This window comes from Acinetobacter sp. 251-1 (assembly GCF_030329305.1).
Taxonomy (GTDB): domain Bacteria; phylum Pseudomonadota; class Gammaproteobacteria; order Pseudomonadales; family Moraxellaceae; genus Acinetobacter; species Acinetobacter piscicola_A.
In genome coordinates this window covers 23,879-81,549 of the sequence record NZ_JACANS010000009.1, presented here as the reverse complement: position 1 = coordinate 81,549, position 57,671 = coordinate 23,879, and the positions used below count along the sequence as shown (strand labels likewise).

The window sequence follows — 57,671 nt, the reverse complement described above, 5'->3', positions numbered from 1 at the left end:
AGAGGTATTGCAGGAAATATTACAATATGTACCTGTGAAAAATTTTGCTTGGGATGCAGGTGCGGGATCAGGACAATTTACCCAGTTACTTGCCCCTTATTTTGATCATATTGTGGCAACAGATATAAGTGCCAATCAATTACAATTCGCTCCTTATTTTGAAAATGTTAGTTATCAGGTACAAGCGTCAGAACAAACTTCTTTTGTAGATAAGAGCTTTGATTTAATTACTGTTGCACAGGCGATCCATTGGTTTGATTTTGAAAAATTTTATAAAGAAGTTTATCGTACACTGAAGCCTACAGGGGTACTTGCGGTCATTGGTTATGGTATGATTTGTGTGCAGCAGGATAATGTTCAGCAGCAGATTCAAACACTTTATTTCGAAAAATTAAAAGGTTATTGGGATAGTGAGCGTCATTATATTGATGAAGGGTATAAAACAATACCTTTTCCATTTGAAGAAATAGCGATCTGTGCATTTAAGATTCAATATCAATGGCCGGCTGCACAATTGTTGAAATATTTATCCACATGGTCAGCAGTAAAACATTATTGTGAAAAAAATCAAGATCATCCATTGGTTGATTTGGCTGAAGTACTCAATGTTGAAAATGAAGATTTGGTTGTAGAGTTTCCTGTTTACTTGAGAATAGGGAAATTAAAAACATTAAAGAAAAAACGCTTTATGAAAAAATAGAATAAACATGTTAATTTATTTTTGATTACAAGATATACCTTCAACAATATACTAAGAAATATATTATTGTTAGATAAGATGAATCATGAAAGCTACATATCAACTATTACCGTTAGCTTTATTTGTATCTTTATTAAGTTCTACGGCGTATGCAACAACAGGTTATTTTATGCATGGCTATGGCGTAAAAGCACAAGGCAATGCTGGAACTTCAATTGCACAATTTCAGGATGCTTTGACCATTGCCAATAACCCTGCGGGTTTAAGTTGGATGGGTGATCGTGTCGATGTCGGGGCAACCATTTTTTCTCCTGACCGTTCTGCTCAAATCAGCGGCAATCAAATGCCTCAAGGTTATCCCAATGCCAATGGTAATTATGATGGCAATGGGCGTCAGTATTTTGTTTTACCTGAATTGGCTGTGAATCATCAAGTGAATGATCAGGTGGCTTTGGGTCTTGCGATTTATGGAAATGGCGGCATGAATACGGGCTATAAGCAAAATCCGTATGCGGCATTTGGCAATCAGGGCACTGCTGGTGTCGATTTGACCCAAGTCTTTATTTCACCTGCAGTTTCATGGAAATATGCAAAAAATCAATCGATTGGTGTGGCGACCAATATTCTGTATCAGCGTTTTGAAGCTAAAGGTATAGGGGCTTTTGCGGGCTATTCTCAAGATGGTCAAAATTTAAGTAATCGTGGTAAAGATGACGCAACTGGCATTGGTGCACGCATTGGTTGGACGGGACAGTTTTTTGATGATCGTTTAACTTTAGGGGCAAGTTATTCATCTAAAATCAATGCAGATCGCTTTAAAAAATATCAGGGTTTATTTGCAGAACAAGGTGATTTTGATGTGCCTGAAAGTTATGGCATTGGTGCAGCAGTCAAAGTCACACCGAAGTTAACTGTAGCAGCGGATGTACAGCGAATTAATTATTCAGATGTGGACTCTGTTGGTCATTCATTTGATGTTGAACAGTTACAACAAGGTCATGTCTTTGGTTCGGACAACGGTCCTGGTTTTGGTTGGGATGATATCAATGTTTATAAAGTTGGTGTGAGCTATCAGGCACATCCTAAGCTGACTTTACGTGCAGGCTATAGCCATAATGATCAACCGGTTTGGGACAGTGAAGTGTTTTTAAATGTGCTAGCTCCGGGTGTGGTGCGTGATCATCTGAGCGTAGGTGCGACGTATAATATTGATCCGCATCAGGAAATTAGTGTTGCTTATACACATGCTTTGGAGGATGAAGTAAAAGGTCCGATTTCACCGGCATTTGGTGGGGGTGAAGCGAAGCTGCAAATGAGTCAGGATATTTTGGGTTTATCTTATGGTTATAAGTTTTAAGGGTTTTATTTAAGCTGTCCATTTTATCGAGTTTGGATCTCATCAAATTTGTAATGAAAGTTCCCTCTCCTTTTTAAAGGAGAGGGTTAGGGTGAGGATTTTTTTGAAATACCCTCTTTATTTTTCAATCCTGAATCAAACGTTTGCCTAAACAGACCACTTCAATTTCTTCATAGCCCAATTGTTCATAAAAACTTTGTACATCAATATTTTCTTTACGAATCAAAAGCTGAAGTTTTGGGCAACCGAGTGCGATTAAACGTTTTTCTAATTGTTGAATCAGTGCAGTTGCCACACCATTGCGCTGTGCATGTGGGTGAACCGCTAAATAATTTACCCAACCACGATGCCCGTCATAGCCACCCATGACGGTTGCAATGAGTTGCTCATCTTTGACAGCCAATAAAAACAAACCATCTTGCTGCGCTGTTTTGCGGAAAATATCAATTTCAGGATTATTCCACGGACGGGTTAAATCGCAGAGCTCCCAAAGGGCGATGACATTTTCCAGATCATTTTCCTGAAACTGACGAATCATAAACATAAGGTGTACTGACCTCTTGTTTTTAAATGTTATTTGCTACAGATTAATCGAAAATTTAGACAATGATAAGTGTGATTTTTATACAATTGAATCGAAAAATTATTTTTGCACATCATCATAATTGTTGAATTGTTCGGCTGAAATGATTCTTTAAACAGCAAATATGTGCATAATGAAAAAAAGCGTAAATTTAAAACAACAAGGATATCATGTGAATAAAATGGAATTTGATTACATCATCATTGGTGGGGGGAGCTCAGGCTGTGTCTTAGCTGGGCGTTTATCGGAAGACCCAAATGTCTCGGTCTGTTTACTTGAAGTTGGTGGCGGCGGTGATGGCTGGAAAGTTGAAGTGCCATGCGCAGCGGTGATCAGCATTCCCACAAAAATCAATAATTGGGCATTTGAAACGGTACCCCAAAAAGGACTGAATGGACGCAAGGGCTATCAGCCCCGTGGTAAGTGTTTAGGGGGTTCATCTGCGATTAATGCCATGGTGTATATCCGTGGCAATGCACAGGATTATGATCATTGGGCAGCCTTGGGTAATGAGGGATGGTCGTATCAGGATGTCTTGCCCTATTTTATAAAATCTGAGAATAATCAGCGTATTCACAATGCCTATCATGGCAATGATGGTCCATTATCTGTTACCGATTTACAAAGTGAAAATCCTTTACAAGCGCGCTATTTGGCTGCGGCAAAAGAGCAAGGCTATAAAATTTTAGATGATTTTAATGGTGCAGAACAAGAGGGCTTAGGCGTTTATCAGGTCACACACATCAATGGTGAGCGTTGCAGTTCAGCGCGGGCGTATTTATTTCCGCATCGTGAGCGTAAAAATTTAACAGTTGAAACTCATGCCCAGACCCAACGGATTTTGATTGAAAATGGTGTCGCTGTCGGCGTGGAATATAAACAAGCGGGACAAGTGAAGCAAATCTATGCACGCCGTGAAGTGTTACTGAGTGCAGGTGCGATGCAATCCCCACAGATTTTGATGTTGTCAGGGGTGGGTGATCAGCATGAGTTGATGGAACATGGCATTGAAGTGAAAAAGCATTTGCCGGGTGTGGGTAAAAATTTTCACGATCATCCTGACTTTATTTTTGGTTATAAAGTCGATGCAATCTCGGGTACTTTTGGTTTGTCCTTGAAAGGTTCTATAGATTTATGGGGGCAAATTCAGCGTTATCGTAAGGAACGCAAGGGGCTTATTAGTACTAATTTTGCTGAGTGTGGCGGTTTTTTAAAAAGTTCGCCTGAACAAACTTTACCGAATTTGCAGCTACATTTTGTCGTGGCACTTGTTGATAATCATGCACGTACTATGCATATGGGACATGGGATTTCCTGCCATGTATGTTTGTTGAATCCAAAAAGCCGTGGCACGATTAAAATCAGTGGGGCGAGTATTGATGATCCATTATTGATTGACCCTAATTTTTATAATGATGAGTCTGACTTGGAAGAAATGGTCAAAGGATTCAAGCTGACTCAAAAATTGATGCAGTCGAATGCCTTTAAAGACATCATTAAAAAAGATTTATTCACTGCGGATGTGCAAACGGATGAAGAGATTCGCCATATTCTTAGAGAGCGTTCAGATACGGTATATCATCCTGTCGGAAGTTGTAAGATGGGGGTAGATGATATGGCGGTTGTCGATGCACGTCTGCGTGTTTATGGCATTCAAAACTTGCGAGTGGTCGATGCCTCGATTATGCCAACGGTGGTCAATGGCAATACCAATGCGCCTGCAATCATGATTGCTGAAAAAGCCGTCGCGATGATTCGTCAGGATCAGGCGAGTGTCGCGTTTATTGACAAGAAAGTACGGGTCGGTGAAGTTGCATAATTGAGATTGATCAATATTGAAAAGTCCTCTTTCCCTTTGGGAGAGAGTTAGAGAGAGGGGCATATCAATTATCTCCCATTTGTGCAATAAAAAACGCCCTCACGGGCGTTTCTTATTTCAACTCAAAATTCAACATCTTAAGCAGATTTTTTCTCTTGAGTTTGTGCAGTCAACATATGACCTGTTTCTTCAAAGTTAGAGTGCCAAGAAAGTGCTTCACGGAGAATGTGAGGAGTTTGACCACCTTTTTCACATGCACGATCAAAGTAATCATTCAATGCATCACGGTACATTGGGTGCGCACAGTTATCGATGATGGCACGAGCACGTTCACGAGGCGCTAAACCACGTAAGTCTGCAAGACCTTGTTCAGTCACAAGGATGTCAACGTCATGTTCTGCATGGTCAACGTGAGAAGCAAATGGGACAACAGAAGAAATGTCGCCACCTTTTGCAATCGATTTGGTTACGAAAATTGCAAGGTGCGCATTACGTGCGAAGTCACCTGAACCACCGATCCCGTTCATCATTTTTGTACCACATACATGCGTCGAGTTTACGTTGCCGTAAATATCAAACTCAAGTGCAGTGTTGATCCCGATGATGCCTAAACGACGAACCAATTCAGGATGGTTTGAAATTTCCTGTGGACGTAATACTAGTTTGTCTTTGTATTGTTCAAGGTTATTAAATACTTTTTCGCCATATTTAGCAGAAAGCGTAATTGAAGAACCTGAAGCAAATTTCATTTTACCCGCATCGATTAATTCGAACGTACAGTCTTGAAGTACTTCTGAATACATCACTAAGTCTTCGAAGTTAGATTCTTTAAGACCTGTTAATACTGCATTAGCAATCGAACCGATACCTGCTTGTAATGGACCTAAGTCTTTTGGTAGACGACCTTCAGCCACTTCTTTTTCAAAGAAAGCAATCAAGTGGTTTGCAATGCCTTGAGTCTCGTCATCTGGTTGAGTCACAGTAGATGGAGAGTCATGCAAATCATTATTAAATACAATACCTACAATTTTTGAAGGGTCGATATTGATTGCAGGTGTACCAATGCGTTCATCTACGTGAGTCAATGGAATTGGCTGACGTGTTGGGCGATAGGTTGGAATATAAATATCGTGTAAGCCTTCGAAAGCAGGGCTTAAATTGGTGTTGATTTCAACAATCACTTTTTCAGCAAAAATAGCAAAGCTAGCAGAGTTACCCACAGATGTTGTTGGGATGATGCCGCCATCTTCAGTGATTGCAACAGCTTCAATCACAGCCACATCAGGTTTTTTCAACTGAAGATTACGCATTTGCTCAACAGTTTCAGACAAGTGTTGATCGATGAACATCACTTCGCCTTTGTTGATGGCTTTACGTAGTGTGTTATCGACTTGGAAAGGTAAACGACGTGCTAAAACGCCAGCTTCCGTCAATTTTTTGTCAAGATCGTTACCCAGACTTGCGCCTGTGATTAAGGTGATTTTTAACGGATTTTTTTCCGCTTGTGCTACGAGTGCCAAAGGTACAGCTTTCGCTTCACCTGCACGGGTAAAACCACTCATCCCAACAGTCATGCCATCTTGGATAAAGGTGGCTGCTTGTTCTGCGCTCATCACTTTATTGTGCAGTGATGCTAAACGAATACGATCTAAAGACATGGTTTACGCTCAATTCTTGTTCAAAACTAGACGGATTGTACCGCCCTAAAAGTAAATTGTGCATGCCTCTAATGCTAAGGTCTAATTTTTTCACTAAATGTGGGTATAAAATTTAATGATGGTTTTTAAGTTGTTATTTCGCAAGGAAATAATAGTCACTGTTCGGAAAACAAACAAAGCTAAGTGTTTGTTTATTGAGCAATAGTTAAAAACGATCACTCAATGTTTGCTTAATCTTTTGAATTGGATTATTTACGATATTTTCTTCTGGCTCTGGTGATGAAATAGGTAAGGAAATAATTGCTTGTAGACCACCTTCAGAACGATTGTGAATCTGTAATTCACCTTGGTGAATGTCAACAATTCGTTTCACGATTGCTAAACCTAAGCCACTGCCTTGAACAGTTCTTGCGGCATTGCCACGTACAAAAGGTTGCATGAGATCTGCAATTTGGTCTTCAGGAATCCCTTCACCATGATCAGACACACTGATTTTAATTTTCTCATCTTCTACATATGCTGCAAGTTCAATCGGTTCAGCACCGTAGCGTTTTGAGTTATTAATCAAGTTACCAATCAGACGTTTTAAAGATAAGGATCGAGCTGAAATTTTCGGAATTTCTTGAGGGGTGAAGCGAATATCGAGAGGTTTAAACTGAATACTTAGCTCTTGCAACAGGCTATTAATATCAGTTTCTTGTAATTCTTCATCAGAACCATCTCGCATATAGGAAATAAATTGGTTCAAAATCGCATCCATATCCTCAACATCATAAATTAAGCCCTCTTTTAAAAAGTCTTCATCAGGCATCATTTCAGCACTGAGACGGATACGGGTCAGTGGAGTGCGTAAGTCATGAGAAATCCCTGCGAGCATGATTTGGCGATCACGTTCAGTTTGCTCTAAAGTATAAATCATATGGTTAAAGGCTTGATTGACCTCACGAATTTCTTGTGGTCCATGATTGGTTTCGAGATAGGGCGCTTTTCCTGTTTTACTATAATTATTTGCCGCATTTTGCAACCGGCGTAATGGGCGATTGAGCTGTCTCACCAAGGTTAAAATAATGGCTGCAGCAATCAATGGAACGCCCAATAACCAACCCAAAATCAGCTCAGGACTATAGTTGGCATACGTTTTTAGGGGTTCACGAACCCAGTTGCCATTCATTTCAGGGGTTTGCACCCAAATCCGTGGGCTAGGCTTAAATTGGAAGTAAACGGTTACATCTTTGAGGCCAAGTTCTTGAGCGAGTTGATGCTCAATGCGATTGGTAAAGAAATCTGCAATGATTTTATCTTTTACATTCGGATATTCATTTGGGTCTGTAATGTATTCGACACCTACACGTTGTTTGAGCCATTCATCAATATCAAGTTGAACCTCATCATGATAAATTTGCAAGCGTGGATTATTTACCATTTCTAATTCAACGGCTAAAAAGCGTGCATGTTGTTGAATTTCAGGTAAATATAAAGTTTTCCAAAAGAACCATAAAGACATAAATAAACTGAAAAATACCACAAATAAAACCAAAACCGTGGTACGCATGGCTGCAGAACGCGGCTTGATTTTGTCAAGAAAGCGTTCCCAAGGCGTACGTTTCTTTTCTTGATAAGCAGAAAATTCAGAAAAAGCTTGTGGATCGATTGGGTCTAATTTCACAGAGGCATTCCCATGCTGTGCAATATTTTGATTGATTTCAGTGTAATGTACGTGGCGTTTAGGTCAAGCTCAAAAATGTTCGCTTATGCGTGTTTAAGCCGTTGCTGATCGCCAATAGTAAGATTGAAATGATCTAAACCTCAACTTAAAATAATAGCAATCAGATTGGTCAAAATTAACTTATTAAATAAAATCAAAGTGCTTAAGCTAAATAAAAGTCATGAGCTAATGAGAAAAAGTTGATCAAATGCAAAACTATAATGATTGTTATAGGTGGAAATTGATCAATCTAAAAGCAAAAAATGCTGATGATATTCAAGCTAGAGAAGATGATCAGCACTTTTTTAAACAGATTCATAGCAATGAATTAGAGTGACTTATTCAGCACCATCTGGAACGAAGACATAACCCACACCCCAAACCGTCTGAATATAACGTGCACGAGCAGGATTTTCTTCAATCAAGCGGCGTAAACGTGAGACTTGCACATCAATAGAACGCTCCATTGCGCCCCATTCACGACCACGGGCAAGATTCATCAATTTATCGCGAGTCAAAGGTTCACGTGGATGTTGAACCAATGCCTTAAGCACGGCAAATTCACCCGTAGTTAATGTCACTACTTGACCTTCACGGGTTAGGGTACGTGTAGATAAATCTAATGACCATGGACCAAATGACACAACTTCTACGTTTTGACTTGGTGCACCAGGTACTTCACGCACTTGACGGCGCAGTACTGCACGGATACGTGCCAATAATTCATTTGGATTAAATGGTTTTGGTAAATAGTCATCTGCGCCCGCTTCTAAGCCAGCAATACGGTCAGAATCGCTACCACGTGCTGTGAGCATAATAATTGGGGTGTCGATATTAGACTGACGTAAACGACGACAAATGCTTAAACCGTCTTCTACAGGCAGCATAAAATCGAGCACAATCAGTGAAAATAATTCACGTTGTAATAAACGATCCATTTGGGTGGCATCGTGGGCAGTTTTAACCACAAAGCCTTTATCTTCCAAAAAGCGCTGCAAAAGGGTACGCAAACGTACATCATCATCGACCACTAAAATGCGTTCGACTCGGTCAGTTTCGTTTTGTACGACATCAGTATTTTCAGCAGGTACAACCAAACTCATGATGCACTCCCTTAATGTTATCAATTATAAATATTGGTATATCTCAGTATAATGCCTAAGTTCTTGTTAAGACTATGTATCAATTTGCTCAAAATTACAATTTTAAGCCCGATTTGAAACCAAATAACAACATCTATCAATCATTGTGAGCTTCATTTGTTTATACGTAAAAAAGTGCTTGATATGCAAATAAAATTTTCGTGAATTTAAATGGTTTGGCTAAATTTTATAAAATGTTGGCAAGACTGAAGAAAAACCTCATTTTTTACATTTGCTTGAACATTTTTGAGTATTTATCAAAAAACAACGTTTTGTAAAAAGGCGTTATGGAGATACGGCATGATTTGTCATTTTAAAAATCAAAAATCATCTAGGAATATACGTTGAGACTTGATAAACAAAGCTTTAACACAGTTTAGAACTTGGCTTCTTCTAAAGTAGATGGGGATAAAACATCATTTTTTCAAGCCTTATTTTGCTTAAATACGGCGTGAAAACTGACTAAATCTATACTTTTATCATTTTTTTCATTGGAAAATTGCAAAACAATTGTGGATTTTATGGTCTTGGTCTTTATAATCACTAACTTTTAGTCCTTATCCTTGTGGAATTAAATACGATGACTGACGTAGTTCAGCAGTTGGCAAGTGAGCTTGCCGTACGTCCAAACCAAGTAGAAGCTGCCATTCAACTGATTGATGAAGGTGCCAGTGTTCCATTTATCGCACGTTACCGTAAAGAAGTGACGCAAGGCTTAGACGACGCGCAGTTACGCCAACTCGACACACGCTTAACATATTTACGTGATTTGTATGAGCGCCGTGAAAAAGTGATCGAATCACTGAAAGAACAAGACAAACTTTCTGATGACTTACTTGCACGTGTGAACGCTGCGGAAACAAAAAATGCATTAGAAGAAATTTATGCGCCTTATCGTCCAAAACGTACCAGTAAGTCGTTTAAAGCGAAAGAAGCAGGTTTAGGTCCGATTGCTGAGAAAATTCTCAGTGAAAATGTTGACCCTACAGAAGCATTAGCAGGCTTTAGCCATGAAGACTATGCAGATCTTGACAGCCAGCTGGATGCAATTCAACACATCATTATTGACGATTGGGCACAAAATATTGCGTTAACGACTGAGTTAAAAGCAACATTTGCCAAAACAGCAGTCCTTAAAAGTCTAGTGGCAAGTGATGAGAAAAAAGAAGTCGGTAAAAAATTCCGAGATTACTTCGATTTCTCTGAAAATTTAAATAAAGTCCCTTCACATCGTTTATTGGCAATGTTACGTGGTCGTCAAGAAAATGTCTTGGGCTTAAAAGTTGATGGGCAAGATGATGCACCATTGGCACGTATTGAAACTGAATATGATCTTGAAACGGCACAACCACAGACTCGTCAGGATTTCTTAAAACAAACTGCAAAATTATTCTGGCTCGGTAAAGTACGTCCGACGATTGAACATTCATTATTGACAGAAAAACGTCTTGCTGCTGAAGCAGAAGCGATGAATGTATTTGCAGAAAACCTACGTCATTTATTGTTGTCTGCACCTGCGGGTTCGCGTTGTACTTTGGGTGTAGACCCTGGTATTCGCACAGGTGTAAAACTTGCAGTTGTGAATGAGTCTGGTGATGTCGTTGCACATAGTGTCATTTATCCATTTGCACCAAAAGAAGATAAAGAGGGTTCAATCACGGAACTTGCACGTCTATGCCGTGAATTCAATGTTGACCTGATTGCCATTGGTAATGGTACTGCAAGCCGTGAAACAGAAGCGGTGATCGCAGAGATGATGACTGCAAATTCTGACTTGAAATTGACTCGTGTAACTGTATCTGAAGCAGGTGCATCGGTGTATTCAGCTTCTGAATTGGCATCGAATGAGTTGCCTGATTTAGATGTGTCGATTCGTGGTGCAGTTTCAATTGCACGTCGTTTGCAAGATCCTTTAGCAGAGCTTGTGAAAATTGATCCAAAATCAATTGGTGTGGGGCAGTACCAACACGATGTTAACCAAACAGGTTTGGCAAAAACCCTTGAAGCGGTTGTTGAAGACTGTGTGAACTCTGTGGGTGTTGATGTCAATACGGCATCTGCTGCGATCTTGGGTTATATCGCGGGTTTAAACAAAGCGATTGCACAGCAAATTGTCGATTTCCGTAAAGAAAATGGTCGTTTTGACAACCGTCAAGCCTTGAAAAATGTACCTCGTTTGGGTGAGCGTACCTTTGAACAAGCTGCAGGTTTCTTGCGGATTCAGGACGGCTCAGAGCCGCTAGACGCTTCGGCTGTACACCCTGAATCATATGGTTTGGTGAACAGAATTGTGGAAGCGAAAGCAACCACAGTGAAAGATATTATTGGTAATACCGAAATCATTCGCCAAGTTAAAGCAGAAGATTTTGCAGATGACAAATTTGGTTTACCAACCATTCAAGACGTCTTGAGCGAACTTGAAAAACCAGGTCGTGATCCACGTCCTGAATTCCGTACAGCAAAATTCCGTGATGATATTACTGAAGTGGGTCAGCTTGCAGAAGGTATGCAACTTGAAGGTGTCATTACCAATGTCACTAACTTTGGTGCATTCGTGGATGTGGGTGTGCATCAAGATGGCTTAGTGCATATCTCTGAATTGGCAAATGAATTTGTATCTGATCCACATAAAGTGGTTCGTCCAGGTCAAATCGTACAAGTGCGTGTATTGACTGTAGATGCTGAGCGTAATCGTGTGAATTTGTCAATGCGTCCTGAGGGTTCAGAAGCACCTGCAAAAGCACCACGTCAAAAACGTGAGTTCAATAATGCCCATGGCGAACAACGTGGTGAGCGCAAACCTCAAGGCAAACGCCCACAAGGTGATCGTCCGCATCATCGTCATGACCATAAAGACAAACCACGTCAAGACAAGAAACCGCAAGCTGCGAAACCACAAGAAAATAAAATCGGTGGTTTAGGTGCGTTGTTATTACAAGCAGGGATTAAAGGTTCAAAATAAGTTTGAATCTTGTGAAATAAAAAAACCGCCAAAAGGCGGTTTTTTTATGGCTTAGTAATCAAGATTACCAATGCTCACCAGGGAATAAACGTGCATACGCTTTTTGGATGAGATTTAATTTTTCCTTCTTCCCAACAGAAGCACTTGAGCTTGGGAATAAATTAAAACCAATCGACATCAGTTTGTTATTAATCTCAGGTGCAATCGAGTAAGTAATTGATGCCAGACGTCCAAGATGAGTTGCCACTTTTTTCGGACGCTTCACGATTGCATAAGCAATCAAATCTGCGGCTTGTTCAGGCGAAAGGGTCGGCACATATTTATAAATTTTGGTCGGTGCAATCATTGGTGTACGCACAAGTGGCATGTAGACCGAGGTAATCGCAATCTTATGTGAATGCACTTCGGCAGATAGACAGCGGCTAAACGCATCCAATGCTGCTTTTGATGCAACATATGCTGAGAAGCGAGTGGCATTTGCCAATACGCCAATCGAACTGATATTGATAATCTGACCATTTTTACGATGCATCATTTGCGGTAAAATATTGAGCACTAAACGTACTGCACCAAAATAATTTAACTGCATAGTGCGTTCAAAGTCGTGAAAACGATCAATGGACTCATGTACTGCACGGCGAATCGAACGCCCTGCATTGTTGATCAAAATATCAATATGATCGACAGATGAGATAATCTGTTTGGATACGATATCGATGGCATCCATATCATTCAAATCACATGGGAAAATATCTGCTTTTCCGCCCTTGGCTTGAATGTCTGCTTGCACTTCTTTTAGTGTTTCTTCGGTGCGTGAGACCAAAAGAACATGTGCACCTGCATCTGCAAGTTTATGTGCAACGGTTAAACCAATACCACTCGATGCGCCTGTGATTAAAACGACTTTATCCTGTACTTTTTGTTGGAAAAGTTGTTCTAGTTTTTTGTTCATATTTATTTTCCCTGTAAATAAAATATGCCATGAAACAGAGGTGTGTGAATCATCATGAAAAACGAGACTCTATAAGCGGCAAGTTTAACGGAAAATAATGAAAACGCTATAAATAAATATATGAATATAAAGTAATTTTTAGAGTAAAAGCTCTATTTTTTGAATTTTCATAATAGAATGATCAACATACATGGATTGCGTCTAAAAAGCAAAAAAGACCTGAGTTCAGGTCTTTTAAGTGTTTAAAAATTATACTTTGTCGAGTGCTTGTGCTAAATCGGCAATTAAATCATCAATATGCTCAATACCTACAGATAAGCGGACCATATCAATGCTGACGCCCGCAGCTTTGAGTTCATCTTCATTGAGTTGGCGATGGGTTGTTGTTGCGGGGTGGCACGCTAAACTTTTCGCATCACCGATATTCACTAAGCGAGTGAAAAGTTGTAATGCATCAATGAAGCGAGTTCCACCTTCACGGCCATCTTGCACACCAAAAGATAAAATAGCAGAGGGTTTACCTTTGACATATTTTTGTGCCAAAGCATGTTGTGGATGGTCTTTTAAACCTGCGTAATTGACCCATTTCACTTTTGAATGTGCTTGTAAATATTCAGCCACTTTTTGTGCATTTTCAGTATGACGTTCCATACGCAAGTTTAATGTTTCTAAACCTTGAAGAATCAGGAAAACGCTTAGAGGACTGATCGCAGCACCGGTATTGCGTAATGGTACAACACGGGCACGTGCAATATACGCCGCCTCACCTAAAGCTTCTACGTAGTTCACACCGTGATAACTTGGATCAGGCGTATTGAGCACTTTAAAGCGTTCAGGATATTTACCCCACGGGAATTTACCACTGTCCACAATCGCGCCACCGATAGAGTTACCATGACCACCAATATATTTGGTTAATGAGTGTACAACGATGTCTGCACCATGTTCAAAGGGTTTGAGTAGGGCAGGTGTCGCAACTGTGTTATCTACAATCACGGGTACGCCATATTCATGGGCAATTTTTGAAATCGCTTCAAGATCAATGATATTCCCAAGCGGGTTACCAATCGACTCTACAAAAACCAATTTAGTTTTGTCATCAATCAGATCATGCAAACTTTCAGGTTTTTGATAATCGAAGAAACGAACTTCGATGCCTTGCTTTGGAAGGGTGTGTGCAAATAGGTTATACGTTCCACCATAAAGTGTTGAAACAGAAACAATATTGTCACCCGCTTCAGCGATGGTTTGAATAGAATAAGTAATGGCGGACATACCCGAAGCCAATGCCAAAGCCCCAATTCCCCCTTCAAGTGCAGCAAGACGTTGCTCTAAAACGGCAGTGGTTGGGTTCATGATCCGTGTGTAGATATTGCCCTGAACTTTAAGGTCAAATAAATCTGCGCCATGTTGGGTGTCATCAAAAGCATAAGAAGTGGTTTGATAAATAGGCACAGCCACAGCTTTAGTGGTCGCTTCAGGTGTATAACCTGCATGAATTGCTAGCGTTTCATCCTTATACGTCATAGTTACGTCATCTTCGTGAGTTAAATATGAAATCAGTTTAGCACTTATGGATATGAAATAAAGCGCAAATATAATGAATATTTATCTAAAAATTTCATATAGATGATTATTTTTCATTGAATACTGAAAAGCATTCATGCTGTTAGGCTTTGATTTAAAATTAAACAGAAAAATTGTTGTAACATTCTATACAAGATGGGTGACATACCTTATGTTTTAGGGACTTTCATCGTATAATGCAGCGATTATTTTTTTGCTCATTGAGCATGGAGTTAGCAATCATCCTGATTTTTTAGGAAAAATGCGAACTCCACCATTTGGTTTTCTATTGAGGAGTCCTACGTGGCCCAATACATTTACACGATGAACCGTGTGTCGAAGATGGTTCCGCCGAAACGCGAAATCTTAAAAGACATCTCTTTATCATTCTTTCCAGGCGCAAAAATTGGTGTGCTTGGTTTAAACGGTGCAGGTAAATCTACCTTGCTTCGTATTATGGCGGGCGTAGATAAAGATTTCTCAGGTGAAGCACGTGCACAACCAGGTATTAAAATTGGTTATTTAGAGCAAGAACCACCATTAGACGAAACTAAAGACGTGCGTGGTAACGTTGAAGATGGTTTACGTGAACCATTGGATGCTTTGGCGCGTCTTGACGAAGTATTTGCTGAATATGCGGCTGAAGATGCTGACTTCGATGCGCTTGCAAAAGAGCAAGAGAAGTTGGAAGCGATTATCCATGCTTGGGATGCACATAATATTGTCAACCAAATGGACCAAGCTGCTGCTGCGTTAAACCTTCCAGCTTGGGACGCAGACGTATCTAAGTTATCTGGTGGTGAGCGCCGTCGTGTTGCATTATGTCGTTTACTTTTATCTAAACCAGATATGTTGCTTCTTGATGAACCGACGAACCATTTGGATGCATCATCTGTTGCATGGTTAGAACGTTTCTTAAAAGACTTCCCTGGTACGATTGTTGCGATTACGCATGACCGTTATTTCTTGGACAACGTGGCGGAGTGGATTCTTGAACTTGACCGTGGTATGGGTATTCCTTATCAAGGGAACTATTCTTCTTGGTTAGAGCAGAAAAATGCACGTTTAGAGCAAGAGAATAAGCAAGAAGAATCTTTTGCTAAAGCATTGAAAAAAGAACTTGAATGGGTTCGTTCAAATGCCAAAGGTCAGCAAAAGAAAAACAAAGCGCGTATGGAGCGTTTTGAAGAGCTTAACTCACGTGAGTTCCAACAGCGTAATGAAACTTCTGAAATCTACATTCCACCTGGTCCACGCCTAGGGAATAAAGTTGTAGAAGTTGAAGGCATTAGCAAATCGTTTGGTGATCGTACGCTTTATAAAGATTTATCCTTTGTTGTTCCACCTGCTGCGATTGTGGGTATTGTGGGTGAAAACGGTGCGGGTAAAACTACACTATTTCGTATGATGACAGGTGAGCAACAACCTGACACAGGTACTGTAGTGCTAGGTGAATCAGTTAAAGTGGCTTACGTAGGTCAGATTCGTGACACGCTTGATGACAACAAAACGGTTTGGGAAGAAGTTTCTGGCGGTTTAGACATCTTACGGATCGGTGAATATGAAATTGCATCACGTGCGTATATCGGTCGCTTTAACTTTAAAGGGCAAGATCAGCAAAAACGTGTAGGTCAATTGTCAGGTGGTGAGCGTAACCGTTTACAACTTGCAAAAATCCTGCAAATGGGTGCAAACGTGATTTTACTCGATGAACCGTCAAACGACTTGGACATCGAAACTTTACGTGCGCTTGAGGATGCAATTTTGGTATTCCCAGGTACAGTGATGGTGATCTCGCATGACCGTTGGTTCTTAGACCGTATTGCAACACACATCTTGTCATTCGAAGGTGAAACACCAGAATTCTTCACAGGTAACTATGCTGAATTTGAAGAATACCGTCGTAAACGTGATGGCGATGACCTTGTAACTAAGCGTCAAAAATATCGTAAAATTGGTGTATAAATCACCATGTTGAACATAAAAACCAGCTTTAATGCTGGTTTTTTATTATGCTGTATTATTTAAAGTCCAAAGTATTGAATTGATCAATCTTAAGCATTTATTTTGATTAAGTAATAAAGCTTGCTAAGCTCATTTGATGCTTCAATATGTCCTTGATTTGCAGCTAAATTTAACCACATTTCTGCTTTTTCTAGATTGGGTTCTAACCCCAATTGACCATTGAGATACAGCATACCCAATTTGAACTGGGCGGTACTATAACCTTGTAATGCAGCATTTAAAAAATACCAAATCGCATTGCGTTGATGGCTATTCGGATTTTCCTCTGTCAGTGTATAGGGTAGCGATGAAAAGCTATTTACAGATAAATGTTCAAAATGTTGGGCACGTTGATAACTGCGCAGGGATTCAGAAAACAAATGGCGATGTAGCACAAGACTTGTTGAAAAGTAAGAGATAATAGATTTTTTTATATAACGCTGTAATTGATTAAAATCCATTTTATTGTGCTCGCAAGACAATAAGTTACTGATAAAGAAAAAGCAAAAAAAATACCCTTTTGCTTTTTCTAGTAGGTTCTCACAAGTTTTCAAGAAACTTATGAGGTTACATGATTATCATTGTGTCGCTCTAAACTTAAAAAATTCTTAGTAAATGTTCAAAATAAATTGGTTTAGGTCAAGATAATTATGAAAATGCCAATTGATTATATGCTTTTTTCAGTTCTTCCTTTGCAAAAGGATGTCCTTGATGAGCAGCTTGTTCTAGCCACTTCTCTGCATGAATATAGCTACGATCTAAACCTAAATGTCCATTGAGATAGTTTAAGCCCATTTGATATTGTGCTTCTTGATCACCGCGTAAAGCAGCACGTAGATAGCCCCACATGATGTTGCGAGTGTCATGAGTTTCTATTGAACAGCTAGATGATGGTCGTCCATTGAGTAGAGCTTCATCGTTTATGTTGATCTCAGTCATTGAGTGCGATGAAGTGCTTCCTAAAAAGCGTTTAAAAATATGTACTAACATATAAACCTCCTTGCTAATCCATTAACAAAGTTTTGTCATTACTACCTTTGAATCTAAAGTAGATATCAATAATGTAGCGTTTTTTTTAATTTTTTCAAATAATAAATTGTAATTTGTCAATATATGAATGTATGAGTTTATATATAAAAGAACAAACGATCTGTAAATTCTTTGAAGAATCATTTATTTTTAAAATAAATTAAATTTTTATCTGTTGGTGTTGAGGGAATGTACAAAAATATGAGGGATGTTTTATTTAATTTATTTGTTTATATATTTTTAATTTATAAATAGTTATGATTTATTTTGTGTGTTATTGAAATTTATTATAGAGTAAATTTTTGTAAAATTAATGATTTAGATATTTATGAGCGCGTTTTGAAAAATGTGAATAGAAACGTGAATAAGTGAATATGCTTTAAGCGTTTAAAGTACTGTTTTTTTCATATTGAGACGTTACAATCAAAAAATCGTTGCTTTTATAGGCTGAGGTAGTGGAATGAGTGATCATCATGGGCATGACCACAGTCATGCGGTTGTGACAGAGCAAAATGCAAAAAAACTCACGATTGCGCTTATTCTTACGACGCTATTTTTGGTTGTCGAAGTCATTGCAGGCTTTTTGACACAGAGTTTGGCATTGTTGTCAGATGCGGCACACATGTTTACAGATGCCGCTGCCTTAGCGATCGCATTGGTTGCGATTCGAGTTGGAAAACTGCCTGCAGATGATAAGCGCACTTTTGGTTATCAGCGTTTTGAAATTTTAGCTGCATTGTTTAATGCTTCTATGTTGTTCATGGTAGCGATTTATATTCTCTATGAGGCATATCAACGTTTTAGTCAGCCGCCAGAAATTCAAAGTTTAGGCATGTTGATAGTTGCTGTGATTGGCTTGGTGATTAATCTCATTTCAATGAAGATTTTAATGTCGAGTGCCAAAGATAGCCTTAATGTAAAAGGGGCTTATTTGGAGGTATTCAGTGATGCGCTTGGTTCTATTGGTGTAATTATTGGGGCAGCACTGATCTATTTTACTGGATGGGTGTGGGTGGATACCTTGATCGCGGTATTGATCGGATTTTGGGTTTTGCCACGTGCTTGGACTTTACTCAAACAAAGTATCAATATTTTATTGGAAGGTGTGCCTGAAGAAATTGATATTGAGAAATTACGCCAAGACTTATTATCTCTGCAGGGGGTGGAGAGTATCCATCAATTGAAAGTATGGGCGATTAGCTCCAAAAATGTACATTTAACTGTGCATTTATTGGCTCCAACAGCGGATCGTAATGCATTATATCAACAAGCTTTAGAGCTACTGAGTCATGAATACGGGATCACTGAAATGACGTTGCAAATTGAGGATAACGAATGTGTGGCGCTTACTCATGAGCATGCAAAACCAGATACACATCGTGATGATGAGGGATCTACACACTCACATTCACATTAAATGAATATGAGTGTGGCTTGATCTCTTTTTAATTATTGAATATGCCATTCATGGTTGCATTCACGGCATTTCCAATGTTTATTGGCATTCATAAAAGATTGCATTGAAATTTTAAAGTCAGGTAGATCACGCCAAAAAAATACACCTGCAACGACACAGATCAGGAAAGCCACTACAGTTGCAATTTGTAAAGTTTGTCCAGCACCATCACCAAAGATCCACATTGCAATACTAATGATCACTAAAAGTAATAGCACAAATACGGCAGGAATGAGGATAACCAAGCTTTTGGGTACCATAGGGCGAACTGCTGCAGTATCACCGTTAGCAACAGGAAGAATTTTAGAACTTTGGCATTTTGGGCAACGGTATTGCATTGCGACTCCACATAATATTTTCTGATTTGATTTTAGCGGATTGTGATCAAAATAAAAAATTTTTGGCAATAAAAAAGCCACTGAATATGTCAGTGGCTTTTTCGAATTTGGCGTTCCTACGGGGATTCGAACCCCGGTTACCGCCGTGAAAGGGCGATGTCCTAGGCCTCTAGACGATAGGAACTTATGAGGCAACAGGATTAGGTTTTTCAACCATCTCGCTGTATGGGCGCTATATTAGGGGTATAACGCCCATGCGTCAACTAAAAAATTCATTAAGCTTCATCAACTGCATCATTTTTCGGCAATTTTAAGCTTTCATTGAGTTTTTCCCACGCTTTTGTTTCTTTTTTGCTCGGACCGCCGACAATTTCAAGCGCATGACGTAAACGGGCAAAGGTTAAATCTGGACCAATGGTGACCATAGACTGCATGACAGGGGTTGAAGAGGTTGAACCTGCAATGGCAATAAAGAAGGTTGGCATAAAGTCACGTAGTTTGATTTCCATCTGATTTGCCAAATCCATGAGGGTTTGGCTAACCGTGTCATTGTTCCATGTAAACATGTTCTCTAAACGCCAAATGGCAAATTGTAAGCTTTGACGAACTTGTTCTTCCGTCAATTTTTTGCTTTCAAATTGTTCTTTGGTAATGTTTGGGAATTGGTTGAAATAAAAACCTGCCCAATTGACTGCTTCAGACAATAAATTGATGCGTGGTTGAATAGCAGCAGCAATATCTTCTAAAGTTTGACGGTCAGATTTCCATGCCAATAATGTATCTAGCAGTTCAGAAGGGCTGAGACCTTTGATCCATTGACCATTTAACCAATTGAGTTTTTCCACATCAAAGATTGGTCCACCCAAAGATACACGTTGAATGTCAAAGTGTTCGATCATTTCAGCCAAAGTGAATTTTTCACGCTCATCAGGCATTGACCAACCCATACGACCTAAATAGTTCAATAGGGCTTCAGGTAGCACACCAATATTTTTATAGTAATTAATTGATGTTGGGTTTTTACGTTTAGATAATTTTGATTTATCAGGATTACGTAACAACGGCATATGGCAGAGTACAGGCATCTCCCAGCCAAAATATTGATACAATAATTGATGCTTAGGTGCAGAAGGAATCCATTCTTCACCACGAATGACATGCGTGATTTCCATCAAGTGGTCATCCACGACATTGGCTAAGTGGTAAGTTGGTAAACCATCAGTTTTAAGTAAAATTTGCATGTCGACTTGCGCCCATGGAATTTCAACTTCACCACGTAGCATATCGTTAAATTTACAAATGCCTTCGGTTGGCACTTTCATACGAATGACATGTGCTTCACCTGCTGCTAAACGGCGTTGTACTTCTTCTTCTGAAAGTAATAAACCACGTCCGTCATAACGCGGACTTTCACCACGTGCTTGCTGTTCTGCACGCATTTGATCAAGTTCTTCTGGTGTTGCAAAACAGTAGAAAGCATGACCCTTTTTAACTAAATCAAGTGCATATTGTTTATAGATGCCCATACGCTCAGATTGGCGATAGGGTGCATGTGGACCACCCACATCTGGACCTTCCGACCAATTTAAACCTAACCAACGCAATGAGTCTAAAATCATTTGTTCAGATTCAGGGGTAGAACGTAATTGGTCAGTGTCTTCGATGCGTAGAATAAATTCACCACCATGTTGTTTAGCAAAACACAGGTTAAATAACGCAATATAAGCTGTACCTACATGAGGAAAGCCTGTTGGAGACGGAGCAATACGGGTACGAACGGTCATAATCAACTATTATTCAGAATGTAAATTGGCACTATTATAACGAAAAAGCCCTATTGCTTAAGGGTTAATTCACCAATAAACGATAGGGCGTGTTCATTCTTGGGGGAATGAGGATTTAGAACAGTCTAAAGGAGTTAAAATTAAGAGTTATACGGTTGAAAAATTGCTTGTACAAAACGAGAAAAACGTTGGTGCTGTTCTGCTAGAAAGTTTTGTGATGCAGGTGTTTTTAAAGACGTAAAAACTTTAATATCATCTTGATTTAAAAGTAGTTTACCTTCACGTTTTTGCTGACTTAAGGCTTTTTCAATCGGTGATTTTTTGTCTGTGATCACTTGAAATGCTGTTGTATTTTGGTTGTTTGCAATCGCAGCAGCTTGCGCTGCTTCTAGACCTAAACCTAAGGTTAAGCCAAGCACAAATAATTGAACAGTACGTGATTTCATTGTATTCCCCCACCAAGGATATTATTTTTGTCTAAGAAACTCATCTTATGACGGTATTTTAACCAAAAATAGTCACAATATGTACAATAGTGTCACATATTTTTACAAAATTGACTTTTTTTGACAGTCTGTGCCAAAAAATGCGTCTAATTGTAAGAGCGGCATATTATTAGCAAAGAAATGTGTAGTTATTGTGAAGAAGTATACATTTTCATTAAAATAATCAAAATACATATTTTGAGATAAGTATCTATATTTAAATGATATCTAAAATGTAGATATAAGCTTGATTAAAAATTATAAGTATTTGATTTTAAAATAAAAAAATAACAAATAATGTGTTTTTAATATAAAAAATAAGTGTGAATTGCAATGAAAAAAATGATATTGGTTAGTCTTTTGGGTTTATTAGGACTCAATAGTGCAACATATGCGGCAAGAGAGTTTTTAAATGTTTCTTATGATCCTACACGAGAGTTTTACCAAGAATACAATAAAAATTTTGGACAGTATTGGAAGTCGAAAACAGGGCAGGATATTGATTTTAAACAGTCGCATGGGGGATCAGGTAAACAAGCACGTTCTGTGATTGATGGCTTGCAAGCTGATGTAGTGACGCTGGCATTAGCAAATGACATTGATGAAATTGTGAAAGCGGGTCTGATACAAAAAGATTGGCAAAAAGAATTTCCAAATAATTCGGCACCTTATACTTCAACAGTAGTTTTTTTGGTACGTAAAGGTAATCCTAAGAACATTAAAGATTGGAACGATTTAATCAAACCAGGTGTTGAAATCGTCACACCAAATCCGAAAACAGGAGGAGCACCACGTTGGATTTATCTCTCTGCGTGGGGGTATGCACTCAAACAACCTGGTGGGAATGATGCTAAGGCACGTGAGTTGGTTAAAAAGCTGTATAAAAACGTCAAAGTATTAGATTCAGGGGCGCGAGGTTCATTAACTACTTTTGCTGAACGTGGCATAGGGGATGTGCTGTTGTCTTGGGAAAATGAAGCAATCTTGGCAACTTCAGGTCCTGATAAAGACAAGTATCAAATTATTTATCCATCTATCTCAATTTTAGCTGAGCCTTCGGTGGCAATTGTCGATAAAAATGTGGATAAAGATGGTAATCGTAATTTAGCCAAAGGTTATTTAAATTACTTGTATTCTCCTCAAGGGCAGGAGTTGGCAGCTAAATATCATTTCCGCCCTCGTGATGCTAAAGCTGCTGCTAAATATGCTGCTAAATTTCCAAAAATTAAATTATTTACCATTAATGATGTATTTGGTGGTTGGGCAAAAGCACAGCAAACTCATTTTGTGAATGGGGCGATTTATGACCAAATTTCCGCTGAAAAATAAAACAGAATGATTTGCATCTCTGTAGCAAAAAGAGAATTTCATATTCTCTTTTTTGTATAAGCAATGCTAAAAAATCTATAAAATATAAATAAGTAGATTGTTTTCCTGTTTTTATAAGGAGAAACAAATAATTAACGATTTATTTTGATATGGTTTTGAGACCCACAAGAAAATTATTAAATTGCGGTTTATCTGCTTATTTCATATATTTAGCACAATTCAAGATTTTAGTGCTGAAATGTCATGAAAATTCAAGTGAAAACATGGCTACATGTTGCATTGCTTGCAGCAGGTGTAGCGGTGACTTCAAATGTAGCGCAAGCTGCTGATCGTCAATTTTTAAATGTTTCTTATGATGCAACGCGTGAGTTCTACGATGAATTTAATCAATCGTTTGGCACATATTGGAAGAATCGTACAGGGCATACCGTAAACTTTAAACAATCACATGGTGGTTCGGGCAAGCAAGCACGTTCAGTTGTGGACGGTTTAAAAGGTGATGTGGTCACACTTGCTTTGGCGAATGATATTGAAGAAATTGTAAAATCAGGTCAGATTGATAAAGGTTGGCAGAAAGAATTTCCGTATAACTCTGCGCCTTATACTTCAACGATTGTTTTTATGGTGCGTAAAGGTAACCCAAAACATATTAAAGATTGGACAGACTTGACTAAACCAGGTGTGCAGATCATTACTCCTAATCCAAAAACAGGTGGTTTACCCCGTTGGATCTATTTATCTGCATGGGGTTATGCACTGAAACAGCCAGGTGGTAATGATGCTAAGGCACGTGATTTTGTGTCAAAAATGTACCATAATGTCAAGGTAATGGACCCTGCTGCACGTGCGTCTATGACGACTTTTGCTGAGCGTGGCATTGGGGATGTTTTACTGACTTGGGAAAATGAAGCCATGATCAGTAAAAAAACGTTGGGTAATAAGTTTGATATTGTTTATCCATCAATGTCGATTTTGACTGAGCCTTCTGTTGCGATTGTAGATAAGACCGTGGCGAAAAACGGGAATAAATGGTTAGCAACAGGCTATATTAACTATTTGTATTCTCCATTAGGTCAAGACATGGCAGCACGTCATTTCTATCGTCCACGGAATGAGAAAATTTTAGCGAAGTATGCAAAACAATTTCCTGCTTTAAAAACGTTCACGATTGATGAAGTCTTTGGTGGTTGGCCTAAAGCGCAACAAACCCACTTTGTAAATGGCGGTGTGTTTGATCAAATTTATAATGACAAGCGTTAATTTTTTGCGTTCTAGCATCCGAAAGCCAATCAAATAAGATTGGCTTTTTTTATTGTGTAGCATGATGAGCAATAGAGCCTAAATGCTCTTTAAGGTTTAGACCTTATTATTTGTACCCGTAGATTGAAGATATGGCATGTGCATCACTGAGGTACTCATTTACATATAATCATTTCTAAAAAGTCTGAAAACAACTCTACTTTTACTTAAATAAACGGTTTTCCCCATCGAAAGTAATATTTTCCTACAAAAAGACGTTTGGAGCTTTGCAAAAACAAGGTAATAATGTGCAGTTACATTTTCTGACTGAATTGAACCTAAACTTATGTCCCATATTTCTGTATTGCTACATGAAACTGTTGATGCGCTCCTTGCTGACCGAGATACAGGAATTTATATTGATGGGACTTTTGGACGTGGCGGTCATACCCGATTATTATTGTCTAAATTAGATGAAAATTCACAAGTTTTTGCCTTTGATAAAGACCCTCAAGCTTTGGCGGTGGGAGCTGAACTTGAGCAAGAAGATTCACGTTTTAAAATTATTCACGCCAGTTTTGCGGACTTACAACAAGAATTGAATCAGCGTGGTATTGAACAAGTTGATGGTGTGATGGCAGATTTAGGCGTGTCTTCACCTCAGCTAGATCAAGCAGAGCGTGGTTTTAGCTTTATGAAAGATGGCCCTTTAGATATGCGAATGGACAATTCGCAAGGTCAAACTGCGGCTGAATGGTTGGTTGAGGTGGATGAGGAACATTTGGCAAATGTGATTTTTCAGTATGGCGAAGAGCGTTATAGTCGCCGCATTGCCAAAGCTATTAAACAAGCAGGTTATATTGAAACCACAGTACAATTGGCGGAAATTGTAAAAGTTGCACATCCAAAATGGGAAAAAAATAAACATGCTGCAACCCGTACTTTTCAGGCGATTCGTATTGAAATTAATAAAGAATTAGATGATGTGCATACATTTTTGCCTCAAGCGGTAGAGGTACTAAAAGCACATGGGCGTTTAGCTGTTATTAGTTTCCATTCTTTAGAAGATCGAATTATTAAACAATTCATACAAAAAGAATCGACCTTAGCAGAAGATAATGGTTGGGGATTGCCACAAAAAGTCAGCGATACACGTCGTTTGAAAAAAATTGATCGTGTACGTGCAAGTGAAGCAGAAGTGAAAGAAAATCCACGTTCACGGAGTGCTTGGCTTCGTGTCGCAGAACGCTTAGAACCTAAAGGCGCAGAATGAAAGAAGAAATTATAGAAGAGCGGACAAATCGACAAGCAATAAAAAAAGTAGTGTATTACGCTTTTTTGTTAGTATTGGTACTAGGTAGTGCCTTTATGGTGGTGCTGCAAGTTTTTGCTTATCGTCATGATTTCCGCGAATTGAATAGCTATATGCGTGAAAGAGAAACCATTAATGCAGAGTGGGGACGTTTGTTGATTGAACAACAAACTTTTGGTGCAACTGCACAGATTGGTACACGTGCAGTGACGCAACTTCGTATGTATTCTCCACCCGCAGCGCAAACCGTTGTGATTTCATTACCGTCTGAAACTGAGCAAAAAAAATAGGCACGTTGTATGGCAGATCAGCAAAACAAAGCAACACGTCAACCACGAAAAAAACAGCAGCCTATTTCCGCTAAGTCTTCTGTTGCTGTGGATATGTGGCGTTATTATTTGATGTGGGGCGTAGTGCTCCTGTGTTTTATCATGTTGGTTGGGCGCGCTTTTTACGTGCAAGTGATTAATAAAGACTTTTTACAAAATAAAGCCAACGCTAATATTTTAAGAACAGAAAAACTCAAAGCGATGCGTGGTGTGATTAGTGATCGTCATGGTGTACCTTTGGCCATCAGTACGCCAATCATGAAAGTGGTGATTGATCCACGTGAATATTTTGAAACCAAAGCACAGTTTGACAAAGTTACTGAAGAGCTGAAAAAAACACCAGAAAGCCGTAAATTAAAACGCCAATTACCTGATGAAAATTTAAATTTAGATGAACTTGCCGATGCAGTAGGTATTGATCGTGCGGATTTAAAGAAAAAATTAGCTGAGCGTCCACGTTCACGCTATTTGGTACTGAAAAAAGAAGTGCCACCGCCGCAAGCGGATTTGATTACACAGCGTAAATTTGCGGGTGTGTATTCGGAAAAAACCTATAAACGTTATTATCCACAACCGCAGCCCAATGCGCAGATTATTGGTTTGACCAATAGTGAGGGTACAGGGATTGAGGGCTTGGAAATGCAGCTCAATACCCGTTTGGCAGGTGAAGATGGCGAGCAAAGAATTTCCCGTGATAAACATGGTAATCGCATCACAATTCCTGAAGTGGTTAAAGAAGTCACGCCTGGTGAAAATATTACGCTCAGTATTGACTCACGTTTGCAATATATTATGTACCGTGAGTTGACGGCGGTAGGTGTGGCGAATAGTGCTCGCTCTGCATCTGCGATTGCAGTGGATGTAAAAACGGGTGAAATTTTAGCCATGGGGAGTTGGCCATCTTATAATCCAAATGATAAAAATGGTTTAAAAAACAAAGATGCCATGCGTAACCGTGGGGCGATTGACATGTTTGAACCTGGTTCAACCATGAAACCATTTACCGTTGCAGCAGGTTTGGAAAGTGGTAAATACACGCCAAATTCTATTGTAAATACCAGCCCTGGTTCAATGCGTTTGGGTTCACATACGATTCGTGATACGCATAACTATGGTGCATTGACAGTCACAGGTGTGATTATCAAATCTTCCAACGTGGGTTCTGCTAAAATTGCTTTATCTTTACCAAAAGAGGCTTTGCCAAGTTTCTTCCGTAAAGTCGGTTTTGGTGAGCGTTCTGCGGTGAAGTTCCCAGGCGAAAGTAGTGGTCTGGTTTTACCGCCAAATAAACTGAATTCTTCGCAAATCGGTACGATGGCCTATGGTTATGGTTTGAACGCGACGATTTTACAGTTAGCACAAGGCTATGCCATGTTAGCCAATCATGGAGTGGAATATCCACTTAGCCTATATAAACTGCAAGATCAGCCAAAAGGCAAACAGGTTTTAGAACCTAAAATTGCCGATGATGTGCTGTTGATGCTTGAGCAAGTGACCATGCCAGGTGGTACCGCTCGGCAAGCCAATATTCCCGGTTATCGTGTTGGGGGTAAAACAGGGACAGCACATAAACTGCGTCCTGACCATAAAGGGTATTCGAATACCGAGTATCGTGCGCTATTTGCGGGTGTTGCCCCGATTAGCGATCCACGCTTAGCGATTATTGTGGTCGTGGAAAATCCACGTGGGCAATATTATGGTGGTTTGGTTGCTGCCCCTGTTTTTGCAAAAATCATGCAAGAATCTTTACGTTTAATGAACGTACCCCTTGATAAACCTCTCGATTCTGTAAATCCATCCAAATAGGTGAATGATGACGATCCATTTTCAAGACATTTATCCCGTCGACAATCCCCCAACTTGGATGGTTACACCATTTCAAGGCTTTTGTTTAGATAGTCGAGCTATAAGCGCAGGGCAAATTTTTATTGCCCTGAATAGCTTTTCACAACCTGAAAAAACCTTACAATTTGCTCAGTCTGCACTAGATAAAGGTGCTTTGGCAGTGATCAGTGAGAATGATCTTACACTTGAAAATAGTTGGACGTTTCCTGATGTGCGCCAGCATATGGGGCAATGGCAAAAACAATATCTAGCAGCGACTCAGCCCGTAGGTGCGGCACGTGTATTGGCTGTAACAGGGACCAATGGTAAAACCACGATTTCTCGTTTGGTTGCTGAGCTGTTGATGCTCAAAGGCAAAAAATGCGCTGTGATGGGCACCACAGGGAACGGGATTTTACCGAATCTTGAAGCCTCTTCGCATACCACTTTAGATGCGTTGCAAATGCAAAATTCACTGCATCAATTTGCTGCAAACGGTGCGGAATTTGTGTCTTTAGAAGCGAGTTCCCATGGTTTAGAGCAAGGGCGTTTGAATGGTGTTGATATTGAAATCGCTGCTTATAGTAACTTAAGTCGTGATCATTTAGATTATCACGGTACGCTTGAAGCATATGCTGAAGCCAAGTCCCGTTTGTTTAAATTTCCAAGTTTAAAAGTGGCGATCATCAATGTGGATGATGCACATGCAGACGTGATGTTGGATGCAGCGAGTAGCAATCAATCACATCCGAAAGTGTTGACTTATTCCACCTCGAAAGCCGCAGATTATCAAGTCTTTGGGATTCAATACAGTTTGGAAGGCGCAAGTTTTCATTTAAAAACTGAAAAAGGTGAATTTACCGTTAATAGTCCTTTGCTTGGGCATTTTAATATTGAAAATTTGCTTGCGAGTCTGATTATGGCTGAACAGGCAGGTTATGACTTGGCAGATCTCATTGCATTGGTTCCTCAGTTAAAAGGTGCACCAGGACGTATGCAAGTCATTCGTGATGAAGATCGTTTGTTTGTCGTGGATTATGCACATACGCCTGATGCATTGACACAGGTGTTAAAAACCCTGAAACGTCATGTTGAAAATCAGTTATGGGCTGTGTTTGGTTGTGGTGGTGATCGTGATCGTGGCAAACGTCCATTGATGACCAAGGCGGCTTTAGAGCAAGCCAATCCGATGATCATTACATCAGACAATCCGCGTACTGAAGATCCTGAACAAATTTTTGCAGATATGAAACGTGATGTTGACTTCAGTCAGCATGATGTTCATGAAATCCATGATCGTCGTGAAGCGATTAAATATGCGGTAAAACATGCCCAATCAGGCGATATTGTTGTGATTGCAGGAAAAGGGCATGAAGACTATCAGGAAATTGATGGCGTCCGTCATTGGTTTGATGATGTCGTTGAGGTGCAGTCTGCAGTAGATATGCACCGTCATAAAACAAATTCTCCAGCTCAGTAGGAATAGAGATGCACACCTCGACCACCAGTACTGTGCCTTTAGAGCCATGGTCAGCAGCTGAGCTTGCTGAAGCGACTCAAGGTTATTGGTATTTAGACAAAGCACCACAAGGTGAAATAAAACGTATTTTGACAGATTCACGTCATGCTGAATCGGGTGATGCATTTCTTGCGCTTAAAGGTGAGCGTTTTGATGCACACAACTTTGTGGCACAAGTGGCACAAAATGGTTGTCAGGTTGCCATCGTCAGTCAACCTGTTGATGCCGATATTTGTCAGCTTGTGGTTGCAGATACACGCTTAGCTTTGGGGCATTTAGGTGCATTCCGCCGTGCTCAATATCCACAGTTAAAAGTGATTGCGTTAACAGGTAGTAGTGGTAAAACCACCACCAAAGAAATGTTGGGCAGTATTCTTTCACGTTTAGCACCGACTCTGATTACCCGTGGTAATTTAAATAATGATCTGGGCGTACCGATGATGCTTTTAGAGCTTCGTGCTGAGCATCAGTATGCTGTGATGGAACTCGGTGCTAGCCATCAGGGTGAAATTGATTATACCTCGAAGCTTGTGCAACCGCATGTGGCAGGGATTTTAAATATCGGTACTGCACATTTGGGTGAATTTGGTGGGCGTGATGGTATTTGCCGTGCCAAGTCTGAAATTTATGCGCATATCGATTCATTAGGCACTTCGATTGTCCCTGCTCAGGATGATTTTAGCGATGCCATTCGCCAAGCTGTAAAAACTGAACAGGTGCTTAGCTTTGGTCAGGGCGGTGAAGTTTTTGCAACAGATGTGCAGTTACAACCACAATCGGCAATCTTTACGCTCAATACGCCTCAGGGCACACGAACAGTGAATTTGCCTTTTGCGGGTGAGCATAATGTACACAATGCTGAAGCGGCAACTGCTTTTGCTTTAGCGATTGGCATCGCTTTAGATGATATTGTTATGGGTCTTGAGCAAGCGCAAGGGGCTAAAGGTCGTCTAAATTTTATTCAAAAAGACAATTACTTGTTTATTGATGACACCTATAATGCCAACCCAACTTCGATGCGTGCTGCGGCTGAGGTCTTAGCACAGCAAGAAGGCATCAAAGTGATGGTGATTGGGGATATTGGCGAGCTGGGTAATACTGCTGCACAACAGCATTATATGTTGGGGCGTGATCTTGTTTCGGTTAAAGGAATTAACTTTGTGGTTGCAGTGGGTGAGTTTTCACCTGCAATCCAAGAGGGTGCAAGAAGCACGCAATATGGTAAAAAATTGCAGGCGTTTTTAACACAAGCGCAAGCATTACCCCTTTTAATGAGTTTAATTGAAACGCATCAACCACAGTCCATGAGTTTCCTGTTTAAAGGTTCTCGTTATACCCATATGGAAACGTTGATGGCTGATTTGATGGAGAAAGTTTAATGCTGTTTTGGTTGTTTCAGCATCTAGCGGGTTATGAAAACTCATTTCAAGTAGTACGCTACTTGTCGCTACGTGCTTTGCTCAGTGTCTTAACGGCACTCGCAATCGGTTGGGCTTTAGGTCCTGTCATGATTCGTAAATTGCAAGCCTTAAAATATGGTCAAGCAGTCAGTTCTTTTGCACCAGAAAATCATGCGAAGAAAATGGGTACACCGACCATGGGCGGGATTTTAATTCTTTTGTCGATTGGGATTAGTACTTTACTTTGGGCAGATTTATCCAATCCTTATGTTTGGATTGTGTTGGCAGTCATGGTGATTTTTGGTGCCGTGGGTTGGGCCGATGACTGGATTAAAGTACGTTATAAAGACAATGCTGGTCTACCTGCAAAGAAAAAGTTTTTCTGGACTTCTGTAGGTTCATTAGGTGCAGGTATTGCGTTGTATATCATTTCAACGCAACAGGAAAATCCTGTACATGCAGCGAATATGTTGGATCTACTGATTCCATTTTTTAAAAACCTCAGTATTCCTTTGTCTGCAATTCCTTTTGGTATTGGCTTCATTATTTTCACTTATTTAGTGATTAATGGTGGCTCAAATGCAGTCAACCTAACCGATGGTTTAGATGGTTTGGCGATCATGCCGATCGTATTGGTTGCGGCAGGTTTGGGTGTATTTGCTTACTTGGCAGGTGATATTCGTTTTGCCAATTATTTACATATTCCTTATGTAAAATATACCTCAGAACTTGTGATTGTCTGTGCGGCAATGATTGGTGCAGGTTTGGCTTTCCTTTGGTATAACGCGCATCCTGCACAGGTGTTTATGGGCGATGTTGGCGCATTATCACTCGGTGCGATGCTTGGTACAATTGCGGTTATGGTTCGCCAAGAAATCGTATTTGCCATCATGGGTGGTGTATTTGTCGTAGAAGCAATTTCGGTATTCCTACAAATCGGCTCATTGCGTATGCGGAATAAACGTGTGTTTTTAATGGCGCCTTTGCATCACCATTATGAGAAAAAAGGCTGGCGTGAAACCCAAGTCGTGATCCGTTTCTGGATTATTACAATTATGCTGGTAGTTTTAGGTCTAATGACTTTAAAATTGCGTTAAGCAAAAGTTGTTGAAGAGAGTCGGCATCTGCCGACTTTTTTTATGGCTTTAAAATGAGTTTGGAGAAGGTTTTGAAACAAATCAGGAATGTGTTGATGTGTCCCGTGTGCCGTGAAGCACTCAGCTTAACTGAACGCACATGGCGCTGTATCAACAATCATAGCTATGATGTTGCTAAGCAAGGTTATGTCAATTTGCATGTGGTTCAGCATAAACACAGCAAAAATCCGGGCGATACACCTGAGTCTGTTCAAGCCCGTCGTGCATTTTTAAGTGCTGGCTTTTATGCACCGCTACAACAAGCTGTAGTGAATAAGATTCGTGCTTTACGTATTGAAAACTTACTTGATATTGGTTGTGGTGAAGGCTATTACACGGATGCGATGCAGCAAGAAGTCATGCAATGTGTAGGGGTGGATATTGCCAAAAATGCAGTTCAAGTTGCAGCTAAACTCAATAAAGAAGTGGATTGGGTTGTGGGTACTGGCGCAACTTTGCCTGTAATGGATCATTCAATCGACCTATGTACTAGTTTATTTAGTCCGATTCCACAAGAAGAAATTTTGCGGGTATTAAAACCTGAAGGTTATTTGATGGTGGTGACGCCCGCACCTAATCATCTCTATGCGATGCGTGAAGCTTTATTTGATGAGGTCAATGCCCATGATCCACATAAGTTTGTGGAACAGTTACAAGCACATTTCACTTTGGTGGAGCAACCGATTGTAGAATCTACATTTGAGTTAGATCAGACACAATTAAAAAATTTAATTGCAATGACCCCATATGCCTATAAAGCCAAGCCTGAAAAACGCCAAGCGCTTGAGCAGCTTGAAAAGATCAGTCTGACTGCGAGTTTTCAGGTGTATTTATTTCAGAAAAATTGATGTGATGTTTAAGTTTAAAATGTCTTAACAGCATTGGCTTGGAAATGAAAATAATAAGGTGCTTAAGTCCTCAAGATCTATAAAATATCTGCTAAATTCTTAAGCACCTAAAAATAATAACAAGATACATCACATGGATTGAGTTCTATGCAGTGCATTGTGCATAAGGTGTATGATGTAAATTGTTGATTGAATCAGAAATCAATTTAAAAACAAAAGCAATAAAATAAGCTATAGAAGAAATTTACTTTTGATCAATATTGGCAATCACCATCTGAGCAGAAATACTTCCATTTTCGGCAGCTTTCCTATACCAATAGATTGCTTTGTCTACATCACGAGGGACTCCGTTCCCATACGCGTATAGCATACCGATATAGAGCTGTGCTTTAGCATAATTTTGTTCAGAAGCTTTTAAGTACCATTCCATTGCTTTTTGGTAGTTCTCCCTGACAGAATAAGATAGTCCCACATCATATTGGGCTTCAGGATCTCCTTGTAAAGCCGCCTTGGTTTCCCATTTCAATGCTTCATCTAGGTCCTGTGCGATTCCAAGTCGTCCCGATGCATAGGCGATTGCTAAATCTTTTTGTGCACGAACATTTCCCTTTTCAGCACACTCTTTTGTTAGTTTTAAATCAAGTTTGATTAAGCCATCGATAATCGCTGCTGTTCTATTTTCATCGTTTTGTGGGCATTGTTCTGCAAATACATTTTGTGCATTTAGAGATAAGTACATTATTAGAATAGTTTGAATCATCAGTTTCATTTATAAGATCTTCTTTTGTGTGAAAAGGGCTATATTATCATCGTTTAATATTATGGTATTTTGCACAATATTTATGAATTATTTATTAGAGAGCATTTGATTCATTTTGATAAATGGTTATTAGTCAAATATCTTGGTGAATTTTACTAAAAAACAGAAATTTTGCTAAAATTCTTTTATAAATATGCCTGAGCTTTTCTATGTCCAACCTCCCTTGTCCCTGTGGTTCACCTCTATATAGTGAATGCTGTCAGCCTTTACATCTAGGACAGAAAAAAGCCGAAAGTGCAGAACAACTCATGCGTTCACGCTATAGTGCATTTGCAACGCAAGAGATTGATTACATCGTCAAAACCACTGCACTAGGGCAACAACAAGCTTTAGATGTTAACGCCATTGCAGAGTGGAGCAAAGCCAATCTTTGGTTAAAACTAGACGTGGTCCAAGCCAAAGAAAAACTGGGTAAAAACCATGCCCAAGTTGAGTTTAAAGCACACTATGCAGATGCCAATGATCAAGCTCAAAAAGAGCAAATTCATCATGAAGTTTCGTATTTTGTAAAACATGAAGGGACTTGGTATTTTCTTGATCCAACTACAGATCAGCAGATCACCATGAAACAGCCATGTATTTGTGGTTCAGCTAAAAAATTTAAGCAATGTTGTGCTGAATTTTTATAACTTTTCATGCAATTTATTCTAGAATAGCGCGCATCGATAACCCTCAGTGGAAGAAGGGCAATGTTGCTGTTAGTCATCTACATTATTGCAATCACGGCTGAAGCTATGACAGGTGCACTGTCGGCAGGTCGACGTAGTATGGACTGGTTTGGTGTGGTGCTGATCGCCTGCGTAACCGCTTTGGGTGGTGGTTCAGTGCGAGATGTATTATTAGGGCACTATCCATTGACATGGGTCAAGCATCCTGAATATTTGGTGCTCACCTGTTGTGCAGCCTTTGTCACGATTTTGATTGCCAAATGGATGAAACATTTGCATTCCATTTTCCTGTTGCTGGATGCATTGGGATTGATTGGCTTTACCATTATTGGTTGTCAGATTGCTTTAGATATGGGACATGGCTTTGTGGTGTCTGCGGTTGCAGGCGTGTTGACAGGAGTCTCGGGTGGTATTTTGCGTGATATTCTGTGTAATGACGTACCGTTAGTATTCCGTCGTGAACTCTATGCCTCGATTTCTTTTGTTGCCGTGATCTTCTATTGGTTCTGTATGGATGTTGGCTTGTCATTGGAAGTGACTGTGATTTCGACTTTGATCTTTGGCTTTTCACTGCGTTGTATTGCGATTTACTTTGGTTTGGAAATGCCGAAATTTATCTATAAAGATGATGATGAACAATCTGCGTCTTCTAAAGATGAAACTTGATTAAACTGTTTAAAAGTTTTAATTTTTAAATCGATTCAAATTCGGTGCTGACTTTGCAACAGATCAGCATCTTGATTGATAATAATGACGACAATTATAAATCCTGTTGTGAAAGCAGTACCTCCCACTTTCACCGATACAGATCATTCATGTAGAGCACTCTTATGGATTTAGTTTCACGCGTACAACGCTTACCGATTGGAAAATTTCACTATACCTTGTTATGGGTGATCGGACTCGGTTGGATGTTCGATGCCATGGATACAGGATTAATCTCGTTTATCCTGACTAAAATGGCAGAAGAGTGGCAAATGACACCGTCTGAAAAAGGCTGGGTGGTGTCGATTGGTTTTGTCGGTATGGCGATTGGGGCTGTATTTTCAGGTGGATTAGCAGATCGGATTGGTCGTCGTACTGTATTTGCCATTACTTTAGTGACCTATAGTATTGCCACAGCATTATGTGCGGTTGCGCCAAACCTGACATGGTTATTGGTGTTTCGCTTTATTGTTGGACTTGGCTTGGGTGGGCAGTTGCCTGTGGCTGTGACTTTGGTCAGTGAATACATTCCTGCACAGGTGCGTGGTCGTTTTATTGTTTTACTCGAAAGTTTTTGGGGCTTGGGTTGGTTGGTCGCTGCACTGATTTCCTATTTTGTCATTCCTGATTATGGTTGGCACATTGCCTTTTTAATCGGTGGTTTACCTGCAATTTATGTGTTTATGATTCTGAAAAAAGTCCCTGAATCTGTACCGTATTTGATCAATCGTGGACGAATCGAAGAAGCACATACCTTAGTACAAAAGCTTGAGCGTCAATGTGGCGTTGAAGTGATTGAAACCATTGAAGTCAAACCTGTTGCAGAAAAACAAAACATTTCATTTTTACAGCTTTGGTCAAATCCTTTTGCTAAACGTACCCTAATGTTGTGGCTGATTTGGTTCGGTATTGTATTTTCCTACTACGGCATTTTTACATGGCTACCGAGTTTATTGGTTAAACAAGGCTATAGCATCGTCCAGTCATTTGAATATGTGTTGGGTATGATCTTGGCACAACTGCCGGGTTATGTAGCGGCTGCTTGGTTGGTGGAAAAGTTAGGACGTAAAGCAACATTAGCAGGCTTTATCGGCATGTGTGCCGTGTCGGCTTATTTCTTTGGGCAAGCCACTTCAGTCAGTATGATTATGCTGTGGGGTTGTTTGATGTCATTCTTTAATTTGGGGGCTTGGGGCGTTCTCTATACTTATACACCTGAACAGTACCCAACCAATATTCGTGCTTTTGGTTCAGGTTGGGCATCTGCGATTGGGCGTATGGGGGGGATCGTTGCGCCTTTAGTCGTCACGCATATGATGGTCGCAACGAATGGTTTTAGCGCGGTCTTTATGATGTTTACGGCTGTACTTTTCGGTGTGGCTGCGGTGATTTTGGTTTTAGGTGAGGAAACCAAAGGTAAGACTTTAGAAGAGATTGGTTTATAAGATGACTTAATGTGGAGAGATCAAATGGGGGATACACCTCCATTTGATCTTGCACAGTTAAAATAAAATTGTATGACTACATATTTACTTTTCTGAAATTCAAAGAAAAATGATTTTATGACAGAGAAAGTCATGAACAAAATAAAAATAATCAGTTGCCCATTAACCTAAAAATGGATAATTTTACAGCGCTAGATTTAGTGAAAGACGCAAATTGTCGCAGAGTTACAAGACTGCCCCTTGTGTCGTCTCAGTATGCGACTTAGCATAAGAACATAGAGATATAAATTTTTAGAACGCATTTATTTAGGATTAAAGGTTGTTATGACAAGCCTTGCGCATCATGCGACAGAAAACCGTTCCGTAGCAGAATTTACCGAACAAGCTTACCTCAACTATGCCATGTACGTGATTATGGATCGTGCATTGCCCCATATCAGTGATGGTTTAAAACCTGTACAGCGCCGTATTGTCTATGCGATGAGCGAGTTAGGCTTAAAGAATAGTGGTAAGCCGAAAAAATCGGCACGTACCGTCGGCGATGTGTTGGGTAAATACCATCCACATGGTGACTTGGCTTGTTATGAAGCGATGGTGTTGATGGCGCAACCCTTCAGTTATCGTTACCCATTTATTGAAGGGCAAGGGAACTGGGGTTCACCTGACGATCCTAAATCCTTTGCAGCAATGCGTTATACCGAAGCAAAACTCTCACAGTATAGTGAAGTGCTATTGTCTGAATTGGGGCAAGGCACCTGTGACTGGCAAGACAACTTTGATGGTTCGATGAAAGAACCTGTACATTTGCCTGCACGTGTACCGAATATTTTGTTAAATGGTACCACAGGCATTGCGGTCGGGATGGCGACAGATATTCCACCGCATAATTTACGAGAAGTGGTCAAAGGCACGATTGCCTTAATTCGTAATCCAAATATCAGCGATGAAAAAGTTGCCGAATACATTCCTGCACCAGACTTACCGACCAAAGCGGAAATTATTACCCCACCTGAAGAATTATTAAAATTACAAATTACAGGGCGTGGTAGCTATCGCACGCGTGCAATTTACACGATTGAAAAAAATGAAATTGTGATCACAGAGCTCCCTTATCAAGTCTCAGGTTCAAAAGTCATTACTCAGATTGCAGATCAAATGCAGGCGAAAAAATTGCCTTTGGTCAGTGACTTACGAGATGAGTCTGATCATCAAAATCCGACACGAATCGTGATTATTTTACGATCAAATCGGATCGATGCTGAAGCAGTGATGAGCCATTTATTTGCGACGACTGACTTAGAGTCGAGCTATCGTGTCAATATGAACATGATCGGCGCTGATGGTCGTCCGCAAGTGAAATCCATTCGTAAAATATTATTAGAATGGATCGAAATTCGTAAACAAACGGTCACACGCCGTCTGCAATATCATCTGAATAAAATTGAAAAGCGTTTACATATCCTCGGTGGTTTGATTATTGCTTATCTGAATATTGATGAAGTGATTCAAATTATTCGAGAAGAAGACCAACCGAAACCTGTGTTGATGTCACGCTTCAATATTGATGAAATTCAGGCAGAAGCGATTTTAGAACTCAAGTTACGCCATTTAGCAAAACTTGAAGAAATGGAAATGCGCCGTGAACAAGATGAGCTTGAAGCACGTGCTGCGGTGATTCGCGAACAATTAGAAAATCCTGAATCATTGAAAAATCTGATTATTTCTGAGCTGAAAGAAGACGCGAAAAAGTTTGGTGATGATCGCCGTTCCCCAATCGTGCAACGTGCTGAAGCACATGCGATTAAAGAACAAGATTTGATGCCGGCTGATCCTGTCACGGTGGTGTTATCAGAGGCAGGTTGGATTCGTTCTGCCAAAGGTCATGAGATTGATGTCGAAAAATTGAATTTCCGTGCAGGCGATCAGTACCTCAGTTCAGCGCAAGGTAAGTCCAACCAAAAAGTCTATATTTTAGATGAAACAGGGCGTAGTTATGCACTTGCAATCAATAGCTTGCCGTCCGCACGTGGCTTGGGGGAACCGCTGAGCTCAAAACTTTCACCAGCTAATGGTGTGAGCTTTGTTCAGGTCTTGGTCGAGGAGGATGACAAAGAAATCCTTGCTGTTAGTTCTAAGGGCTACGGTTTTAAAACCCAAGCCAAACAATTGGATACCAATGCCAAAGCAGGTAAAGCTTTCTTAACGCTCTCTGATGATGCTAAAGCATTACCACTTAGAGTGATTGAAAATCATACGCATTTGGCTATACTCAGTTCAGCAGGCCGTTTACTGTGTATAGCGTTGTCAGAATTGCCAATTCTAAATAAAGGTAAAGGAAATAAGTTGATACAACTTGAAAGTGAAGATCAAATTTTAGATCTGCTTACTTTTAATTTAGATGATACAATTCAATTGCTTGCAGGTCAGAAGCAATTAAAACTAAAAGGCAATGATTTATTACAGTTCATTGGTAAACGCGCGTCTAAGGGGCAACTCTTAACACGTACTTATCAAAAAGCAAATAGACTGTTGATTCAAAGATAAAACTAGCATCCATTGCTCAAAATACGTTATATATGATCTGTATTTATGAAAATGGATGCCAACATTAAGCGCAACAAGCCAAACAAATATGCTTAATGTTGAGAAAAACAGCTGAAAACTAAGGATTACTGATTGGAGAATATGGCATTATGGAAAAGATTTGGTACGCAGAATATCAAAAAACAGGCATTCCTGAGACTGTAGAATTGCCACAGGAAAATACATCGCTTATTGATGTTTTTGAGCGTAATTTCCAAAAATTTGGTTCACGAGATGCCTTTATCTTTATGGATAAGACGCTATCTTTTAGTGAATTAGAACTCGCTAGCCGTAAGTTTGCCACATATCTTCAAAGTTTAGGCTTAGCAAAGGGCAGTCGTGTTGCAGTGATGATGCCAAATGTACTGCAATATCCTGTGGTTGCTTTAGGTGTGTTCAGAGCAGGGTTGGTTTTGGTCAACGTCAACCCACTGTATACAGCACGTGAGCTTGAACATCAGCTCAATGATTCGGGTACAGAAGCACTTGTGATCATTGAAAACTTTGCTTCAGTCTATCAAAGCATTATTGGTAAAACACCCGTTAAACATGTGATTGTTGCTTCAGTGGGTGATATGTTAGGTACATTAAAAGGTACCTTGGTGAACTTTGTTTTACGTTCTGTACGTAAACAAATTCCTGCTTGGAACATTCCGGGTCATGTTAAATTCAATGCCGCAATGTCCAAAGTCAGTGCTAACAACTACAAACGCCCAACCATGACTTTGAGCGATACTGCGGTATTGCAATATACCGGTGGTACCACAGGCGTTTCAAAAGGTGCTGAACTGACACATCGCAACTTAGTGGCTAACTTGCTGCAATGTGATGGTATTTTCCAAAGTAAATTTGGTAAAGGCGATGGTGCCAAAGATGACCGTATTTTCTGTGCATTGCCGTTGTATCATATCTTTGCATTTATGGTGTGTGCACTGTATGGCATGTACAAAGGTCAAGCCAATATCTTGATTCCAAATCCACGTGACCTGCCTGCTGTGATGAAAGAGTTACGTAAGTATCAACCAGGTTTCTTTCCTGCGGTGAATACGCTCTTCAATGCGTTGGTGCATAATGAAGAATTCCGTCAGCTTGATTTTAGTAAACTAAAAATGGCAATGGGCGGTGGTATGGCAGTGCTACCTTCAACAGCTGAAGAATGGAAAAAAGTCACAGGTACGGTCATTATCGAAGGATATGGTTTATCTGAAACATCTCCAGTTGCAACAGCAAATCCACCTGCATCGGATGAATTTAGCGGTACGATTGGTATTCCTTTACCATTGACTGATGTTGCAATTTTAGATGACGACGGTAATCACTTGGCACAAGGTGAGCAAGGTGAGATCTCGATTCGTGGTCCACAAGTGATGAAAGGCTATTGGAACCGTCCTGATGAAACTGCAAAAGTCATGACTGCTGACGGCTATTTCCGTACAGGCGATATCGGGATCATGAATGAACGTGGTTTCTTTAAAATTGTAGATCGTAAAAAAGACATGATTTTGGTGTCTGGTTTTAATGTTTACCCATCTGAAATCGAAGAAGTGATTGCAAAACATCCGAAAGTTTTGGAAGTTGCTGCAATTGGTGTGGCAGATGAGAAATCAGGTGAAGTGCCAAAACTGTTTGTGGTGAAAAAAGATCCATCTTTAACCACTGAAGAAGTTTTAGCCTATGCCAAAGAAAACTTAACGGGTTATAAACGCCCACGTTATGTTGAGTTTATGGATGAGTTGCCAAAATCAAATGTCGGTAAGATTTTACGTAAAGATTTGCGTAAGTAATTCAAGCTATAAAAAAAGCGCCATATATTGGCGCTTTTTTTTTATTTGTTAAGGTTGATTTTTCCCCTGACTTTTTAAATACCATTGGTCAATATAGGGACGACCGTAACCTAAAATAGCCGTAAAAGTGAGCATCGTACCGAGTTGGCGGCCAATCGCAGACGAAGGAAAGGCTGAATAACTGAAATAAATATCGACTAAGCAATATAAAGTAATGATGGCAAACCAAAGATAAAGGTTCATCTTCAGAATACCTACCGCGTAAAAAGCGACAAGCAGCATAACGAAGGTGCCGAGTGTAGATTGCCAGTTAAAATTGGCGCAAATTACGCAAAGTAAAAACGCAGCAATCGGCAGCACAATTTTTAAAACACGATCCACTTGTTGCAGTTGTTGACGCTGTTGTTCTAAGACATTCAACAGGTCTTGCTGATCAGAAGGCTGCATGATTTCTCCATTACACAATATTTGCAAAACGCTATACTTAGAGAAAATTATAACAACATTGACGTGTTATGATATTCAACTTGTAAATTTCATGAGAATAAATTCATGTCTGGGATAAATGGCATCATATATTTAATTCTAATCGCCTGTTTATTGCCTTATATTTTTACCATTATTGCTAAGGTGACAGGTGGTTTTAAAGGCAGTGATAATCAAAATCCACGTGAATTTTTAGCAAAAACAACAGGTTTGTCGGCACGTGCCAATGCTGTACAGCAAAATAGTTTTGAAAGCTTGCCTTTATTTATTGCGGCAATTTTGATGGCTGAATATATGGTGGTACCGCAAGGCTTTACCATGATGATGGGCAGTGCTTACATTGTGCTTAGAATCATTTATGGTATTTGCTATTTATTAAACTTATCGACTTTACGTTCGATTATTTGGTTTATGTCGATGGCATGTCCAATATTTTTACTCATTACAATTATTCGAATGATTTAAAAAAATATGTAATGTGTGGCATATTCAATTGCACCATGCAAATTGTATAATTGCACCAGTTCGCTAAATTAGCGTTATAATCAGCACGATTTTAAATTGGCTTTCACTGAAAAAGAGTATCTTATGAGCTATAGCAATATCCCTGCGGGTAAAGATGCACCAAATGACATCTATGTAATTATTGAAATTCCTGCAAATGCATCTCCAATCAAATATGAAGTAGATAAAGATTCTGATGCATTATTTGTAGACCGTTTCATGGGTACTGCAATGTTCTATCCAGCAAACTACGGTTATGTACCAAACACATTATCTGAAGATGGTGACCCATTAGACGTATTGGTTGTAACACCACACCCATTGGTTCATGGTTCTGTGATTCGTTGCCGTCCAGTCGGTAAATTGAACATGGAAGATGACGGTGGTATCGATGCGAAACTTGTTGCAGTTCCGCATGAAAAATTAACACCACTTTATAAAGATGTTCAAGAATATACAGATCTTCCTCCATTGTTGATCAACCAAATTGAACATTTCTTCCAACACTACAAAGATTTAGAACCGGGTAAATGGGTTAAATTGACAGGTTGGGAAGGTTCAGAAGTTGCTAAAGCTGAAGTATTGAAATCAATCGAAGCTGCTAAAAAATAATTTGAATTGATTTAAAATTCAAAGCAATTGGGTGATCAAATGATCACCCAATTTTTTATAGATCAGATTAAAAAATAATATGATCCAAAATTAAGGTGTAACACCTTGAGGATTTCGATACCAACTTTCAATAAATAATGCTGCGGCAACACTATCCGCGGCTAAGTTTTTAGCACGACCTTGTGCCTGATAATGATCCAACTCATCTCTTGCTTCACGTGTCGTTAGGCGCTCATCTACCATCAAAGTTTCAATGTTGGTTTGATGACGTAAACGGCGTGCAAATTTACGGGCACGTGCTGATAATTCCGACTCAGAATCATCCATATTTAAAGGCAAACCGACCAAAAACAAATTGGGTTGATGTTGCTTTACGATTTTGAGTAATGCTTCCCAATTGGGAATTCCATCTTTCATGGGAAATAAACTGAGTGGGCTTGCACTTTCAATCAGTGATGAGCCAACCGCCATCCCCATTTTTTGCGTACCAAAGTCAAAAGCTAAAATAAGTTGTGGTTGGGATAAATCAGGCATGTCCAATCTCAGAGGCTAACCAAGTACGATCAATGCCTATTTTACGATATGCAGCGTCCCAGCGCTCATCATAAGGTAAATTAAATACTAAATCCATGTCTGAATCACAGACTAACCAATCACCACGGGCGATTTCATTTTCCAATTGATTCTTTTCCCAGCTGGCATATCCTAATGCGATTTGATAACGTCCGACACCTTCATTGTGTGCAATCGCATCTAAAATATCTTTACTGGTGGTAATACAAATGTTTTCACCTACCGCAATCGAAGAATGCCAAGTCGGTTGACCTGTATGAAGCACAAAGCCTGCTTCGGGGCGTAAAGGGCCACCTTGTAAAACCTCATGTGGGTGAACATGGTCTGCTGCAATTTCTAAATCTGTCAATAACTCTTTAATTTGTAAGCCTGTAGGACGATTGATAATAATGCCTTGCGCACCATCGTCATCATGTCGTGCAATATAAATCACCGTATGCGAAAAAAAATCATCCGCCAAATCTGGTGGCGCAATTAAACAACGATGTTTTAAATATTGTTTAGTCACCGAAAGGCTGCTCCTTATTCTTAAAAAACGTATAAAATTATGTAAATCATTTTGAAATACCATAACTTATTTATGCTGTCTTGTGGCATGATCTTGGAAAATAAATATTTAATATGCTAAAAAATTGCAGAAAAAAGTTGAAATTAAAATTTATTGATTAATAAATGGTCGATTGGAATTTTTTAAACAGCATTAAAATAATCCTTCGACTATATATATTTGCTTAATAAAAAGTCAATAATTCTGTTAATTTAGAACAATTACTCTAGCTTTATTTAGCTTTTTTTAATGAATGAAATGTGAATAATTTAATGAATAAATGTTGGATTATTGAATAAAATAATATAAATTTGTATTATTCATGTATCGAAAATTATAATTTTAAACTTTATGAAACGTTTTAATAACAAATTATTACTCATTTTATTGGCAGTTTCTTTTAATTCTCAAGCGGGGGTTTTTGGAAGTTATGATGATGAGGGGATGGCATTCAGAAGTAGTTTAAATGCCACCATGCCGACTGCATTTGCAGCAACAATCGATAAGAAAATGGATTCTAAGGACGCAATTTTGTATCACTTAGAAAAAGCACGCATTTTACAGGTCAACCAACAATACCAAGAAAGTAGTCAATTATATAAAAAAGCATTTGAATTATTGGACAAACAAAATAATCGAGCAACAGTCAGTGCTTCTCGTTTAGGTTTTAAAGCACTTTCAATGTTGAGTAATGACTCCATTGTTCCTTATGAGGTTCCACCTTATGAGCAGGTGTTAGCGCATATTTCTCAAGCTAAAAATTATATTTATCTCAAAGATGCTGAAGCAGCAGGTGTTGAGATGCGAATCGCACAACGTATTCAACGTGAAATTGAAATTAAGCATGAAAAAGAGCTAGAGAAAAAATCGGAAAAAGAAAAAGCCAAACAAGAAAATGCGCAAGCTGTGAATAATTTAGATGAAGCATTTTCAGGTTTAGACACAATTGCAGGACGTATTAAAAACACTTATCAAAATGCCTATGCCTTTTATATGGCAGCCAATTTATGGGAAGCATTAGGTGAGTATAACGATGCTTTGGTTGACTATAAAAAAGCCTATGAATTACAAGCGGACAGTAATATTGCCAAAGATGTACAGCGTTTAGATCGTATGACTGCGAAAAGTAAAGACACGGTACCTGTTGTTGTTTTTATCGAGCAAGGCATTGTGCCGAAAAAAATTGAGAATAAATTAGCGATTCCTGTGCCAAATGGTCTTGTAAATATTGCTTTTGCAACGTATGAACCGAGTACATATACCGCACCACAGAGCCTAAGAGTACGTTTAGGTGACCGTGAAACACAGCAAAGCTTTATATTAAATGATATTGGCGCATTAGCGGTTAAAGAATTAAAAGAACGCACGACAAGTACAGTCTCTAGTCAAATTGTACGTGCAACCACTAAATTTGTGGCACAGCAGCAGTTAGGACAGCATCTGGGTGCTTTGGGGCAACTTGCAGGTAACTTGATGAACGTTGCCACAGAGCGAGCTGACTTGAGAGCATGGTCAACTTTGCCAAGCAATACACAAATTGCACGCTTTGAAGTAAAGCCTGGTAGCCATAATCTACATATTTCAGGCAATGGAGCGATGAGTGACACGATAAAAGTTGATGCGAGTCCAAACCAAACTATTTTTGTCTATGTCAATGATGTCAATAATAAAATTTCAACGAGCGTTAGTGCGATTAATCATTAATCTAAAAATTGAGAAATGTATGAAAATAGCTTCAAAACTAATTTTTGCGGGTGTGCTTGTGGCAAGTCTTGCTGCGTGTACTGCACCTAATTCACTGTCTACGCAAACTGCGGCTGATGGGATTTATAGCGTAAAAACGATCAGTAATAATCCTGTGTTAAGTACGAAGGTTGGTGTGGATCGCATCAATATGACCTACGTGGGTGACCTGAAAAAAGTATCGTTGGCAATTAAAGACCGTTGGTTTGTCAGTCGCTCTTTTGAGTACAAAATTGTTTGGGTTGACGCACAAGGCATGGAAATCAATCCAGAAGGTGCGCGTTGGAAACCTATTCAGTTAACAGGTCGTGAAGTGAAAACGGTGCAATCTGTTGCGCCAAACCCATCGGCAGTTGATGTTGTTGTTTATTTGAAGAATGATTAATTAGGGTAAAATTCATGAAAATTAAATTTGTTGTTGCATCACTTTTTGCTGCGTCAGTTTTGACCGGTTGTGCAAGTACCAATGTCAGTTATGGCGATGCACAAGCTGTTGAGTCATTAACCAAAGATTTTGGTTCTACTGATTTACAAATGATTGCAGACAAAATGGTTGACGATATGTTGACATTTCCAGTGGTGGTTCAGTTAACCCAAAACCGCCGTCCTGTGATGTTTGTTGACCGTATCCGTAACAAGACGCAAGAACATATTGATACTGAATCAATTACTGACACCATTCAAAATAAACTGATTAACTCAGGTAAATTCCGTTTTGTGGATATGACGGCAGCGAATGCCATGGCTGAGCAATTAAACTACCAAAAAAATAGTGGTTTAGTGAATCAAGCGACATCTGTAAAAGCAGGTGGTCATATTGGTGCTGAGTATATGCTTAATGGTAATTTATCAAGCATTGTGAAAAACTCAGGCAATAAGAGCGATGTATATTATAAATTCACATTAAAACTTCAAAATATTCAAACAGGTATTGTTGAGTGGACCAGCGAAAAAGAAATTCGTAAGTCAGCTAAACGCTCTACTTTTGGTTTGTAATTGATAAAGTTGCAACTGCTATTCAACGCAGTTGCACGAGATCATAATCATGATGAAAAAAATTATTCTTTCAGCATTGCTTACAGCGGGTCTTTGCTCATCGGCATTTGCTGCATTAAAAGAAGTGGTTAAAGAAGCATCGGGTAGCGGTGAAACACAGCATCAGGCAATTTCTGAAGCATTACTTGTTGCTGTACAGTCTGTAAATGGTGCAACGGTTTCACCACGTGCAGATCTTGAAGAAACAGTGAATATGTCCATGAATGGTAATAATTGGAGTTATTCAGGTAAAGTTTCACCTGTATTTAGTGTGAACAGTGTTGGCTCAGGTTCAGTAACCAAGTTCCAAGTGTTGAGTGTTACGGGTTCAAAAAATAACTATCGTGCACGTGTGCGTGCGCATGTTGTTCAATATGAATCAACTGTGCAAGATCAACATTTAAGACGCATTGCCGTTTTACCCTTTCAGTTTTATGAAAAAAATAATCGCTCAGCACAATCTGACTCAGCAGGTGAGTTTAGCGAAGAATTGGCAGATGCATTGGGTAATTTTTTAGCACAATCGGGGCAATTAAGTTTGTTGGATCGTCATTATATTGATGAAATGCAATATGAAAATGCATTTTTACAATGGGATGGTGCACCACATGAGATGGCGCGTATTGGGCAAAAAGTAGGTGCAGATTATTTATTGGTTGGGCGGATCAATGATTTGTCTGCGGCAAGTTCACATCAAATGTATGGCTTAAATCAAGGTGCAGAACAAGTGCGTTTAACTTGGCGTGTGATTGAAGCAAATACCAGTAAAGTGGTGGCATCAGGTACATTTAACCGTGCATTACCGAAAAATTCTGTGCAAAATCTGTTAAATAATAATTTAGATAACAGTAGTGCAGAAACCTTGGCTCAAAATTTAAGTCAGGAAATTTTAGTGGGTTTAAAGTTGCAGCCAAATGGCAATTATGGTTCGCAAGGTTCAAGTTTTACCCCGACCTATGACATGACACCAGGTTCAAGTGAACAGCCGATTAAGTGGTAATTTATGATATTTCACAATAAAAAACCAGTGCATTATTCACTGGTTTTTTTTTCTAGCATAATTTAACTCAAGCATGTTGAAACTTGAGTTGGCGTAACTGTTTGGCATGTTGCAAAGTCGTTTCGCTAATTTCTACACCACCTGTCATACGTGCTAATTCGAAAATGCGTTGTTCTTCCTCAAGTTCAATGATGGTACTGCTTGCAGGGTCTGTCTGTAATTTTTTCACCAATAAATGTTGATCAGATTGCGCGGCAACTTGCGCTTGATGTGTAATACATAAGATTTGTACATGTTGTGCCAAATTCGCCAATAAACGCCCGACAATTTCTGCAGTACCGCCACTGATTCCTACATCAATTTCATCAAAAACCAAAACTTCAGATTCAGTTTTTTCAGCATTCATAACCTGCATAATTAAAGCAATACGTGATAACTCACCGCCAGAAGCGACACGAGCCAAGGGTTGTGCAGGAATGCCTTTATTAGCAGTAAATAGCAGTTGAATAAAGCTTAGACCCTCGCCAGAAACCTGCTCCAATGGGTCAAATCGAAACTCAAAATGTGCTTCAGGCAGAGCCAGTTGTTTGACTTGTTCTGTGAGTTGTTTGGCAAGCGGAATAGCAGCTTCTCTACGAATCTGATCTAAATATTGAGCTTTATTTAAAAAATCTTGATGTGCAAGTTCAACTTGTTCAGCTAAAGTTTCAGGGTCTTCAAGCTGATGTAATTGTTCAAGCTCAGCTTGCCAAGTTTCATATTGCTGTTTGAGTTCATCGGGTTGGGTACGATATTTTCGTGCTAAACGGTGGAAAATCTCTAATTGTGAGTTAAGTTGCTCCATTCGTTCAGGATCAAAACTTTGTCGGTCAATAAACTGACGTAAGTTTGCTGTTGCATCTTCTAATTCACTTTGTGCATTGAGCAGTGAGTTATAAATTTCTGAAAGTTGCTCACTGCGTCCTGAATGAGATTCGATACGGCGTAAAATTGAAGATAATTCTTGTGTGATATTTTGTTCAGATTCATCTAGTGCATTTAGACTATAACTACAGTCTTGCATGATGTGTTCGTGATGGCTTAAGCGGTCAAACTCTTGTTCAATCTCTTTATAATCAGTCGTGATGACATCTTCAAGTTCTTCGAGTTGTAACTCTAAGGTTTCTATACGTTGTAGACGTGTGGCTTGAGCATCTAAAGCTGCCTGATGAAGTTTAATATTTTTTTGCCATACATTATAGGCATCACGCACAGCTTGAGCAGGTGTATGAAAGTCACTATAACGGTCTAGCCAATGTTTAGGGTAGGGGGGCTCTAACAGTTGTTGCTGGCTGTGTTGGCTATAGAGTTGTACCAATAAACGCCCGATTTCTTTGAGTTCTGACAGGCTACTTGGGCGACCATTGATCCATGCTTTGCTACGACCTGTAGCAAAAATGACTCGTCTTAAATGAATTTCACCAGACTCATCATCTAACTCATGGGTTTTTAACCATAAATCTTCTGGGCTATTGTTTTGATAACTAAAAACTGCCGTAATATCGGCTTTTTCTGCACCGTAACGCACGTAATTGGTATCTGTACGTTCACCTAAACATGCTGATAATGCATCTAAAAGAAGCGACTTTCCTGCACCTGTTTCACCTGTTAAAACATTAAAACCTTGTTCAATATCAATCGCAAGGTTATCTGCTAAAGCAAAATTAAGTAGATTTAAATGTGTCAGCATACACGCATCCAAGCTGCGAAAAGTTCAGTTCTAAGATAGTCAAGTTTTGTTGTAGTCACAAGTCAGAATAGATTCTAATGGTGAAGAATTTTGGATATTTTAGCGTAAATTAAAGCAAAAAATACCGATTCTTGGAGATAAATTTACATTTAATAAAATGCAGATTTTGTCTGGAATTATTTTCCTTAAAACAAGAGATTGATTAGTTTGGGGAGTGCAATTAAACTAGGCGGAACTACATAATATCAATGCGCATTATCTGGAGAATACGCATGCCTACTCAGTTTGATCATGTATCAGTGATAAAAAAATCAAACGTTTATTTTGGTGGTCTATGCATTAGCCACACAGTACAGTTTGAAGACGGAACGAAAAAAACGCTTGGGGTGATTTTACCAACAGAAGAAGCATTGACGTTTGAAACACATGTACCTGAACGTATGGAAATCATTTCTGGTGAATGTCGTGTCAAAATTGCAGACAATGCGGAAAGTGAATTATTCCGTGCTGGACAGTCATTTTACGTACCAGGCAACAGCCGTTTCAAAATTGAAACTGATGATGTACTTGACTATGTCTGTCATTTAGAAGGTTAAGCAAAGTTGATTCAATCGAAGATAAGCAGGGTATTTTCAGCTTAAATCGGTTAAACTAAGCACATTATGAAATCCTGTAAAGTTGGCTTTGCAGGATTTTTCTTTTCTCTCCCCCGATTTTAGTTATTAGAGGTCGTTCATGGCGAAGCCCGAGTATTATTATGGCGTGCATTCAGTTGAGTCATTATTGGAGTTGGAACCAGAACGCGTTTTAACACTTTTTACTTTAAAAGGGCGTGATGACCAACGCTTACAACATATTTTAAAAATGGCTGAGCCGTTTGGTATTAGTATTCAAAAAGCCAGTCGAGATAGCTTAGAGAAGTTAGCAGGGCAGCCTTTTCATCAAGGTGTTGTCGCAGCGGTACGTCCGCATCCTGTATTAAATGAAAAAGACTTGGAGCAATTGCTGAGTACTGAACAGCAGCCTTTATTATTGGCTTTGGATCATATTACCGATCCGCATAATTTAGGCGCATGTATTCGAACAGCAGCGGCAATGGGTGTTTCGGCAGTGATTGTACCACGTGATCGTTCAGCAAGTTTGACGCCAACAGCACGTAAAGTCGCGGCAGGTGGTGCTGAAAAAGTGAAATTCATTCAAGTGACCAATTTGGCGCGCACTTTAGGGCAAATCAAACAAGACTTTAATGTGCGTGTTGTAGGGACGATGTTGGATGAAAAAGCATTACCTATTCAACAATTTGATTTTACAGGCACAGCGATTTGTGTGGTGATGGGGGCTGAAGATACAGGCTTACGTCCAATCACGCAGGCACAATGTGACCAAACGGTTTACATTCCAATGTCAGGCAATTTACAGAGTTTAAATGTCAGCGTAGCCACAGGTATGGCGCTATATGAAGCGTGTCGTCAACGTCTGATTGACTAAGCGATATCCATCCCATTTTTATTGTTGAAATTTGAGAAAGATCATGATGACCTCCCGCACGCAAGGCTATGTTTTTGTAGCAATCACGATGTGTATTTGGGGAGGTTTTACGATTACATCAAGGCTTAATGCATTATGGCATATCAGTCCTTGGGATATTACCGCATTACGTTTTAGTTTGGCATTTTGCATTTTGATGCCGATTCTCATTTATAAAAAAGATACGGCTTTTTTATGGAAAAAAGAGCCTTTTATTCTGGCAATGTTAGGTGGGGTTACATACTGCTTGACATCCTATAGCGCTTTTCATTATGTCCCTGCTGCACATGCAGCAATTTTTTTAAATGGTTGTTTGCCGTTGTGTACTGCGCTTGCAGCTTATTTCTTATTTAAACAGCCGTTTGATCGCCATACATGGTTCAGCCTAACGATTATGCTGAGCGCGATTGCAGGCATGAGTTATCTCATGTACCAAGAAACAGGTGTTGCTTTTAGTTTCGGTGATGGCTTATTTTTTCTGAGTGCAATTTGGTGGGGCATATTTACCGTGCTGTTAAAGCAGTGGAAATTGTCAGCTTGGCATAGTATGGCAGGCGTTGCGATTTGGTCTGCATTGATCTATGTGCCGATTTATTTACTCTTTTTACCGAAGCATTTAGATCAAGCGACAGTATCTCATTTGGCAATGCAAACTATTTTTCATGGTGTTTTTGTGGTGATTGTCGCGACATTAACTTATGTTGAAGCCATTAAACGACTCGGTGCTTTCCAAACGGGGAGTATTGTGACTTTAGCACCTTTTATTGCGGCAATTATTGCTGTGCCACTGTTAGGTGAGCCATTAAGTTTAGCAATTGTATGTGGTTTGCTGGGGATGGGGATAGGAGCCTTGCAGCCGTGGCGTTGGCTTGGACGCAAAGACAGTTTGCAAGCACGATTGGATCAACAAAAAAATAAGTAACATCAGCTGATGAGCGCGTGTATTCATTGCAAGGTGAATACACTTTAGTTACTTTTTAGTGTGAAAATTATTCAGCCATGTTTAGATATTTTTGATGTAAAGGGGCTAAATGTGCGTATAAGTGATCAAGATGCCCATCATTAACCACAATATCATTGGCAAGTTTTTGTTTTTCGGCTCTTGGCATTTGTGCCGTAATAATATTTTTAATCTGTTCTATATTCTGCCCATCACGTTGTGAGGCACGGAAGATTTGTAATTCTTCTGATGCATCAATTAAAAGGGTGTGTTGTGTGAGTTGATGCTGATTGGTTTCAAATAATAAGGGTGAAACTAAAATGACATAGGGGCTCGTTGCGGCTTGGAGTTGTTGAATGATCGATAGGCGAATTGCAGGATGCGTAATCTTTTCTAGTGTGTGGCGAGCTGAAGGGTCTTTGAAAATATGCTCTCTTAGTGCACGACGATCAAGTTCACCATTGTCTAAAAGAACCCATTCTCCAAAACTTTGAGCAATTTGCGTTAAGGCAGGTTGCCCTTTTGCCACAATTTCACGTGCAACAATATCAGCATCCACAACTTGGATTCCTTGGGTTTCAAACCATTGTGTCGCTGCGGTCTTCCCACTGCCAATACCACCTGTTAAACCCAAGATAAACTTCATATTTCGACCTTTTAATTTTGTCCTAAATAGACTTTCATAATTTGTTCGCCCCATAAAAAGGCAATCCAACCCGCAATTGCAATATAAGGACCAAAAGCGAAAGGCTGATTTTCTTTACGAACTTTAAGTAAAATAATACCAATAATCGCCCCCACCAAAGAGGAGAGTAAGACGATTAACGGTAGCATGAGAGGTCCCATCCATGCGCCTAGAGCAGCGAGTAATTTAAAATCGCCATAGCCCATGCCTTCTTTGCCTGTGATGATTTTAAATGCATAATAGACCACCCATAAGCATAAAAAACCGATGATATAGCCCCAAATCGCAGAAGTGGCAGAGGTATAAATAGCAAAACTATTAATACCCAAACCTAGTGCAGCTAAAGGCAAAGTGAAGCGGTCTGGCAGCAGTTGTGTATCGAAATCGATAAACGTGAGTGCAATGAGTGTCCATGTCAGGATGAGACCAAATAGCATCGCAAGCGTTGGTCCATAAACCGCAACCACTAAAAGAGAGCAACAGGCAGTTAAGACTTCAATAAATGGATAGCGAATGCTAATTGGGTTTTTACATGTGCCACATTGACCACGTAAAACTAACCAGCTGATCACAGGAATGTTTTGATACCAATGAATCGGCGATTTACATTTTGGACAAGTTGAAGCAGGTGTGCTTAATGTCAGTTTACTTTGATCAATAATGGCTTGTTCTGGATGCAGCAAGAGTTGGCATTCTTGTTGCCATTCTTGCTCCATCATTTTCGGTGTGCGATAAATCACAACATTTAAAAAACTACCAATACATAACCCAAGTAAACCAACCAAAAGATATAGCGCACTGGGTGTGATGATGAAATAGTTGAGAATATCAGCCATTAGACTACTGAACCCATTTGGAAGATTGGAAGGTACATGGCAATCACGAGACCACCAACAAGTACACCGAGTACTGCCATGATTAATGGCTCCATCATTGAGGTTAAGCCATCTACTGCATTATCTACTTCATTTTCAAAGTGTGTTGCGACTTTATCAAGCATGGCATCTAACGAACCTGATTCCTCCCCAATTGCAACCATTTGAATGGCCATTGAAGGGAATAAATTGGTGAGGCGCATTGCAAATTGTAATTGTTGACCTGTTGCCACGTCATCACGAATTTTCATTACGGCTTCTTCATAAACAACATTATTAGTTGCGCCTGCTGTAGATTCGAGGGCATCAATTAATGGCACACCTGCAGCAAAGGTAGTGGCAAGCGTACGACTATAACGTGCAATAATCGCTTTATAGACTAAGTCGCCAAAAATAGGGGCTTTGAGTGCAGCTTTATCAAGGAAATCACGAAATTTTTTACTCCGCTTTTTGGTTTCAAGAAATGCAGTAATCACGACCCCAATACCAATAATCAAGATAAACCAATAGCTTTGCATCCATTTTGACATGTTGACCACCATCTGAGTGAAAGCAGGAAGATCAGCACCAAAAGATGAGAAAAGATCTTGGAAAACGGGAACAACTTTAACCATCAAAATAATGGTAACCACGATTGCGACGACAATAACTGCAATAGGATATTTCATGGCTTTTTTAATTTTTTGTTTTAAAAGCTCACTTTTTTCTTTATAAATCGCGACACGGTCTAACATAGTTTCAAGTGCACCCGATTGTTCACCTGACTCAACCAGTGAGCAAAACAAGCGGTCGAAATATTGTGGATATTTCTTTAATGCCCCAGCAAAAGTATTCCCCCCTTCAACTTCACCTTTAATCCCTAACACGACTTCACGCATTGCGGGATTATCTAGACCTTCGGCAACAATTTCAAAGCTTTGTACTAAAGGCACCCCCGCTTTCATCATGGTCGCAAGTTGTCGAGTAAAAATCGTGATATCTAAAGTGGTGACTTTCTTTTTCATTAAACCTTCGAGAATATTTTTCTTCTTTTCTCGAATGGTTTTAATATTAATACCTTGTTTTCTTAGTGTGACTTTGGCTAAAGCCATATTACGCGCAGGCAGTTCCCCTTTAATCTTAACCCCTTTACGATCTACCCCGTCATAAATGAATGTCGGCATCATTTGTGCTTTCTTGACAGCCATAATTGTATTCCTTTTTAGTATTCTGTTTATTCGCTGGTGACGCGATTAATTTCTTGTAGTGATGTTAAACCATTCATGACTTTAATCAGTCCTGAGCGTCGTAAATTATTAAACCCCAGTTTGGCAGATGCTTCAGCAATTTCTAAGGCATTACCATCTTCCATAATAATTTTTGAAATCTCAGGTGTCACTTTCATCACTTCATATACCCCAACACGCCCTTTATAGCCTTCACGACATTCTGGGCAACCCACAGGTTGAAACACTTGGAAATCAGGGTGTGCTAAATCCTCTTCAGTAAAGCCCATTTCTAAGAGGCTATGTTTAGGAATTTCAACAGGTGCTTTACAATGTGTACATAAGCGGCGTGCCAAACGTTGTGCAATGACGAGATTGACAGAGGTTGCAATATTAAAAGAAGGAACGCCCATATTTCTTAAACGTGTTAAGGTTTCGGGTGCACTATTGGTATGTAGTGTAGACATGACCATATGACCTGTTTGAGCTGCTTTAATCGCAATTTCAGCAGTTTCAAGGTCTCGAATCTCCCCGACCATAATGATATCAGGGTCTTGACGTAAGAAAGATTTCAAGGCGACAGAAAACGTCAGTCCGACTTTCGGATTAACATTGACCTGATTAATCCCTTCTAAGTTAATCTCTACAGGGTCTTCGGCTGTTGAAATATTCGAACTTTCAGTATTTAAAATATTTAAACCTGTATAGAGTGATACCGTTTTACCAGAGCCTGTCGGTCCTGTGATTAAGAGCATACCTTGAGGTTTATCTAAAGCTTCCATGAATAAAGCTTTTTGATCTTCCTCATAACCTAGAGCATCAATACCTAGCATCGCACTGGATGGATCTAAAATACGCAGTACGAGTTTTTCACCAAATAGCGTCGGGAGAGAGTTGACACGAAAGTCGATGGCTTTGGTTTTGGATAATTTAAGTTTAATACGACCATCTTGTGGAATACGCTTTTCAGAAATATCCATTTGTGACATCACTTTTAAGCGTGATGCGAGTCGTGTGGCAAGTTGCAGTGGGGGATTGGTAATACTTCTAAGCACACCATCCACACGATAACGCACACGATAGGATTTTTCATAAGGTTCAAAATGTAAATCTGATGCACCCATACGAATAGCATCAACAAGTAACTTATTAATATACTTTACAATCGGAGCTTCATCTTCGCTTTGATTATCGTCGTGATCATCTGCAGGGTTTACATCATCAGTTGAGATGATATCAACATCAATATCATCACCACCAAAATCAAAACTGGTGTCTTCAGTAAAGTATTTTTCTAAGCATTTGACGAGTTTGTGATGTTCAACGATGACGACTTCAATATTCAAGCGACTATTAAAACGTGCAGCATCCAAAGCTTCAATATTGGTTGGATCGCTCATGGCGATATAAAGCACATTTCCACGTTGAACCAAAGGCAGCATCAGATGTTTATGTAATAAACCACTTTCAATAACATCTTTAGGGAATTGCTCGGGATCAAAGCTATCAAGGTCAAACAAAGGCTCGGCGAACTCAAGCGCAATGGTTTCAGCAATTTGCAAAGGTTTTAAATTTGCATATTCAATTAGATAAGCTACGATGTTGAGCTTACTTTTTTTAGCATTGTCTAGCGCAGATTGCATTTGTTGCGCAGCAATAACACCGTCATCGACTAAGCGACGAATAAACCCCGAAAACTTCGGAGTGCCTTGTTGTGACACCATCCCCAATACACCTTTAATTTATTTTATAATTCAAATACTGAGTACTTACAAACAGATTGATATCTGAAGACTTCTTATTATGGATCTTTTTATAGATATCTCAATAGTTTTATCGAGCAACTAAAATACATGCAACACAAGGTATCCCCATACTTTGTGTTTCATTTGTTAAAATGAATTTAAAAGCTGCAACTCGGTATTCAGTATTTTGAAGAATAATTATATTAACCAAAGATTTTGATAAGCTAAAGCACTAGACTGGATTTTTTCACTTTAAAATACAAATAAACCACTATTCTCAGGGTTAAGCGTGGTTTTGTTACAAAAAAATGCGCAGACAAAATCGTGCTTTTAAATTTTTGCAACAAGCGAATAAAGAAAAAAGCAGAAATCCTTAAAAATACGTGTAGAATGTGCACATTTTTCGATAATAGGGTTATGTGTATGTCGGGTTCGACGATTATTCCTTGGGTTGTCGGCAATTGGAAAATGAACCCAATGCAAGCGAATTCGCAGCAACTCATTCAAGATTTAAAGCAACAATTACAGCAAGAACCTATTTCTGAACAGCAATGTCATATAGGTGTAGCACCGACTACACTGACATTACTCTTTGTTCAGCAACAATTTGCAGATGCACCGAATAAAATTATCAGTGTGGCACAAGATCTTTCATCTATGGCAGGTACAGGCGCTTATACTGGTGAAGTAAGTGCAGACTTATTAAAAGATAGTGGTATTGAATTTGTTTTAATTGGACACTCAGAGCGCCGAGAAATTTTTGGTGACACTGTTTCTGTTGTGCAAGAAAAAGTTAAAAATGCTTTAAATGCGAATATGAAGATCATCTACTGTGTTGGTGAAAGTCTCAAACAACGTGAAGAAGGTCAAGCAGAACAAGTTGTTTTACAGCAAATTTGTGATATCGCTGCACTTGTAAAAGCTGAACAATGGAACAATATTATTGTAGCCTATGAACCCATTTGGGCGATTGGGACAGGTAAAACAGCTTCTCCTGAAGATGCGCAAGCGATGCATGCAAAAATTCGAGAAGGTTTATCGCAAATTACGCCTCTTGGTCCAGAGATTGCCATTTTGTATGGTGGTAGTGTCAAACCAGAAAATGCTGTTGAATTGGCTGCATGTGCAGATATTAATGGTGCACTTGTGGGTGGTGCCTCTTTGAATGCTGAGTCTTTTTATCAAATTGCTCAAGCTTTCGCAAAATCAAAAAAATAGGAGTTCAGCATGCATAGTTTTGTGCTGGTAGTACATATCATTTTAGCCGTATTGATGATTGTATTGATTCTTGTACAACACGGTAAGGGTGCTGATGCAGGCGCTTCTTTTGGCGGTGGTGGTGCGGCAACAGTGTTTGGTGCCTCGGGTTCAGCAAACTTTTTAACCCGTTTGACAGCGATTTTGACAGCTTTGTTTTTTGTGACCAGTCTTAGTCTAGCAGTATTTGCAAAAAAACAAACTTCAGATGCTTATGGCTTAAAAACAGTGCAGACAACAACACAACCAGCACCTGCTACACAGTCAAATACGGGTGAAACTTCGCCAACTGCACCAAAATAAATGCAAATTTTGCAATTAAACCTTTCAATTTGTGACGCAAGCTACTAGAATGCGTCACAGCTGCGGTGGTGGTGGAATTGGTAGACACGCTACCTTGAGGTGGTAGTGCTTTCGGGCGTGGGGGTTCAAGTCCCCCCTTCCGCACCAACTTATAATCCAGAAATTTAAGTTGGTGTATGCAGCAAAATCTGTTGATGCGGGATGGAGCAGTCTGGTAGCTCGTCGGGCTCATAACCCGAAGGTCGTTGGTTCAAATCCAGCTCCCGCTACCAATCAACTTTATTTTAGATGCAAACTAAAATAAACAATTTAGTTTTAAATTGAGATAATATTTGCAATGTTGATGCGGGATGGAGCAGTCTGGTAGCTCGTCGGGCTCATAACCCGAAGGTCGTTGGTTCAAATCCAGCTCCCGCTACCAATC

The 57,671-nt window shown here is 39.5% G+C and carries 51 protein-coding genes and 4 tRNA genes (1 of these 55 cut by a window edge); 34 read left to right on the top strand and 21 right to left on the bottom strand.

The genetic code is table 11. From position 1 onward, the window contains the following. Both HX129_RS09085 and HX129_RS09080 read left to right on the top strand, forming a co-directional pair. Window positions 1-700: the 3' portion of a class I SAM-dependent methyltransferase gene (locus tag HX129_RS09085; RefSeq protein ID WP_286434901.1), read on the top strand. Its footprint begins 62 nt before the window's first position; 700 of the gene's 762 nt are visible here — the last part of the coding sequence; its start codon lies beyond the left edge, outside the window; its stop codon occupies window positions 698-700. A gap of 85 nt (window positions 701-785) precedes the next feature. Then, entirely contained in the window at window positions 786-2,057 is a 1,272-nt protein-coding gene (locus HX129_RS09080; protein ID WP_286434900.1) for an OmpP1/FadL family transporter, read from the top strand. A gap of 124 nt (window positions 2,058-2,181) precedes the next feature. Here the strand turns inward: HX129_RS09080 and HX129_RS09075 are convergent, their stop codons facing one another. Further along, a complete protein-coding gene (locus tag HX129_RS09075; protein ID WP_107007185.1) occupies window positions 2,182-2,601 on the bottom strand; it encodes a GNAT family acetyltransferase in 420 nt (139 codons plus the stop codon). A gap of 220 nt (window positions 2,602-2,821) precedes the next feature. On the opposite strand from HX129_RS09075, the gene HX129_RS09070 reads away from it, so the two are divergent. Further along, the gene (locus tag HX129_RS09070; RefSeq protein WP_502872651.1) at window positions 2,822-4,459 is read left to right on the top strand and encodes a GMC family oxidoreductase; all 1,638 of its coding nucleotides are present in this window, start codon (window positions 2,822-2,824) and stop codon (window positions 4,457-4,459) included. Window positions 4,460-4,596: 137 nt separating this feature from the next. Here the strand turns inward: HX129_RS09070 and scpC are convergent, their stop codons facing one another. The 3 genes from scpC to ompR all read right to left on the bottom strand — a co-directional run bounded on the left by scpC (window position 4,597) and on the right by ompR (window position 8,925). After that, window positions 4,597-6,117 (bottom strand): succinyl-CoA:acetate CoA-transferase ScpC, encoded by a 1,521-nt coding sequence (gene scpC, locus HX129_RS09065; RefSeq protein ID WP_174493893.1) that lies wholly within the window; start codon window positions 6,115-6,117, stop codon window positions 4,597-4,599. A gap of 205 nt (window positions 6,118-6,322) precedes the next feature. Next, window positions 6,323-7,783, bottom strand: a complete 1,461-nt coding sequence (locus HX129_RS09060) for an ATP-binding protein (protein ID WP_130072296.1) — start codon at window positions 7,781-7,783, stop codon at window positions 6,323-6,325. Window positions 7,784-8,160: 377 nt separating this feature from the next. Then, a complete protein-coding gene (gene ompR / locus HX129_RS09055) occupies window positions 8,161-8,925 on the bottom strand; it encodes an osmolarity response regulator transcription factor OmpR (RefSeq protein WP_111858908.1) in 765 nt (254 codons plus the stop codon). Window positions 8,926-9,544: 619 nt separating this feature from the next. On the opposite strand from ompR, the gene HX129_RS09050 reads away from it, so the two are divergent. Beyond that, on the top strand, window positions 9,545-11,926 hold the full coding sequence (locus HX129_RS09050; RefSeq protein WP_286434898.1) for a Tex family protein: 2,382 nt from the start codon (window positions 9,545-9,547) through the stop codon (window positions 11,924-11,926). Between the two features lie 64 nt (window positions 11,927-11,990). Here HX129_RS09050 and HX129_RS09045 read toward each other — a convergent pair whose 3' ends face one another. After that, window positions 11,991-12,878, bottom strand: a complete 888-nt coding sequence (locus HX129_RS09045; protein ID WP_286434897.1) for an SDR family NAD(P)-dependent oxidoreductase — start codon at window positions 12,876-12,878, stop codon at window positions 11,991-11,993. A gap of 249 nt (window positions 12,879-13,127) precedes the next feature. Continuing rightward, window positions 13,128-14,405 (bottom strand): O-acetylhomoserine aminocarboxypropyltransferase/cysteine synthase family protein, encoded by a 1,278-nt coding sequence (locus HX129_RS09040; protein ID WP_130072293.1) that lies wholly within the window; start codon window positions 14,403-14,405, stop codon window positions 13,128-13,130. Window positions 14,406-14,747: 342 nt separating this feature from the next. Here HX129_RS09040 and ettA point away from each other — a divergent pair, with 342 nt between their 5' ends. Next, complete coding sequence (gene ettA / locus HX129_RS09035) at window positions 14,748-16,409, top strand: energy-dependent translational throttle protein EttA (RefSeq protein WP_130072292.1); 1,662 nt, start codon at window positions 14,748-14,750, stop codon at window positions 16,407-16,409. 89 nt (window positions 16,410-16,498) lie between these two features. Here ettA and HX129_RS09030 read toward each other — a convergent pair whose 3' ends face one another. Together HX129_RS09030 and HX129_RS09025 are read right to left on the bottom strand one after the other, a co-directional pair. Next, a complete protein-coding gene (locus tag HX129_RS09030; protein WP_165353027.1) occupies window positions 16,499-16,909 on the bottom strand; it encodes a tetratricopeptide repeat protein in 411 nt (136 codons plus the stop codon). 187 nt (window positions 16,910-17,096) lie between these two features. Then, complete coding sequence (locus tag HX129_RS09025) at window positions 17,097-17,438, bottom strand: tetratricopeptide repeat protein (protein WP_130072291.1); 342 nt, start codon at window positions 17,436-17,438, stop codon at window positions 17,097-17,099. A 499-nt stretch (window positions 17,439-17,937) separates the two neighbouring features. On the opposite strand from HX129_RS09025, the gene HX129_RS09020 reads away from it, so the two are divergent. Next, on the top strand, window positions 17,938-18,894 hold the full coding sequence (locus HX129_RS09020) for a cation diffusion facilitator family transporter (RefSeq protein ID WP_180047104.1): 957 nt from the start codon (window positions 17,938-17,940) through the stop codon (window positions 18,892-18,894). A gap of 32 nt (window positions 18,895-18,926) precedes the next feature. Here HX129_RS09020 and HX129_RS09015 read toward each other — a convergent pair whose 3' ends face one another. From HX129_RS09015 to HX129_RS09000, 4 genes are all read right to left on the bottom strand, one after another. Then, window positions 18,927-19,271, bottom strand: coding sequence for a zinc-ribbon domain-containing protein (locus HX129_RS09015; protein ID WP_286434896.1), 345 nt, complete (start codon window positions 19,269-19,271; stop codon window positions 18,927-18,929). A gap of 108 nt (window positions 19,272-19,379) precedes the next feature. Further along, a tRNA-Glu gene (locus HX129_RS09010) sits at window positions 19,380-19,455 on the bottom strand. 91 nt (window positions 19,456-19,546) lie between these two features. Continuing rightward, a complete protein-coding gene (gene gltX, locus HX129_RS09005; RefSeq protein ID WP_286434895.1) occupies window positions 19,547-21,055 on the bottom strand; it encodes a glutamate--tRNA ligase in 1,509 nt (502 codons plus the stop codon). Window positions 21,056-21,195: 140 nt separating this feature from the next. Continuing rightward, window positions 21,196-21,501 (bottom strand): DUF4179 domain-containing protein, encoded by a 306-nt coding sequence (locus tag HX129_RS09000; protein ID WP_286434894.1) that lies wholly within the window; start codon window positions 21,499-21,501, stop codon window positions 21,196-21,198. Window positions 21,502-21,873: 372 nt separating this feature from the next. Here HX129_RS09000 and HX129_RS08995 point away from each other — a divergent pair, with 372 nt between their 5' ends. The 9 genes from HX129_RS08995 to HX129_RS08955 all read left to right on the top strand — a co-directional run bounded on the left by HX129_RS08995 (window position 21,874) and on the right by HX129_RS08955 (window position 32,476). After that, entirely contained in the window at window positions 21,874-22,869 is a 996-nt protein-coding gene (locus tag HX129_RS08995; protein ID WP_286434893.1) for a sulfate ABC transporter substrate-binding protein, read from the top strand. 243 nt (window positions 22,870-23,112) lie between these two features. Continuing rightward, a complete protein-coding gene (locus HX129_RS08990; protein WP_130072286.1) occupies window positions 23,113-24,129 on the top strand; it encodes a sulfate ABC transporter substrate-binding protein in 1,017 nt (338 codons plus the stop codon). A 325-nt stretch (window positions 24,130-24,454) separates the two neighbouring features. Then, window positions 24,455-25,381, top strand: a complete 927-nt coding sequence (rsmH, locus tag HX129_RS08985; protein ID WP_286436164.1) for a 16S rRNA (cytosine(1402)-N(4))-methyltransferase RsmH — start codon at window positions 24,455-24,457, stop codon at window positions 25,379-25,381. Beyond that, complete coding sequence (ftsL, locus tag HX129_RS08980; protein ID WP_130072284.1) at window positions 25,378-25,710, top strand: cell division protein FtsL; 333 nt, start codon at window positions 25,378-25,380, stop codon at window positions 25,708-25,710. The genes rsmH and ftsL overlap by 4 nt, the downstream gene beginning before the upstream one ends. Before the next feature lie 9 nt (window positions 25,711-25,719). Then, complete coding sequence (gene ftsI / locus HX129_RS08975; protein ID WP_286434891.1) at window positions 25,720-27,555, top strand: penicillin-binding protein PBP3; 1,836 nt, start codon at window positions 25,720-25,722, stop codon at window positions 27,553-27,555. Between the two features lie 7 nt (window positions 27,556-27,562). Then, window positions 27,563-29,053: a UDP-N-acetylmuramoyl-L-alanyl-D-glutamate--2,6-diaminopimelate ligase gene (locus HX129_RS08970; protein WP_286434922.1), complete on the top strand. Its 1,491-nt coding sequence runs from the start codon at window positions 27,563-27,565 to the stop codon at window positions 29,051-29,053. A gap of 8 nt (window positions 29,054-29,061) precedes the next feature. After that, window positions 29,062-30,471 carry a UDP-N-acetylmuramoyl-tripeptide--D-alanyl-D-alanine ligase gene (locus HX129_RS08965; protein WP_286434890.1) on the top strand — a complete coding sequence of 470 codons (1,410 nt, stop codon included), beginning with the start codon at window positions 29,062-29,064 and terminating at the stop codon, window positions 30,469-30,471. Next, complete coding sequence (gene mraY, locus HX129_RS08960; RefSeq protein WP_130072280.1) at window positions 30,471-31,589, top strand: phospho-N-acetylmuramoyl-pentapeptide-transferase; 1,119 nt, start codon at window positions 30,471-30,473, stop codon at window positions 31,587-31,589. Before HX129_RS08965 ends, mraY begins: the two co-directional genes overlap by 1 nt. Window positions 31,590-31,684: 95 nt before the next feature. Further along, complete coding sequence (locus tag HX129_RS08955; protein WP_180046501.1) at window positions 31,685-32,476, top strand: putative RNA methyltransferase; 792 nt, start codon at window positions 31,685-31,687, stop codon at window positions 32,474-32,476. 244 nt (window positions 32,477-32,720) lie between these two features. Here the strand turns inward: HX129_RS08955 and HX129_RS08950 are convergent, their stop codons facing one another. Continuing rightward, window positions 32,721-33,215 (bottom strand): tetratricopeptide repeat protein, encoded by a 495-nt coding sequence (locus tag HX129_RS08950; RefSeq protein ID WP_286436163.1) that lies wholly within the window; start codon window positions 33,213-33,215, stop codon window positions 32,721-32,723. A gap of 230 nt (window positions 33,216-33,445) precedes the next feature. Between HX129_RS08950 and HX129_RS08945 the strand changes: the two genes are divergently transcribed. The 5 genes from HX129_RS08945 to HX129_RS08925 all read left to right on the top strand — a co-directional run bounded on the left by HX129_RS08945 (window position 33,446) and on the right by HX129_RS08925 (window position 40,481). After that, on the top strand, window positions 33,446-33,925 hold the full coding sequence (locus HX129_RS08945; protein WP_286434889.1) for a YchJ family protein: 480 nt from the start codon (window positions 33,446-33,448) through the stop codon (window positions 33,923-33,925). Window positions 33,926-33,985: 60 nt separating this feature from the next. After that, complete coding sequence (locus HX129_RS08940) at window positions 33,986-34,630, top strand: trimeric intracellular cation channel family protein (RefSeq protein ID WP_130072277.1); 645 nt, start codon at window positions 33,986-33,988, stop codon at window positions 34,628-34,630. A 164-nt stretch (window positions 34,631-34,794) separates the two neighbouring features. Then, complete coding sequence (niaP, locus tag HX129_RS08935) at window positions 34,795-36,114, top strand: niacin transporter NiaP (protein WP_286434888.1); 1,320 nt, start codon at window positions 34,795-34,797, stop codon at window positions 36,112-36,114. Between the two features lie 324 nt (window positions 36,115-36,438). After that, on the top strand, window positions 36,439-38,658 hold the full coding sequence (parC, locus tag HX129_RS08930) for a DNA topoisomerase IV subunit A (RefSeq protein ID WP_180046483.1): 2,220 nt from the start codon (window positions 36,439-36,441) through the stop codon (window positions 38,656-38,658). A gap of 149 nt (window positions 38,659-38,807) precedes the next feature. Beyond that, on the top strand, window positions 38,808-40,481 hold the full coding sequence (locus HX129_RS08925; RefSeq protein WP_130072273.1) for an AMP-binding protein: 1,674 nt from the start codon (window positions 38,808-38,810) through the stop codon (window positions 40,479-40,481). Between the two features lie 48 nt (window positions 40,482-40,529). Here HX129_RS08925 and HX129_RS08920 read toward each other — a convergent pair whose 3' ends face one another. Then, window positions 40,530-40,928, bottom strand: coding sequence for a hypothetical protein (locus HX129_RS08920; protein WP_130072272.1), 399 nt, complete (start codon window positions 40,926-40,928; stop codon window positions 40,530-40,532). A 105-nt stretch (window positions 40,929-41,033) separates the two neighbouring features. Here HX129_RS08920 and HX129_RS08915 point away from each other — a divergent pair, with 105 nt between their 5' ends. Both HX129_RS08915 and ppa read left to right on the top strand, forming a co-directional pair. Further along, on the top strand, window positions 41,034-41,432 hold the full coding sequence (locus tag HX129_RS08915) for an MAPEG family protein (RefSeq protein WP_130072271.1): 399 nt from the start codon (window positions 41,034-41,036) through the stop codon (window positions 41,430-41,432). A gap of 123 nt (window positions 41,433-41,555) precedes the next feature. Further along, window positions 41,556-42,083 (top strand): inorganic diphosphatase, encoded by a 528-nt coding sequence (ppa, locus tag HX129_RS08910; RefSeq protein WP_065993797.1) that lies wholly within the window; start codon window positions 41,556-41,558, stop codon window positions 42,081-42,083. A gap of 90 nt (window positions 42,084-42,173) precedes the next feature. Here ppa and ruvX read toward each other — a convergent pair whose 3' ends face one another. After that, complete coding sequence (ruvX, locus tag HX129_RS08905) at window positions 42,174-42,617, bottom strand: Holliday junction resolvase RuvX (RefSeq protein WP_286434887.1); 444 nt, start codon at window positions 42,615-42,617, stop codon at window positions 42,174-42,176. After that, complete coding sequence (locus HX129_RS08900; protein ID WP_130072269.1) at window positions 42,610-43,164, bottom strand: YqgE/AlgH family protein; 555 nt, start codon at window positions 43,162-43,164, stop codon at window positions 42,610-42,612. Before HX129_RS08900 ends, ruvX begins: the two co-directional genes overlap by 8 nt. A 390-nt stretch (window positions 43,165-43,554) precedes the next feature. Here HX129_RS08900 and HX129_RS08895 point away from each other — a divergent pair, with 390 nt between their 5' ends. From HX129_RS08895 to HX129_RS08880, 4 genes are read left to right on the top strand one after another with little or no spacing between them, the layout of a single operon-like run. Further along, the gene (locus tag HX129_RS08895; RefSeq protein WP_130072268.1) at window positions 43,555-44,907 is read left to right on the top strand and encodes a COG3014 family protein; all 1,353 of its coding nucleotides are present in this window, start codon (window positions 43,555-43,557) and stop codon (window positions 44,905-44,907) included. Between the two features lie 19 nt (window positions 44,908-44,926). Further along, window positions 44,927-45,331, top strand: coding sequence for a YcfL family putative periplasmic lipoprotein (locus HX129_RS08890; RefSeq protein WP_286434886.1), 405 nt, complete (start codon window positions 44,927-44,929; stop codon window positions 45,329-45,331). Window positions 45,332-45,345: 14 nt separating this feature from the next. Further along, on the top strand, window positions 45,346-45,942 hold the full coding sequence (gene lpoB, locus HX129_RS08885) for a penicillin-binding protein activator LpoB (RefSeq protein ID WP_130072266.1): 597 nt from the start codon (window positions 45,346-45,348) through the stop codon (window positions 45,940-45,942). Between the two features lie 52 nt (window positions 45,943-45,994). Next, window positions 45,995-46,981, top strand: a complete 987-nt coding sequence (locus HX129_RS08880) for a CsgG/HfaB family protein (RefSeq protein WP_502872650.1) — start codon at window positions 45,995-45,997, stop codon at window positions 46,979-46,981. A 67-nt stretch (window positions 46,982-47,048) separates the two neighbouring features. Here the strand turns inward: HX129_RS08880 and recN are convergent, their stop codons facing one another. Next, window positions 47,049-48,710, bottom strand: coding sequence for a DNA repair protein RecN (recN, locus tag HX129_RS08875; RefSeq protein ID WP_286434884.1), 1,662 nt, complete (start codon window positions 48,708-48,710; stop codon window positions 47,049-47,051). Window positions 48,711-48,982: 272 nt separating this feature from the next. Here recN and ppnP point away from each other — a divergent pair, with 272 nt between their 5' ends. The 3 genes from ppnP (at window position 48,983) to HX129_RS08860 (ending at window position 51,159) form a co-directional block, all read left to right on the top strand. After that, the gene (gene ppnP / locus HX129_RS08870) at window positions 48,983-49,306 is read left to right on the top strand and encodes a pyrimidine/purine nucleoside phosphorylase (RefSeq protein ID WP_065993789.1); all 324 of its coding nucleotides are present in this window, start codon (window positions 48,983-48,985) and stop codon (window positions 49,304-49,306) included. 139 nt (window positions 49,307-49,445) lie between these two features. Then, window positions 49,446-50,198: a 23S rRNA (guanosine(2251)-2'-O)-methyltransferase RlmB gene (rlmB, locus tag HX129_RS08865; RefSeq protein ID WP_286434883.1), complete on the top strand. Its 753-nt coding sequence runs from the start codon at window positions 49,446-49,448 to the stop codon at window positions 50,196-50,198. A gap of 43 nt (window positions 50,199-50,241) precedes the next feature. Continuing rightward, window positions 50,242-51,159 (top strand): DMT family transporter, encoded by a 918-nt coding sequence (locus HX129_RS08860; protein WP_286434882.1) that lies wholly within the window; start codon window positions 50,242-50,244, stop codon window positions 51,157-51,159. Window positions 51,160-51,226: 67 nt separating this feature from the next. Here HX129_RS08860 and coaE read toward each other — a convergent pair whose 3' ends face one another. The 4 genes from coaE to pilB are packed head-to-tail and all read right to left on the bottom strand — an operon-like array spanning window position 51,227 to window position 55,666. Next, window positions 51,227-51,823: a dephospho-CoA kinase gene (gene coaE, locus HX129_RS08855; RefSeq protein WP_130072262.1), complete on the bottom strand. Its 597-nt coding sequence runs from the start codon at window positions 51,821-51,823 to the stop codon at window positions 51,227-51,229. A gap of 11 nt (window positions 51,824-51,834) precedes the next feature. Beyond that, window positions 51,835-52,698 (bottom strand): prepilin peptidase, encoded by an 864-nt coding sequence (locus HX129_RS08850; RefSeq protein ID WP_130072261.1) that lies wholly within the window; start codon window positions 52,696-52,698, stop codon window positions 51,835-51,837. Further along, a complete protein-coding gene (locus HX129_RS08845) occupies window positions 52,698-53,924 on the bottom strand; it encodes a type II secretion system F family protein (protein WP_130072260.1) in 1,227 nt (408 codons plus the stop codon). The genes HX129_RS08850 and HX129_RS08845 overlap by 1 nt, the downstream gene beginning before the upstream one ends. A 26-nt stretch (window positions 53,925-53,950) precedes the next feature. Then, complete coding sequence (gene pilB / locus HX129_RS08840; RefSeq protein ID WP_286434881.1) at window positions 53,951-55,666, bottom strand: type IV-A pilus assembly ATPase PilB; 1,716 nt, start codon at window positions 55,664-55,666, stop codon at window positions 53,951-53,953. Between the two features lie 444 nt (window positions 55,667-56,110). On the opposite strand from pilB, the gene tpiA reads away from it, so the two are divergent. From tpiA to HX129_RS08815, 5 genes are all read left to right on the top strand, one after another. Further along, window positions 56,111-56,905, top strand: coding sequence for a triose-phosphate isomerase (tpiA, locus tag HX129_RS08835; protein WP_286434880.1), 795 nt, complete (start codon window positions 56,111-56,113; stop codon window positions 56,903-56,905). A 9-nt stretch (window positions 56,906-56,914) separates the two neighbouring features. Next, window positions 56,915-57,247, top strand: coding sequence for a preprotein translocase subunit SecG (secG, locus tag HX129_RS08830; protein ID WP_130072257.1), 333 nt, complete (start codon window positions 56,915-56,917; stop codon window positions 57,245-57,247). Window positions 57,248-57,309: 62 nt separating this feature from the next. Further along, a tRNA-Leu gene (locus HX129_RS08825) sits at window positions 57,310-57,394 on the top strand. Between the two features lie 48 nt (window positions 57,395-57,442). Beyond that, window positions 57,443-57,519: transfer RNA gene (locus HX129_RS08820), tRNA-Met, on the top strand. Window positions 57,520-57,591: 72 nt separating this feature from the next. Further along, a tRNA-Met gene (locus HX129_RS08815) sits at window positions 57,592-57,668 on the top strand. Window positions 57,669-57,671 lie beyond the last annotated feature (3 nt).

Coding starts and splice junctions, on each gene's coding strand:
- HX129_RS08965 (WP_286434890.1), top strand. CDS start 29,062: ATGCACACCTCGACCACCAGTACTGTGCCTTTAGAGCCATGGTCAGCA.
- secG (WP_130072257.1), top strand. CDS start 56,915: ATGCATAGTTTTGTGCTGGTAGTACATATCATTTTAGCCGTATTGATG.
- scpC (WP_174493893.1), bottom strand. CDS start 6,117: ATGTCTTTAGATCGTATTCGTTTAGCATCACTGCACAATAAAGTGATG.
- lpoB (WP_130072266.1), top strand. CDS start 45,346: ATGAAAATTAAATTTGTTGTTGCATCACTTTTTGCTGCGTCAGTTTTG.
- HX129_RS08970 (WP_286434922.1), top strand. CDS start 27,563: ATGACGATCCATTTTCAAGACATTTATCCCGTCGACAATCCCCCAACT.
- HX129_RS09020 (WP_180047104.1), top strand. CDS start 17,938: ATGAGTGATCATCATGGGCATGACCACAGTCATGCGGTTGTGACAGAG.
- HX129_RS08895 (WP_130072268.1), top strand. CDS start 43,555: ATGAAACGTTTTAATAACAAATTATTACTCATTTTATTGGCAGTTTCT.
- HX129_RS08925 (WP_130072273.1), top strand. CDS start 38,808: ATGGAAAAGATTTGGTACGCAGAATATCAAAAAACAGGCATTCCTGAG.
- HX129_RS08915 (WP_130072271.1), top strand. CDS start 41,034: ATGTCTGGGATAAATGGCATCATATATTTAATTCTAATCGCCTGTTTA.
- ruvX (WP_286434887.1), bottom strand. CDS start 42,617: ATGCCTGATTTATCCCAACCACAACTTATTTTAGCTTTTGACTTTGGT.
- HX129_RS09000 (WP_286434894.1), bottom strand. CDS start 21,501: ATGAAATCACGTACTGTTCAATTATTTGTGCTTGGCTTAACCTTAGGT.
- HX129_RS09070 (WP_502872651.1), top strand. CDS start 2,822: ATGGAATTTGATTACATCATCATTGGTGGGGGGAGCTCAGGCTGTGTC.
- tpiA (WP_286434880.1), top strand. CDS start 56,111: ATGTCGGGTTCGACGATTATTCCTTGGGTTGTCGGCAATTGGAAAATG.
- ompR (WP_111858908.1), bottom strand. CDS start 8,925: ATGAGTTTGGTTGTACCTGCTGAAAATACTGATGTCGTACAAAACGAA.
- ppnP (WP_065993789.1), top strand. CDS start 48,983: ATGCCTACTCAGTTTGATCATGTATCAGTGATAAAAAAATCAAACGTT.
- coaE (WP_130072262.1), bottom strand. CDS start 51,823: ATGAAGTTTATCTTGGGTTTAACAGGTGGTATTGGCAGTGGGAAGACC.
- HX129_RS09025 (WP_130072291.1), bottom strand. CDS start 17,438: ATGTTAGTACATATTTTTAAACGCTTTTTAGGAAGCACTTCATCGCAC.
- HX129_RS09045 (WP_286434897.1), bottom strand. CDS start 12,878: ATGAACAAAAAACTAGAACAACTTTTCCAACAAAAAGTACAGGATAAA.
- HX129_RS08945 (WP_286434889.1), top strand. CDS start 33,446: ATGTCCAACCTCCCTTGTCCCTGTGGTTCACCTCTATATAGTGAATGC.
- HX129_RS08845 (WP_130072260.1), bottom strand. CDS start 53,924: ATGGCTGTCAAGAAAGCACAAATGATGCCGACATTCATTTATGACGGG.
- ftsL (WP_130072284.1), top strand. CDS start 25,378: ATGAAAGAAGAAATTATAGAAGAGCGGACAAATCGACAAGCAATAAAA.
- HX129_RS08950 (WP_286436163.1), bottom strand. CDS start 33,215: ATGTACTTATCTCTAAATGCACAAAATGTATTTGCAGAACAATGCCCA.
- recN (WP_286434884.1), bottom strand. CDS start 48,710: ATGCTGACACATTTAAATCTACTTAATTTTGCTTTAGCAGATAACCTT.
- HX129_RS09050 (WP_286434898.1), top strand. CDS start 9,545: ATGACTGACGTAGTTCAGCAGTTGGCAAGTGAGCTTGCCGTACGTCCA.
- HX129_RS08920 (WP_130072272.1), bottom strand. CDS start 40,928: ATGCAGCCTTCTGATCAGCAAGACCTGTTGAATGTCTTAGAACAACAG.
- gltX (WP_286434895.1), bottom strand. CDS start 21,055: ATGACCGTTCGTACCCGTATTGCTCCGTCTCCAACAGGCTTTCCTCAT.
- niaP (WP_286434888.1), top strand. CDS start 34,795: ATGGATTTAGTTTCACGCGTACAACGCTTACCGATTGGAAAATTTCAC.
- ftsI (WP_286434891.1), top strand. CDS start 25,720: ATGGCAGATCAGCAAAACAAAGCAACACGTCAACCACGAAAAAAACAG.
- HX129_RS09075 (WP_107007185.1), bottom strand. CDS start 2,601: ATGTTTATGATTCGTCAGTTTCAGGAAAATGATCTGGAAAATGTCATC.
- HX129_RS08995 (WP_286434893.1), top strand. CDS start 21,874: ATGAAAAAAATGATATTGGTTAGTCTTTTGGGTTTATTAGGACTCAAT.
- HX129_RS09040 (WP_130072293.1), bottom strand. CDS start 14,405: ATGACGTATAAGGATGAAACGCTAGCAATTCATGCAGGTTATACACCT.
- HX129_RS08990 (WP_130072286.1), top strand. CDS start 23,113: ATGAAAATTCAAGTGAAAACATGGCTACATGTTGCATTGCTTGCAGCA.
- HX129_RS08880 (WP_502872650.1), top strand. CDS start 45,995: ATGAAAAAAATTATTCTTTCAGCATTGCTTACAGCGGGTCTTTGCTCA.
- HX129_RS08890 (WP_286434886.1), top strand. CDS start 44,927: ATGAAAATAGCTTCAAAACTAATTTTTGCGGGTGTGCTTGTGGCAAGT.
- HX129_RS08955 (WP_180046501.1), top strand. CDS start 31,685: ATGTGTCCCGTGTGCCGTGAAGCACTCAGCTTAACTGAACGCACATGG.
- pilB (WP_286434881.1), bottom strand. CDS start 55,666: ATGGTGTCACAACAAGGCACTCCGAAGTTTTCGGGGTTTATTCGTCGC.
- HX129_RS09080 (WP_286434900.1), top strand. CDS start 786: ATGAAAGCTACATATCAACTATTACCGTTAGCTTTATTTGTATCTTTA.
- HX129_RS08860 (WP_286434882.1), top strand. CDS start 50,242: ATGATGACCTCCCGCACGCAAGGCTATGTTTTTGTAGCAATCACGATG.
- rlmB (WP_286434883.1), top strand. CDS start 49,446: ATGGCGAAGCCCGAGTATTATTATGGCGTGCATTCAGTTGAGTCATTA.
- parC (WP_180046483.1), top strand. CDS start 36,439: ATGACAAGCCTTGCGCATCATGCGACAGAAAACCGTTCCGTAGCAGAA.
- HX129_RS09015 (WP_286434896.1), bottom strand. CDS start 19,271: ATGCAATACCGTTGCCCAAAATGCCAAAGTTCTAAAATTCTTCCTGTT.
- ppa (WP_065993797.1), top strand. CDS start 41,556: ATGAGCTATAGCAATATCCCTGCGGGTAAAGATGCACCAAATGACATC.
- HX129_RS09030 (WP_165353027.1), bottom strand. CDS start 16,909: ATGGATTTTAATCAATTACAGCGTTATATAAAAAAATCTATTATCTCT.
- rsmH (WP_286436164.1), top strand. CDS start 24,455: ATGTCCCATATTTCTGTATTGCTACATGAAACTGTTGATGCGCTCCTT.
- mraY (WP_130072280.1), top strand. CDS start 30,471: ATGCTGTTTTGGTTGTTTCAGCATCTAGCGGGTTATGAAAACTCATTT.
- HX129_RS08940 (WP_130072277.1), top strand. CDS start 33,986: ATGTTGCTGTTAGTCATCTACATTATTGCAATCACGGCTGAAGCTATG.
- HX129_RS08850 (WP_130072261.1), bottom strand. CDS start 52,698: ATGGCTGATATTCTCAACTATTTCATCATCACACCCAGTGCGCTATAT.